The sequence below is a fragment of the Streptomyces sp. NPDC050423 genome (assembly GCF_040655445.1).
Classification (GTDB): Bacteria; Actinomycetota; Actinomycetes; order Streptomycetales; family Streptomycetaceae; genus Streptomyces.
This window is the reverse complement of sequence record NZ_JBFAJY010000045.1, coordinates 1-55,456: the sequence shown is the minus strand read 5'-3', so window position 1 is coordinate 55,456 and position 55,456 is coordinate 1. Positions and strand designations below refer to the sequence as shown.

Annotated in this window: 55 protein-coding genes and 1 pseudogene; 36 read left to right on the top strand and 20 right to left on the bottom strand. The window is 71.1% G+C overall.

Going from position 1 to position 55,456, the window contains the following annotated elements; all coding sequences use genetic code 11:
- Positions 1-202: 202 nt before the first annotated feature.
- Positions 203-916 (top strand): chitinase, encoded by a 714-nt coding sequence (locus tag AB0I52_RS27925; RefSeq protein WP_363077149.1) that lies wholly within the window; start codon positions 203-205, stop codon positions 914-916.
- A gap of 45 nt (positions 917-961) precedes the next feature.
- Here AB0I52_RS27925 and AB0I52_RS27920 read toward each other — a convergent pair whose 3' ends face one another.
- Positions 962-1,198 (bottom strand): hypothetical protein, encoded by a 237-nt coding sequence (locus AB0I52_RS27920; protein ID WP_363077147.1) that lies wholly within the window; start codon positions 1,196-1,198, stop codon positions 962-964.
- Between the two features lie 48 nt (positions 1,199-1,246).
- Positions 1,247-1,423, bottom strand: a complete 177-nt coding sequence (locus AB0I52_RS27915) for a hypothetical protein (protein WP_363077145.1) — start codon at positions 1,421-1,423, stop codon at positions 1,247-1,249.
- Between the two features lie 514 nt (positions 1,424-1,937).
- Between AB0I52_RS27915 and AB0I52_RS27910 the strand changes: the two genes are divergently transcribed.
- The 4 genes from AB0I52_RS27910 to AB0I52_RS27895 are packed head-to-tail and all read left to right on the top strand — an operon-like array spanning position 1,938 to position 5,076.
- On the top strand, positions 1,938-3,521 hold the full coding sequence (locus tag AB0I52_RS27910) for a hypothetical protein (RefSeq protein ID WP_363077143.1): 1,584 nt from the start codon (positions 1,938-1,940) through the stop codon (positions 3,519-3,521).
- Positions 3,522-3,546: 25 nt separating this feature from the next.
- Positions 3,547-4,128: a hypothetical protein gene (locus AB0I52_RS27905; protein WP_363077141.1), complete on the top strand. Its 582-nt coding sequence runs from the start codon at positions 3,547-3,549 to the stop codon at positions 4,126-4,128.
- A gap of 36 nt (positions 4,129-4,164) precedes the next feature.
- The gene (locus AB0I52_RS27900; protein ID WP_363077139.1) at positions 4,165-4,608 is read left to right on the top strand and encodes a hypothetical protein; all 444 of its coding nucleotides are present in this window, start codon (positions 4,165-4,167) and stop codon (positions 4,606-4,608) included.
- A gap of 54 nt (positions 4,609-4,662) precedes the next feature.
- On the top strand, positions 4,663-5,076 hold the full coding sequence (locus AB0I52_RS27895) for a DUF3592 domain-containing protein (protein WP_363077137.1): 414 nt from the start codon (positions 4,663-4,665) through the stop codon (positions 5,074-5,076).
- 66 nt (positions 5,077-5,142) lie between these two features.
- Here AB0I52_RS27895 and AB0I52_RS27890 read toward each other — a convergent pair whose 3' ends face one another.
- Together AB0I52_RS27890 and AB0I52_RS27885 are read right to left on the bottom strand one after the other, a co-directional pair.
- Positions 5,143-6,417, bottom strand: a complete 1,275-nt coding sequence (locus tag AB0I52_RS27890; protein WP_363077135.1) for a hypothetical protein — start codon at positions 6,415-6,417, stop codon at positions 5,143-5,145.
- 91 nt (positions 6,418-6,508) lie between these two features.
- On the bottom strand, positions 6,509-6,946 hold the full coding sequence (locus AB0I52_RS27885; RefSeq protein WP_363077133.1) for an RICIN domain-containing protein: 438 nt from the start codon (positions 6,944-6,946) through the stop codon (positions 6,509-6,511).
- A gap of 244 nt (positions 6,947-7,190) precedes the next feature.
- Here AB0I52_RS27885 and AB0I52_RS27880 point away from each other — a divergent pair, with 244 nt between their 5' ends.
- Positions 7,191-8,051 carry a Bax inhibitor-1/YccA family protein gene (locus tag AB0I52_RS27880; RefSeq protein WP_363077131.1) on the top strand — a complete coding sequence of 287 codons (861 nt, stop codon included), beginning with the start codon at positions 7,191-7,193 and terminating at the stop codon, positions 8,049-8,051.
- A gap of 184 nt (positions 8,052-8,235) precedes the next feature.
- On the top strand, positions 8,236-8,553 hold the full coding sequence (locus AB0I52_RS27875; protein ID WP_363077129.1) for a hypothetical protein: 318 nt from the start codon (positions 8,236-8,238) through the stop codon (positions 8,551-8,553).
- A gap of 103 nt (positions 8,554-8,656) precedes the next feature.
- Here AB0I52_RS27875 and AB0I52_RS27870 read toward each other — a convergent pair whose 3' ends face one another.
- The 3 genes from AB0I52_RS27870 to AB0I52_RS27860 all read right to left on the bottom strand — a co-directional run bounded on the left by AB0I52_RS27870 (position 8,657) and on the right by AB0I52_RS27860 (position 12,276).
- The gene (locus AB0I52_RS27870) at positions 8,657-9,517 is read right to left on the bottom strand and encodes a hypothetical protein (RefSeq protein ID WP_363077127.1); all 861 of its coding nucleotides are present in this window, start codon (positions 9,515-9,517) and stop codon (positions 8,657-8,659) included.
- 353 nt (positions 9,518-9,870) lie between these two features.
- The gene (locus tag AB0I52_RS27865) at positions 9,871-11,091 is read right to left on the bottom strand and encodes an acetyl-CoA C-acetyltransferase (RefSeq protein ID WP_363077125.1); all 1,221 of its coding nucleotides are present in this window, start codon (positions 11,089-11,091) and stop codon (positions 9,871-9,873) included.
- A gap of 123 nt (positions 11,092-11,214) precedes the next feature.
- Positions 11,215-12,276 (bottom strand): SGNH/GDSL hydrolase family protein, encoded by a 1,062-nt coding sequence (locus AB0I52_RS27860; protein ID WP_363077183.1) that lies wholly within the window; start codon positions 12,274-12,276, stop codon positions 11,215-11,217.
- A 223-nt stretch (positions 12,277-12,499) separates the two neighbouring features.
- Here AB0I52_RS27860 and AB0I52_RS27855 point away from each other — a divergent pair, with 223 nt between their 5' ends.
- Complete coding sequence (locus tag AB0I52_RS27855) at positions 12,500-13,912, top strand: cystathionine beta-synthase (RefSeq protein WP_363077123.1); 1,413 nt, start codon at positions 12,500-12,502, stop codon at positions 13,910-13,912.
- 361 nt (positions 13,913-14,273) lie between these two features.
- Here AB0I52_RS27855 and AB0I52_RS27850 read toward each other — a convergent pair whose 3' ends face one another.
- Complete coding sequence (locus AB0I52_RS27850; protein WP_363077121.1) at positions 14,274-14,705, bottom strand: hypothetical protein; 432 nt, start codon at positions 14,703-14,705, stop codon at positions 14,274-14,276.
- A 195-nt stretch (positions 14,706-14,900) separates the two neighbouring features.
- Between AB0I52_RS27850 and AB0I52_RS27845 the strand changes: the two genes are divergently transcribed.
- The 3 genes and pseudogenes from AB0I52_RS27845 (at position 14,901) to AB0I52_RS27835 (ending at position 17,328) form a co-directional block, all read left to right on the top strand.
- Positions 14,901-15,746 carry a MurR/RpiR family transcriptional regulator gene (locus tag AB0I52_RS27845; protein ID WP_363077119.1) on the top strand — a complete coding sequence of 282 codons (846 nt, stop codon included), beginning with the start codon at positions 14,901-14,903 and terminating at the stop codon, positions 15,744-15,746.
- A 185-nt stretch (positions 15,747-15,931) separates the two neighbouring features.
- A pseudogene (locus AB0I52_RS27840) lies at positions 15,932-16,477 on the top strand (IS607 family transposase); the annotation flags it as partial.
- A gap of 314 nt (positions 16,478-16,791) precedes the next feature.
- On the top strand, positions 16,792-17,328 hold the full coding sequence (locus AB0I52_RS27835) for a hypothetical protein (RefSeq protein WP_363077181.1): 537 nt from the start codon (positions 16,792-16,794) through the stop codon (positions 17,326-17,328).
- An 8-nt stretch (positions 17,329-17,336) separates the two neighbouring features.
- On the opposite strand, the gene AB0I52_RS27830 is transcribed toward AB0I52_RS27835, so the two are convergent.
- The 4 genes from AB0I52_RS27830 to AB0I52_RS27815 all read right to left on the bottom strand — a co-directional run bounded on the left by AB0I52_RS27830 (position 17,337) and on the right by AB0I52_RS27815 (position 19,490).
- A complete protein-coding gene (locus AB0I52_RS27830; RefSeq protein ID WP_363077117.1) occupies positions 17,337-17,711 on the bottom strand; it encodes a hypothetical protein in 375 nt (124 codons plus the stop codon).
- A 74-nt stretch (positions 17,712-17,785) separates the two neighbouring features.
- Positions 17,786-18,256, bottom strand: a complete 471-nt coding sequence (locus AB0I52_RS27825) for a roadblock/LC7 domain-containing protein (protein WP_363077115.1) — start codon at positions 18,254-18,256, stop codon at positions 17,786-17,788.
- Between the two features lie 38 nt (positions 18,257-18,294).
- The gene (locus tag AB0I52_RS27820) at positions 18,295-19,074 is read right to left on the bottom strand and encodes a transcriptional regulator (protein ID WP_363077113.1); all 780 of its coding nucleotides are present in this window, start codon (positions 19,072-19,074) and stop codon (positions 18,295-18,297) included.
- Positions 19,071-19,490 (bottom strand): hypothetical protein, encoded by a 420-nt coding sequence (locus AB0I52_RS27815; protein WP_363077111.1) that lies wholly within the window; start codon positions 19,488-19,490, stop codon positions 19,071-19,073. The genes AB0I52_RS27820 and AB0I52_RS27815 overlap by 4 nt, the downstream gene beginning before the upstream one ends.
- A 264-nt stretch (positions 19,491-19,754) precedes the next feature.
- Here AB0I52_RS27815 and hutU point away from each other — a divergent pair, with 264 nt between their 5' ends.
- The 4 genes from hutU (at position 19,755) to hutI (ending at position 25,406) form a co-directional block, all read left to right on the top strand.
- Positions 19,755-21,434: a urocanate hydratase gene (gene hutU / locus AB0I52_RS27810; RefSeq protein ID WP_363077109.1), complete on the top strand. Its 1,680-nt coding sequence runs from the start codon at positions 19,755-19,757 to the stop codon at positions 21,432-21,434.
- 41 nt (positions 21,435-21,475) lie between these two features.
- A complete protein-coding gene (locus AB0I52_RS27805) occupies positions 21,476-22,690 on the top strand; it encodes an allantoate amidohydrolase (RefSeq protein WP_363077179.1) in 1,215 nt (404 codons plus the stop codon).
- Between the two features lie 113 nt (positions 22,691-22,803).
- Entirely contained in the window at positions 22,804-24,150 is a 1,347-nt protein-coding gene (locus AB0I52_RS27800) for a formimidoylglutamate deiminase (protein ID WP_363077107.1), read from the top strand.
- A 68-nt stretch (positions 24,151-24,218) separates the two neighbouring features.
- Complete coding sequence (gene hutI, locus AB0I52_RS27795) at positions 24,219-25,406, top strand: imidazolonepropionase (RefSeq protein WP_363077105.1); 1,188 nt, start codon at positions 24,219-24,221, stop codon at positions 25,404-25,406.
- Positions 25,407-25,516: 110 nt separating this feature from the next.
- On the opposite strand, the gene AB0I52_RS27790 is transcribed toward hutI, so the two are convergent.
- Positions 25,517-26,479 (bottom strand): RNA polymerase sigma factor SigF, encoded by a 963-nt coding sequence (locus AB0I52_RS27790; protein ID WP_363077177.1) that lies wholly within the window; start codon positions 26,477-26,479, stop codon positions 25,517-25,519.
- A 283-nt stretch (positions 26,480-26,762) separates the two neighbouring features.
- Between AB0I52_RS27790 and AB0I52_RS27785 the strand changes: the two genes are divergently transcribed.
- The 6 genes from AB0I52_RS27785 to AB0I52_RS27760 all read left to right on the top strand — a co-directional run bounded on the left by AB0I52_RS27785 (position 26,763) and on the right by AB0I52_RS27760 (position 32,370).
- A complete protein-coding gene (locus tag AB0I52_RS27785; RefSeq protein ID WP_363077103.1) occupies positions 26,763-27,131 on the top strand; it encodes an STAS domain-containing protein in 369 nt (122 codons plus the stop codon).
- A gap of 229 nt (positions 27,132-27,360) precedes the next feature.
- On the top strand, positions 27,361-27,900 hold the full coding sequence (locus tag AB0I52_RS27780) for an ATP-binding protein (RefSeq protein WP_363077101.1): 540 nt from the start codon (positions 27,361-27,363) through the stop codon (positions 27,898-27,900).
- A gap of 204 nt (positions 27,901-28,104) precedes the next feature.
- Complete coding sequence (locus tag AB0I52_RS27775) at positions 28,105-28,779, top strand: peptidase (RefSeq protein ID WP_363077099.1); 675 nt, start codon at positions 28,105-28,107, stop codon at positions 28,777-28,779.
- Between the two features lie 44 nt (positions 28,780-28,823).
- The gene (locus AB0I52_RS27770; protein WP_363077097.1) at positions 28,824-29,819 is read left to right on the top strand and encodes a hypothetical protein; all 996 of its coding nucleotides are present in this window, start codon (positions 28,824-28,826) and stop codon (positions 29,817-29,819) included.
- A 92-nt stretch (positions 29,820-29,911) separates the two neighbouring features.
- Positions 29,912-30,949, top strand: a complete 1,038-nt coding sequence (locus tag AB0I52_RS27765; RefSeq protein ID WP_363077175.1) for a hypothetical protein — start codon at positions 29,912-29,914, stop codon at positions 30,947-30,949.
- Between the two features lie 38 nt (positions 30,950-30,987).
- Complete coding sequence (locus AB0I52_RS27760; protein WP_363077173.1) at positions 30,988-32,370, top strand: hypothetical protein; 1,383 nt, start codon at positions 30,988-30,990, stop codon at positions 32,368-32,370.
- Between the two features lie 79 nt (positions 32,371-32,449).
- Here AB0I52_RS27760 and AB0I52_RS27755 read toward each other — a convergent pair whose 3' ends face one another.
- Entirely contained in the window at positions 32,450-33,946 is a 1,497-nt protein-coding gene (locus AB0I52_RS27755) for an oligopeptide:H+ symporter (protein WP_363077095.1), read from the bottom strand.
- 421 nt (positions 33,947-34,367) lie between these two features.
- Here AB0I52_RS27755 and AB0I52_RS27750 point away from each other — a divergent pair, with 421 nt between their 5' ends.
- Together AB0I52_RS27750 and AB0I52_RS27745 are read left to right on the top strand one after the other, a co-directional pair.
- Positions 34,368-35,045 (top strand): response regulator transcription factor, encoded by a 678-nt coding sequence (locus tag AB0I52_RS27750; RefSeq protein ID WP_018104033.1) that lies wholly within the window; start codon positions 34,368-34,370, stop codon positions 35,043-35,045.
- Between the two features lie 15 nt (positions 35,046-35,060).
- Positions 35,061-36,326 carry an ATP-binding protein gene (locus AB0I52_RS27745; RefSeq protein ID WP_363077092.1) on the top strand — a complete coding sequence of 422 codons (1,266 nt, stop codon included), beginning with the start codon at positions 35,061-35,063 and terminating at the stop codon, positions 36,324-36,326.
- 146 nt (positions 36,327-36,472) lie between these two features.
- On the opposite strand, the gene AB0I52_RS27740 is transcribed toward AB0I52_RS27745, so the two are convergent.
- The gene (locus tag AB0I52_RS27740) at positions 36,473-37,051 is read right to left on the bottom strand and encodes a GtrA family protein (protein WP_363077090.1); all 579 of its coding nucleotides are present in this window, start codon (positions 37,049-37,051) and stop codon (positions 36,473-36,475) included.
- Between the two features lie 65 nt (positions 37,052-37,116).
- On the opposite strand from AB0I52_RS27740, the gene AB0I52_RS27735 reads away from it, so the two are divergent.
- From AB0I52_RS27735 to AB0I52_RS27725, 3 genes are read left to right on the top strand one after another with little or no spacing between them, the layout of a single operon-like run.
- Positions 37,117-38,394 carry a 5-(carboxyamino)imidazole ribonucleotide synthase gene (locus tag AB0I52_RS27735; RefSeq protein WP_363077088.1) on the top strand — a complete coding sequence of 426 codons (1,278 nt, stop codon included), beginning with the start codon at positions 37,117-37,119 and terminating at the stop codon, positions 38,392-38,394.
- Entirely contained in the window at positions 38,391-38,930 is a 540-nt protein-coding gene (gene purE / locus AB0I52_RS27730; RefSeq protein WP_363077086.1) for a 5-(carboxyamino)imidazole ribonucleotide mutase, read from the top strand. Before AB0I52_RS27735 ends, purE begins: the two co-directional genes overlap by 4 nt.
- A 7-nt stretch (positions 38,931-38,937) precedes the next feature.
- On the top strand, positions 38,938-40,122 hold the full coding sequence (locus AB0I52_RS27725; RefSeq protein WP_363077084.1) for a dipeptidase: 1,185 nt from the start codon (positions 38,938-38,940) through the stop codon (positions 40,120-40,122).
- Between the two features lie 41 nt (positions 40,123-40,163).
- On the opposite strand, the gene AB0I52_RS27720 is transcribed toward AB0I52_RS27725, so the two are convergent.
- The gene (locus tag AB0I52_RS27720; RefSeq protein WP_363077082.1) at positions 40,164-40,523 is read right to left on the bottom strand and encodes a VOC family protein; all 360 of its coding nucleotides are present in this window, start codon (positions 40,521-40,523) and stop codon (positions 40,164-40,166) included.
- A gap of 131 nt (positions 40,524-40,654) precedes the next feature.
- On the opposite strand from AB0I52_RS27720, the gene AB0I52_RS27715 reads away from it, so the two are divergent.
- On the top strand, positions 40,655-41,167 hold the full coding sequence (locus AB0I52_RS27715; RefSeq protein ID WP_363077078.1) for a CGNR zinc finger domain-containing protein: 513 nt from the start codon (positions 40,655-40,657) through the stop codon (positions 41,165-41,167).
- A gap of 40 nt (positions 41,168-41,207) precedes the next feature.
- Here AB0I52_RS27715 and AB0I52_RS27710 read toward each other — a convergent pair whose 3' ends face one another.
- Positions 41,208-42,551 carry a UDP-glucose/GDP-mannose dehydrogenase family protein gene (locus AB0I52_RS27710; protein WP_363077076.1) on the bottom strand — a complete coding sequence of 448 codons (1,344 nt, stop codon included), beginning with the start codon at positions 42,549-42,551 and terminating at the stop codon, positions 41,208-41,210.
- Between the two features lie 174 nt (positions 42,552-42,725).
- On the opposite strand from AB0I52_RS27710, the gene AB0I52_RS27705 reads away from it, so the two are divergent.
- Together AB0I52_RS27705 and AB0I52_RS27700 are read left to right on the top strand one after the other, a co-directional pair.
- Positions 42,726-43,883 carry an acyl-CoA dehydrogenase gene (locus AB0I52_RS27705; protein WP_363077074.1) on the top strand — a complete coding sequence of 386 codons (1,158 nt, stop codon included), beginning with the start codon at positions 42,726-42,728 and terminating at the stop codon, positions 43,881-43,883.
- A gap of 244 nt (positions 43,884-44,127) precedes the next feature.
- Entirely contained in the window at positions 44,128-44,910 is a 783-nt protein-coding gene (locus tag AB0I52_RS27700; RefSeq protein ID WP_363077072.1) for an isoprenyl transferase, read from the top strand.
- Positions 44,911-45,177: 267 nt separating this feature from the next.
- Here the strand turns inward: AB0I52_RS27700 and AB0I52_RS27695 are convergent, their stop codons facing one another.
- A complete protein-coding gene (locus tag AB0I52_RS27695) occupies positions 45,178-45,789 on the bottom strand; it encodes a hypothetical protein (RefSeq protein ID WP_363077070.1) in 612 nt (203 codons plus the stop codon).
- A gap of 105 nt (positions 45,790-45,894) precedes the next feature.
- Here AB0I52_RS27695 and AB0I52_RS27690 point away from each other — a divergent pair, with 105 nt between their 5' ends.
- The 3 genes from AB0I52_RS27690 (at position 45,895) to AB0I52_RS27680 (ending at position 50,691) form a co-directional block, all read left to right on the top strand.
- On the top strand, positions 45,895-46,881 hold the full coding sequence (locus tag AB0I52_RS27690) for a hypothetical protein (RefSeq protein ID WP_363077068.1): 987 nt from the start codon (positions 45,895-45,897) through the stop codon (positions 46,879-46,881).
- A gap of 106 nt (positions 46,882-46,987) precedes the next feature.
- Positions 46,988-49,054 carry an ATP-binding protein gene (locus tag AB0I52_RS27685; protein ID WP_363077066.1) on the top strand — a complete coding sequence of 689 codons (2,067 nt, stop codon included), beginning with the start codon at positions 46,988-46,990 and terminating at the stop codon, positions 49,052-49,054.
- A gap of 5 nt (positions 49,055-49,059) precedes the next feature.
- Complete coding sequence (locus AB0I52_RS27680; RefSeq protein WP_363077064.1) at positions 49,060-50,691, top strand: ABC transporter substrate-binding protein; 1,632 nt, start codon at positions 49,060-49,062, stop codon at positions 50,689-50,691.
- A 39-nt stretch (positions 50,692-50,730) separates the two neighbouring features.
- On the opposite strand, the gene AB0I52_RS27675 is transcribed toward AB0I52_RS27680, so the two are convergent.
- Positions 50,731-51,000 (bottom strand): hypothetical protein, encoded by a 270-nt coding sequence (locus tag AB0I52_RS27675; RefSeq protein ID WP_363077062.1) that lies wholly within the window; start codon positions 50,998-51,000, stop codon positions 50,731-50,733.
- Between the two features lie 517 nt (positions 51,001-51,517).
- Between AB0I52_RS27675 and AB0I52_RS27670 the strand changes: the two genes are divergently transcribed.
- Both AB0I52_RS27670 and AB0I52_RS27665 read left to right on the top strand, forming a co-directional pair.
- The gene (locus tag AB0I52_RS27670; protein WP_363077060.1) at positions 51,518-51,973 is read left to right on the top strand and encodes a hypothetical protein; all 456 of its coding nucleotides are present in this window, start codon (positions 51,518-51,520) and stop codon (positions 51,971-51,973) included.
- A gap of 176 nt (positions 51,974-52,149) precedes the next feature.
- Complete coding sequence (locus AB0I52_RS27665; RefSeq protein ID WP_363077058.1) at positions 52,150-52,536, top strand: tail fiber domain-containing protein; 387 nt, start codon at positions 52,150-52,152, stop codon at positions 52,534-52,536.
- A 26-nt stretch (positions 52,537-52,562) separates the two neighbouring features.
- On the opposite strand, the gene AB0I52_RS27660 is transcribed toward AB0I52_RS27665, so the two are convergent.
- Entirely contained in the window at positions 52,563-53,753 is a 1,191-nt protein-coding gene (locus AB0I52_RS27660) for an MFS transporter (protein WP_363077171.1), read from the bottom strand.
- 159 nt (positions 53,754-53,912) lie between these two features.
- Here AB0I52_RS27660 and AB0I52_RS27655 point away from each other — a divergent pair, with 159 nt between their 5' ends.
- Both AB0I52_RS27655 and AB0I52_RS27650 read left to right on the top strand, forming a co-directional pair.
- Positions 53,913-54,398 carry a hypothetical protein gene (locus tag AB0I52_RS27655; protein ID WP_363077056.1) on the top strand — a complete coding sequence of 162 codons (486 nt, stop codon included), beginning with the start codon at positions 53,913-53,915 and terminating at the stop codon, positions 54,396-54,398.
- Positions 54,395-55,201, top strand: a complete 807-nt coding sequence (locus tag AB0I52_RS27650) for a class I SAM-dependent methyltransferase (RefSeq protein ID WP_363077054.1) — start codon at positions 54,395-54,397, stop codon at positions 55,199-55,201. Before AB0I52_RS27655 ends, AB0I52_RS27650 begins: the two co-directional genes overlap by 4 nt.
- The last annotated feature ends 255 nt before the right edge of the window (positions 55,202-55,456 follow it).

Below are 55,456 nucleotides of genomic sequence, written 5' to 3'. Positions count from 1 at the left end.
GACAACCTGACTCGGCTTCCGTGAACGGCAGTGGACCCGCCCGTGTTCACCTTGGAGTGAATGGCCTCAGTCGGACGCCCAAATGTCGTCCGAGCGAGTGGTTTTGGGGCTTCAGCACGCTTCCTCCCGGAGTCGGCGCTCACGATGATCCCGTTGCTTCGCACATCCGGACACGTACCGACGACTGCCGAACCGAGGAACGATGAAGCTGTCCCGCACCCTGTCAACGCTGGCCTCAGCCGCTGTACTGGGCACCCTCTCCGTGGCCGGTCAGGCGGCACCCGCCGCCGCCGACTCCTTCGTGGTCAGTGAAGGCCAGTTCAACCAGATGTTCCCGAACCGGAACTCCTTCTACACGTACAGCGGTCTGGTCGACGCCCTGAGCGCGTACCCGCAGTTCGCCGGCACGGGCGACGACGGCACTCGCAAGCGCGAGGCGGCGGCCTTTCTCGCCAACGTCAGCCATGAGACGGGCGGGCTGAAGTACGTCGTCGAGCAGAACACCGCCAACTACCCGCACTACTGCGACCAGTCACAGCCCTACGGCTGCCCGGCCGGCCAGTCCGCGTACTACGGGCGTGGGCCGTTGCAGCTGAGCTGGAACTTCAACTACAAGGCCGCGGGCGACGCCCTCGGCATCGACCTGCTGAACGACCCGTACCAGGTGGAGAGGAACTCGGCTGTCGCCTGGAAGACCGGGCTGTGGTTCTGGGACACGCAGTCGGGCGCTGGATCCATGACCCCGCACGACGCCATGGTCAACAGCGCGGGCTTCGGCGAGACCATCCGCAGCATCAACGGCGCTCTGGAGTGCAACGGCCAGAACCCGGACCAGCGCGACGACCGGATCAACCTGTACAAGCAGTACGTCGGCGTTCTGGGCACCGATGTCGGGGGCGGCAACCTCTCCTGCTGAAGGGGCTGACCGGCGCTAATAGGGATTCGGCCGCCGGACCGTCCGTCAGCTGACGCGTTGAGTGGCGAACAGTTCCAGGTGTGAGCAGGCGGGGCAGCGGAAGGCGTCGATCTGCCAGTGCGGCCTGCCCACTCTCTTCGCGCCGCCCAACAGGCCGCGTTCCAGGGCGCCCGCGATCCACCGCGCGTATCCGCGGGACCCCTGGCCGGAGTCGTCGACGAAGCCGGGCTCCAGCCCCACCGCACCGCACTGGGTGCACCGTATGTCGTTGATCGGGTTCATCGGGGGAGTGTAGTGGCCGTGGGTGTCCGGGCCCGGCTCCGTGAATCCTCACGCCGTTCCGTGCGGGGCTTCCTCGCCCGTCGTGGCGCTGCCGGCCGGGGCGGGCCGGTCCGCGGTGCGGTGGGTCAGGGCGTGGACCGCGGCGCCCAGGGCGAAGCCGTACGCGGACACGAGGCCGTGGCCGTTGGACTGGGTGAACCGGACCGCCAGGCCGAGTACGGGCACGGCGGCGGCGAGCAGGGTCTCCTTGAGGTTCTCCCGGTCCTTGCGGCGGCCGGTGCGCAGGGTGCGCAGGAGCAGGGCCGCGGACAGGGTCGCGGCGAGGAAGTACGTGGCTCCGGAGCTTCCGGCGAAGTTGCGCGGGTCGCGTGGTGGGCTGGATCGTGTCCCTCGCGATGGCGGCGCGCAGCAATCAGCCGCGCCCGCGCATGTGAACCCGCCAGTCCCCGATTTCCGTGCATGCGGGTTGATTTCGTGAGGTGGTCCGCCGGGTCGCCCCGGTGGACCGTGCGACCCGGCGGACCGGCGGGTCGCACGACACCCGGGCCTGCGGCCGGCCACTGTACGTAACGCCCGGTGCGCACCCCGCTACTTGCCGCCCGCTTTGTCTGCGGGGCGGGCCCGGTTGGCCCGGTGGCGTGGCCGAATTGGGACCGGGATTGGGCCCACGGGCCCGTGCCGTGACAGGTGCGCCTCTCATAGCCTCCCTGCCCTAAGGCCATACGGGGAGGAACAAGTCATGCCGCGAACGAGGTACACGGAGCTCATACCCAGCAGCAGACGGGGTGATCGGGGAGCCACCGCGTTCGAGTACCTCGGGACGATCCTGGTCGTCGTCTCGCTCATCGGCGGTATGGCGGTGGCCGGTCTCGGTGGGCAGATCACCCAACGGATCCAGTGCCTCGTCGCATCGATCGGCGGCGGCAGCGGCGGGTGCGACACGGGCAAGGGTGGCGAGGCGGGCGGCGATCCCAACGCCGAATTCGAGCCCATCACCTGTGCGACGGTCACGAAGTCCGGTACCCAGGGCGGCAAGATAGGCGTCTCGTTCGAGACACTCGGTATCGAGTTCGGCGGCGAATTCGGCTTCGAGGAGACGACGTCCAAGGCCAATAAGGACGTCAACAAAGACGGAAAGATCGACGAGAACGACGAGCAGGTCACGCTCACCTTCACGGACGCCGGCTCGGTGAAGGGGACGGAGAAGCCCAAGGGCCGCATCAAGATCGGCGACGTGGGCAAGGACAAGGTCGAGATCGGCGCCGGGCTCACGGTGACCACGGGCGACACCTGGGTGTTCGACAGCCAGGAGGAAGCCGACCAGTTCCGCAAGGACCTCCAGGAGTACAAGAAGCTCAACCGGCTGAACAAGCTCTCCAACCTCAGCCCGATCGTGGGCGGCAGCACCGAGATAGCCAGCTGGTTCGGCAAGGGCCCGAAGGCCAAGGAGAGCCGCCTCAAGAAGAACATCGAGGACAAGCTCGGCAACAAGCACATCACCACCCAGAAGCTGAGCCTGGAGGTCGCCGCTCAGGCCGGGTTCCAGTTCGGCGCGGGGATGAACACCCCTGACACGACCAACTCCGACGGGACGACCACCCCGGCCCCCAAGCCGGGCGCCACCATCGAGGCGGGCGTCAAGATCTCCGAGTCCCAGGAGGTCACCCTGACGCAGAACCACATCGACAACACCGACTCGTACACCTACCAGGCCAAGGCCACCGGCGGCGTTTACGCGAAGGGTGAGGCCGGACCGGCCAAGGCCGGCGCCGAGGCCAGTGGATCGGCGGCGGGTGCCATCACCGTCACGGTCGACAGCAAGACCGGCAAGGTGAAGAGCATCACGATGACGCGGACCCTTGAGGGGAAGCTGGACGCCAACGCCGGTCTCAATGGTGACGTCAACGGCAACGGGAAGGGCGGCGGGACGACCACCCAGGTCGTCACGACCACCGTTCCGCTGGACGACAAGAACCTCTCCAAGGCGGAGTCCGACCGCATCAAGGCCCAGATGTTCTCCGGGCAGGGCATGAACAGTGCGTTCAACTACCTGTTCACCGGCACACCGGTCCCGACCAAGGACCCCGGTCCCGGCGACCCGTTCGGCCACTACGCGTTCCAGCACGGCCAGGTCAGCAAGCAGGAGTACGACGGTTCCTCCTCGTCCGACGAGATCGGCCTCGACATCAACCTGGAGGTGGCGGGCATCAACGGCGCCTACACCACTTCCGAGAGCGAGAAGAGTCTGCGGAAGGCCGAGTTCCTGGGGGCTCCCGCCAACGGGCAGCGCGCCTTCGTCCCGTACAGCTACTGTGCGAACTGATCGATCAGTACAAGGAGACGTGATCATGACCTACCGTTCCCTCCGCCGGACGGTGCAGGCCGTCGCCGTCACGACCGCTGTCCTGACCACCGGCCTGACGCTCAGCGCCTGCGGCGCCGAGAAGAAGGACGCACCGGCCGCGCCCAGCGGCTGGAAGGAGCTGTCGGGGCCGACCGTGTCGCTCTCCTACCCGGCCGAGCTCACCGAGCAGAGCAAGGCGGAGCTCGGCAAGCTCAACGACGCCGCGGCTCTGCGCACCGAGGGCGACCGGCCCACGGTCAAGGTGTCGATCCAGAGCGGCTTCGCCAACGCCTCGAACGGCGACGACGCGGCCTCCGTCGGCCGGGCCCTCCTCATGGCGACCACCCAGGTGAAGGACACCAAGGACGCCGGCATCAAGGGCGCGAAGGGCGCGAAGCGCATCGACTTCAGCTACACCGGTACGGGTGTGCCGCAGTCGCCCCCGAAGGGCGCCAAGGTCAACGGCGTGGTCATCACGGGCGTCGACTCCAAGGGAAAGATCTACTCCGTACGCATCGACGCCCAGGCGGGCAAGCTGAGCGATGCCGACCGGACGAAGATCGTCGACAGCATCGAGGTGAAGTAGTGCCCGAGCGCCGGCCGACGACGAAGAGGCAGTCGAATGTCCCGATTTGACGCACACCGCGGGTACGCCCCCGCCAGTGACAGGCCGCGGCTGCTCGACCTGATGCTGCCCTGGGCCGCGGGCATCCTGGTGACCCTGATCACGGAGCTGTGCGTCGCGGTGGTCGTGTGGGACTGGGTGGCGGGCGACGACCCGTCGAGCGTGGCCTCGCCCGCCCGTACCATCCTGTTCCTGCACCTGCCGTCCGCTGTCTGCATCGCGCTGGGGACCTGGGCCGCGGCGGCGGTGCACCGCTCGCCGTCACGGGATTCACGCGTACGGCACGGCCTCGCCGCGTTCGCGCCCGCCGTTGCCCTGCAACTGGTGATCTACGTGTCCCAGGGGAGCGACCTCACGGTCATCACCTTCCTGGTCCAGCTGGTGGTGCTGCTGGTGGGCTGTGCGGTGGGCTTCCTCGCAGACCGGCTGCGCAACGGCTAGAGCGCATCAGGCCACGGCATCGTCGGGGCACCGCGTCAACGGACCAAGGAATCCATGAACACGTCGTACGTAGTCATCGGTGTGGTCGCCCTGGCGGCGCTCAGGTCCCTGGGGCGGACCGCCCGGCAACTGCGCGGGGCGCGCTCCGGCGTCTCCGCGCCGGCGCGCTGCATCCGTGTGTACGAGCGCGACTCGGCGACCGGTTCGTCGAACGACCGGCGGGCCTGGCGCGTTTTCGCGTTCACCGCGCGGAACGGGGAGTGGGTCGAGTTCCACGACGGCGGCAGCAGGCGCTACATCGAGGGCGCGCGGGTCACGGTGCGCTACGACCCCGCCGACCCGAAGCGCACCGCCACACTGGCCGGCAGCCCGCGCGCGGCCCTGGGCGAGGGGGCCGTCGCGCTGGTGCTGATGGGGCTCGTGCTGGTGATGTTCCTGACCGACTTCCCGGAGAACCTGTTCTCCTGACGGCGCGGGCGACGGTGCGGACGGACCGGTGCGGACAGCCGTGGTCAAGGTCCGGGGCGGCGGCCGTCAGGGGACCTCTTCGAGCAGCCGGACGAGAGCGTGCAGCTGGGGCGTCAGTTCGTCCTCGTCCAGCCCGTCCGGCATGGGCGGCCTCTCCGGCACCCTGCTGAACGCGAGGGTCTCGTTGGCGGCCCGCCAGGACACGGCCGCCGCGCGGAGATCGCCGCCGGCCAGGTCGTCGCGCAGCGGCAGCAGTTCCGCCAGCCACGGACGCGGGTCGTGGTCCAGGTAGGAGCCCTCGCCGTCGGCCTCCCGGCGGTGGAGGTTCAGTACGACGTCGTCGCCGACGACCGCGGTCCCCACGCCGCCGCCCGCGTAGGGGGCTGTCCGGTGGGCGAGCGCGGCCGGGAGCCGCAGCCACAGCGTGCGCGATCCCTCCTGGCTGAAGCGGAGACCGGCGTCGAAGTGCCGGGAGAAGATCTCGTCGTCCGCACCGGACACCGGGTGTGCGGTGGGGTCGGACCACTCGTCGAGCACCAGTGAATCGGCGGTGACGTCCGCTCCGGGCAGCTTCGCACGCAGTTCGAGCATCTGACGCTCGGTGAGGCTCCGCCCGATCGTCCGGAACTCGTAGTACCAGTGCTTCCCGCCTCGCTGCCGCCGCTCGCCGGGGACCGACGCCAACCGCGGCAGCGGGACCTGGCCGCGTATCCGCTGCCTGAACCACGACCAGCCCATGATGGTCCGGGCCGCGAATCCGGCGCCCGGGGCGATGCCGCACCCGAGGTCCTGTTCCGCCCGGCCGTGGCCCGCGGCGTCGTCGCCGTAGGCGCCTGCCAGGTACCAGCCGAGAAACGCCGCGCGCCGTGCGGCCTGCCGCGCGTCACCCGCCCGCCCGACCTGGGCGTGGACCGCCCGCACCAGCCCGGCGGGGTCGGTGTGCTCCGTCCGCATCCGCGCGAGCTGCACGCGGAAGAGCTGGACGAGCGCCCCGAGATCGCGATCGACCTCGGGGCGGGCCCGGTAGCTGTCGGCGGGGGCGGCCAGCCGCGCCAGTACCGGGGACGTCAGATCGTGCAGCACCCGCGCGCAGGACGCGGACCGCAGCGGCATCCGTCGCAGCTCGGGGCCGGCGGGCTCCAGCACCAGCAACACCCCCGCCGGCTCGTCCAGCCAGATCCGGTGCCGGACCCCGCCGTGTGCCGTGTGCGCCGCGTCGATCCTGTCCAGGTCTCGCGCGCCGGGATGCTCCTCACGTACCCGCCGCGCGAGGTCGTCGGCGTCGCCGCCGGTCGAGTGGGTTCCGGTCGGCTGGTCCCGCTGCTCCTGGCGCATGGACATCGTCTCCGTCCCGATTCTGGTCCGCTCCGGCCTGTGGGATCCCCATGGTGCCGACTCTCCCGGCATTCCGTGGCCCGCGAGCGGTATTCCGTCAGCCCCGCCGGCTCCAGTAGAGGCCGGGCCGGATCTGCGCGCTACAGCCGAGGAGCCCCAGCCGGGGATGCTGATTGTCTTGTGCGTCCCACCGGGAGGGGAGCGGCCGGTCGTCCTGGAGGAGGCAGGTGTCGCCCTCTCCGGCGATCATCCAGGCCTTCCGTTTCCACGTACGGTCCGGCCACGGCCGGGAACTCCACCGCTGTCCCTTGTCCGTCGTTTCGCAGCGTGCCAGCCCCGCGCTGTCGGTGGTCCTGGTGAGGCAGTGGCCCGCGTAGCGTTGCGACCGGATCGTGCCGTCCGCCCCGATGTCCCATTTCTGGGCGGGCGAACCGTCGCAGCTCGCGATCCGGACCGAACCGTCCTTGCCGTCCTTACCGGCTCCGTGAGGCACTGTTCCGGCTTCCAGCCCGGGCTCGGAGCACGTGCGGTCCACGGAGCCGTCCTCCTGGCCGGAGTCCGGGTCCAGAGAATCTTGCAGTCTGCCGCGGTGGGCGCCCCGCATCCGACGCGCCGGCCGTCGCGGCGGCACCGAATGGGCGAAGACCCCGCCCCGCTCTGCCGGGGGCCGGCCCCCGGCAGACCGGGCCGGAAAGATCCTCCCCTGGCACTAGGGAGTTTGTTTTGCCTACCCATTACTCTTGTCCCAAGGCCGCGCTGGGTGGCCATGGAGGAGTGAGATGAGGAGCAGCAACCCGGTCTTCTCGCGACGGGGCTTCAGCCGCGACAACGGTTACGCGAACTTCAACGCGGCACCGCAGGCCGGGGCCCCAGTAGCGGGTGCCAACCCGTACGCCACCAACCCCTATGCCCAGCCGGACGCCCAGTACGGCGCCCCGCAGGCGCCGGCGCGTTCCGGTGTGATGACGATCGACGACGTCGTCACCCGTACGGCGCTGACGCTGGGCACGGTCGTGGCCGGTGCCGCTGTCGCCTGGGCCCTGCTCCCGGTCGACGAGGCCAACCTCACCAAGTCGTACGGCATCGCGATCGGCGCCGCGCTGATCGCGTTCGTGCTGTCGCTCGTCCAGTCCTTCAAGCGCACTCCGGTCCCCGCGCTGATCATCGCGTACGCGGCCTTCGAGGGCGTCTTCCTCGGGGTCATCTCCAGCGCGGTCAGCACGTACATCGGACCGGGCGTCGTGATGCAGGCGGTGATGGGCACCATGTGTGTCTTCGCCGGTGTGCTGTTCGCGTACAAGATGCGCTGGATCCGCGTCACCCGTCGGTTCTACGGCTTCGTGATGGCCGCCGCCATGGGCTTCATGCTCCTGATGGTGGTCAACCTGCTGTTCGCCGCCTTCGGCGGCGGTGACGGCCTCGGCTTCCGCAGCGGCGGCCTCGGCATCCTCTTCGGTGTCGTCGGCATCATCCTCGGCGCGTGCTTCCTGGCACTGGACTTCAAGCAGGTCGAGGACGGCGTCGCGTACGGCGCCCCGCGCGAGGAGTCCTGGCTGGCGGCCTTCGGCCTCACCATGACCCTGGTGTGGATCTACCTGGAGATGCTGCGTCTGCTCTCCATCCTCAGCGGCGACGACTAGGCCGCGTTTTTGGGACGTGCTGTCTGTGTTTCGGACGTCCCGTCCGTCTCGCGTGAACGGCCCGCAGGCTCCTTCGACGGAGCCTGCGGGCCGTTTCCCGTTCGCGGGACGGGGTGCTCCCGACGCCGTGTCCGTGGCGTCGGCCCGTTGGCAAGCGTCCCGGAGGGGCGCGTAGGGTCGCGGGGTGCTCGATACGACGCCCCTGATCATCGCCGTGGACCGATTCGCCGACCGGCTGCGCGCCGCCCCGCAGAGCAGGCTGCAGCGGGGAGCGGCGGCCGAAGGGCTGGCCGTGGCCAGGCAATTGACGGTGCGGGCCCAGCGCATCGAGGCGCCCGGACGGGAGCCGAGGACCATGCCGGACGCCGGGATCTTCGCGATCGGTGACCAACTCGCGGTCGCGGGGCGGGATCTGGCCGTGGCACTGGAAATGGCCCCGCCAGCGGAGCTGGACGAGGCCGTGCGGTTCGTCGATGAAGCGGCCGCGCGGGCGTTCGCCTGAGCGGCAGGCGACACGCGGCAGGTGCGGGGCGTGCGGGGTGTTCTGAGCAGCGGCCGACGAGGGCCGCTGTGCCGGGGGAGGCGCCGGACGACCGGTCCGCGGGCTAGAAGCTCGCGATGACGCGGTCGGCCAGTATGTACACGTTGTCCCTGCCGCAGGAGAACGTCAGCGCGTACGCACCGGAGACCCCGGAACCGCCCAGCAGCACCGGGTGCTCACCGGACCGCAGCGACTCGGCCAGCCGCTCGGCCGTCTCCCGGTGGCCGGGGGTCATGCAGAGCGTGGTGCCGTCGGCGAAGACGTAGACGTCCAGGGTGCCGAGCGGCCCCGGTCGCACGTCGGAGAGTTCCGTACGGCTGTCGGCGAGCTCTTCCAGGCGGTTCACTGTACGCTCGTGATCGGTGACAACGGGTGTCTGTACCGGCACGAAGTCGGGGTGCGAGGGGTGGCGGCGACGGGCCGCGGCCAGTTCGGGGGAGTCCTCGGCGAACTCCGCGATCTCGGGGAGTTCCGCGATGTCCGCCAGCTCGGCCAGTTCCGTCAGCTCCTCCAGCGCCTCGGTGGCGTCGAGGTCCATCGCCTCCAGGCCGACGAAGTCCGCCTGGCGCGGCATGAAGAACGGGGCGTCCTCGCCGAGCCCGGCAAGGCCGCCCAGCAGGGACGGGGCGTCGGCGGCGTCGCGCGCTTCCTGCGAGGCCCAGAAGGCCCGCGCCTCGGCGAGCTCGCGCTCGCGCTCCTCGGCCAGCGCCTCGGCGACCGCCGCGCGTATTTCCGCGGCAGGGGTGGCGTCGCTACGGCTCTGAGTGGGGACGGCGGCAGCATGGGCGCGGTCGTCGGCCAGCTCCCTTCGGAGGGCGGATACCTGCTTACGCAGCCCGTGAGCGGCGTGCAGAGCAGCAGCGCCCACGGCCGTGGCAGCGGCGGTGGTCAGCAACAGGGCAAGAGGCATGGCGCTCACTGACATACTCCCGGTTTCAATCGATCCCCCGACTTCCTACATCAGCTTGGCCTGTACCGGCACCATGTGTCAGTGCATTACGTCACGAATTGGACAGGTCTTTGTGCCTGGGGTTTAGCCCTGATGTGGGTGTGACCTGCGGGAATGGCTCTCCCCCAGGAGATAGGTCACATCCTGGGGGAGATTCGGTCACGGTCGGGGCTCGGAACCGGCCACGCCGACCGGTCCGGAAGGCCCGAAAGGCCCGGAAGGGCCCGGCTGGCGGGCCCCGCGGCGGGCCCCGTGACGGCTCCTGTGACGGCTCCCGCCCGGCCGCGCCCGGCCGGTCGCCGTGGTCCTCGGCGAAACCGCGGCGGTGTTCAGCTCAGTCGCTCGATGACCATCGCCATGCCCTGGCCGCCGCCCACGCACATCGTCTCCAGGCCGAACTGCTTGTCGTGGAACTGAAGGCTGTTGATCAGCGTGCCGGTGATGCGCGCGCCGGTCATGCCGAAGGGGTGGCCGACGGCGATGGCGCCGCCGTTGACGTTGACCTTGTCCAGCGGCAGGCCGAGGTCCCGGTAGGACGGGATCACCTGGGCGGCGAAGGCCTCGTTGATCTCGGCCAGGTCGATGTCGTCGATGCTCAGCCCGGCCCGCTTCAGCGCCTGCTTGCTCGCCTCGACCGGTCCGTAGCCCATGATCTCGGGGGAGAGACCGGAGACGCCGGTGGAGACGATCCGGGCCAGCGGGGTCAGGCCCAGCTCGCGCGCCTTGGTGTCGGACATGATCACGAGCGCCGCGGCGCCGTCGTTGAGCGGGCAGCAGTTGCCCGCGGTGACCAGGCCGTCCGGCCGGAAGACCGGCTTCAGGCCCTGCACGCCCTCCAGGGTGACGCCCGCGCGCGGGCCGTCGTCCTTGGCGACCACCGTGCCGTCCGGCGTCGTCACCGGGGTGATCTCGCGCTCCCAGAAGCCGTTCTTGAGGGCTTCCTCGGCGAGGTTCTGCGACCGGACGCCGAACTCGTCCATGTCCTGGCGGCTGACGCCCTTGGTCCGGGCCAGGTTCTCCGCGGTCTGCCCCATCGAGATGTACGCGTCCGGCACGAGGCCGTCCTCGCGCGGGTCGTGCCAGCTCGCACCGGACTCCTCGGCGCGGGCGGCGGTGCGGGCCTCGGCGTCGGCGAACAGCGGGTTGTGGGTGTCCGGCCAGCTGTCGGAGTTGCCCTTGGCGAACCGGGACACCATCTCGACACCGGCCGAGATGAACACGTCGCCCTCGCCGGCCTTGATGGCGTGCAGCGCCATGCGGCTGGTCTGCAGGGAGGAGGAGCAGTAGCGGGTGACCGTACAGCCGGGAAGGTGGTCCATCCCCATCTGCACGGCGATGATGCGGCCCAGGTTGTTGCCCTGCTCGCCGCCGGGGAGACCGCAGCCGAGCATCAGGTCGTCGATGTCCCTGGGGTCCAGCTCGGGGACCTTGGCCAGTGCGGTCCGGATGATCGTGGCGGTCAGGTCGTCCGACCGCAGGTCCTTCAGCGAGCCCTTGAAGGCCCGGCCGATGGGGGAACGGGCAGCAGAGACGATCACGGCTTCGGGCATCACGCGGCTCCATGAGGGCTGGAAGGCTGTCTGGCTGGACTGCTCTGGAAGTTACCCGGACGTACTGCTGAGGTCACCCGACTGTGCGTGTGATGCGGGCCTCTTTTCTAAGCGACCGCTCAGTCAGTCGGCTCGGGCGGTCCGGGACGAGGTACCCGTATCGGTGCCCGGGGGCCGGTCCGCCCGGGTGGAGCCGCCCCGCTCCCCCGGATGCGGATGCGGGTGCGGCTCTGTGGCCGCAGGCAGGCGCCGCCGCCTGCGGTGCTTGAGGAGCGCCCAGGGCGCCCGAGCCGCGGTGACCTCCGTACCGGCCTCCCTGGCCGCCTGGGAGGCCGCCTTGGCCACCGGCAGCATGTCCTCGCGCCGGGCGCCGTCCAGATGATCGGACTCCGGCCACAGCCCCAGCACCGCGCAGACCGTCGGCAGGAGCGCCATCGCGGCCGTCGCGTAGCCCTCCGCCGAGGGGTGGTAGTTGTCCGGGCCGAACAGCTCCCGCGGGTTCGCCTCGAACTCCGGGCCCAGCAGGTCGCCCAGCGACACCGTGCGCCCGCCCTGCTCCACCGAACCGATCGTCTGCGCCGCCGCCAGCTGCCGGCTCACCCGCCGGGCCAGCCACCGCAGCGGCTGGTAGACCGGCTCGATCGTGCCGAGGTCCGGGCAGGTGCCGACCACCACCTCGGCCCCCGCCGTACGCAGCCTGCGCACCGCCGTGGTCAGACAGCGCACCGACTGGGTCGCGGGCATCCGGTGCGTCACGTCGTTCGCCCCGACCATGATCACGCAGATGTCCGGGGCCCCGGACGGATCCGACAGCAGCAGCGACACCTGCCGCTCCAGGTCGTCCGACCGGGCCCCCGGCTGCGCGACGTTGCGCAGATCCACCGGCCGCTCCGAGACGGCCGCGAGACCCGAGGCCACCAGTGCCCCCGGTGTCTGCCCGGCCCGCCGCACGCCCTGCCCGGCCGCCGTGGAATCCCCCAGCATCCCCAGCCGCAGCGGGTCCGCCGGTCCGGCGAACGCCACCCCGTACCGCCCGTCCGCGCTCGGCGGGACCGGTGCGGTGCCGCCGCCCACCAGCCGCTTCGCCAGCTGGACCTCCGCCAGCACGACCCCTACCGCCGCGGCGCCCAGCAGCCCGACGCTGCCGCCGCCGTAGGCCGCGCCCGCCGCGATCCGCCGTGCCACCCTCGCTCTCGACACAGTCCGGTCCACCTCCTCGTCGCCTTACGACCCCGCACACGGCCGCCGGCGTCGCGGCATCCGCGGCGTCCGGCGAATCGCGGGTGAGGTCGTCACCGCCGTACACAGAGCTAACTGCCCCCAAGGGACCGTTGTTCAATCGCTTCGCCCAATCCCGTCCCCGTACGCATACTCTTGCGGCACCATCTCGGAGACCCCGGAGTACACGGTGCAATTCCACGATTCGATGATCAGCCTCGTAGGCAACACCCCGCTGGTGAGGCTGCGCAGTGTGACGGCAGGCATCCAGGCGACGGTCCTGGCCAAGGTCGAGTACTTCAACCCCGGCGGCTCGGTCAAGGACCGGATCGCCCTTCGCATGATCGAGGCCGCCGAACAGAGCGGCGAGCTGCAGCCCGGAGGCACGATCGTCGAGCCGACGAGCGGCAACACGGGCGTCGGCCTGGCGATCGTCGCGCAGCAGAAGGGCTACAAGTGCATCTTCGTCTGCCCGGACAAGGTGTCCACGGACAAGATCAATGTGCTGCGCGCCTACGGGGCCGAGGTCGTCGTCTGCCCGACGGCGGTCGACCCCGATCACCCGGACTCCTACTACAACGTCTCCGACCGGCTGGTCCGTGAGACGCCGGGAGCCTGGAAGCCCGACCAGTACTCCAACCCGAACAACCCGCGCTCCCACTACGAGACCACCGGTCCCGAACTGTGGGAGCAGACGGACGGGAAGATCACCCATTTCGTGGCAGGGGTCGGCACCGGCGGCACGATCAGCGGCACCGGCCGCTACCTGAAGGAGGCCAGCGGCGGCGCGGTCAAGGTCGTCGGCGCGGACCCGGAGGGCTCGGTCTACTCGGGCGGCTCCGGGCGGCCGTATCTGGTCGAGGGCGTCGGCGAGGACTTCTGGCCGACCGCGTACGACCGGACGGTCACCGACGAGATCGTCGCCGTGTCCGACAAGGACTCCTTCCAGATGACCCGCCGGCTCGCCAAGGAGGAGGGCCTGCTGGTCGGCGGCTCCTGCGGGATGGCGGTCGTCGGCGCCCTGGAGGTCGCGAAGCGGCTGGGGCCGGACGACGTGGTCGTCGTCCTCCTGCCGGACAGCGGGCGCGGCTACCTGAGCAAGATCTTCAACGACGAGTGGATGGCGGACTACGGCTTCCTGGAGGACACCGGTCCCTCCGCACGCGTCGCGGCCGTCCTCGACTACAAGGAGGGTCCGATCCCGACCCTCGTCCACATGCACCCGGAGGAGACCGTCGGCGAGGCGATCGAGGTCCTGCGCGAGTACGGCGTCTCGCAGATGCCGATCGTGAAGCCGGGCGCCGGCCACCCGGACGTGATGGCCGCCGAGGTCATCGGCTCGGTCGTCGAGCGGGAGCTGCTGAACGCGCTCTTCGCCGAGCACGCCTCGCTCTCCGACCCGCTGGAGAAGCACATGTCGCCGCCGCTGCCGCAGGTCGGCTCCGGCGAACCGGTCGAGGACCTGATGGCGGTGCTCGGCGGTACGGGCGCGGCGGACGCGGCGATCGTGCTGGTGGAGGGCAAGCCGAAGGGCGTGGTCAGCAGGCAGGACCTGCTGGCGTTCCTCGCCAGGGACGCGGCGGCCCCCGGCACCAAGCCGTAGCGCGGGCCCGGCGTACGGGCTTCGTGAAAACGGTACGAGCGCGACACGTACCCGCAGCACCGGCTTAACACGGCTCGGGCAGATTGGTGGGTGTCGGCGGGGAGACCCGCCGGCACCGTACGGCGACACGGACTACGGAGCGGCTCCCGGACCTCCACTGTCGCCCGGATGCGAGACCGGCCCTGACCCGGACCGCGTCCCTCGCGGGGACCGCCGTCGTCCCGCCCCCCGGGAAACCGGGGGTGCGGCGGTCCCCGCGACACATCTGCGCGCGGGGTTCCCGCGCGCCCACCGCTCTCAGCCGGCCGCTGCGCCCACCGCTCTCAGCCGGCCGGTGGGGTCGCCCGGTTCCGGCGGCCACTCATTCCTCCCAGTCGGACTTCTGCGTCTGCCGCTCGTCGTCCCGGCGCCGGAAGAGCCGCCCGCCGCGGGCGGCCTGGAAGGCGTTGACACCGACGATCCCGAGCCAGGCCACGACCAGCCCCTGGATGCCCGCGTTGGCGACGCCGATGGCCGACAGCGGGATGGCCAGGACCAGCGAGACGATCGCGAATCCGTACCGCTCACCGAAATGCCCCGCGGGAGGCCGCGGCGGACGGGCCCCCCTGGCGACGACGATCTGCTGCTCCGCGAGATGACGCCTGACCCGCCGGTCCAGCGTGCCGTCGAGCCGCTGCTCGACCTTTTCGAGAAATGACTCGACGAGCGCGGACTCGTACTCGGCCCCCAGCTCACTGCGGGCTTGAAGGGTGGCGTTGAGCTCCTTCTTGAGCTCGGTGTCGGGTGCGTCCATATCCCTACGGTACGAAGCCGCGGTGGCCGGGTCAGTGGGGCTAACCCCCGTGTTTGTGCCGGAGCGCGCCCCCGGCGGCGCCGGCGCCGGCTCCTCCCTCGCGGGGCGTCTGCATATGGACATGCAGACGCCTTGCTGGCTGAATGGATTCGTCGGTGCCGGACGGCGGCGCGACGGACCTACCGAGGGGACAGGATGAGCGGGAGCAGCCCGGCCGCGAGGTTGCAGCAGCTGTTCGAGGGGCGCAGGCTCACGCCCACCCAGCGGCGCATCGCGCACTCGATGGTGCGCAGGGCGGGCGACGCCCCGTTCCTGTCCAGCGTCGAGCTGGCCGAACTGGCCGGGGTGAGCCAGCCCTCCGTCACCCGGTTCGCCGTGGCGCTCGGCTTCGACGGCTACCCCGCGCTGCGCAGACATCTGCGCGAGGTCTCCCCGGCCGGGCCCGTCGCGGGCGCCGGGGAGGACACGTGCAACGAGTACCAGCAGGCGGTGCTCGCCGAGATCGAGAACCTGCGCCACCTCGCCGAACTGCTCGCCGACCCGGGCCCGGTCGAGCGGGCCGGGCGGCTGCTCGCCGCCTCGCGCCCACTGCCCGTGCTCGGGCTGCGCGCCGCCTCCTCGCAGGCCCGGGGCTTCGGGTACTTCGCCGCCAAGGTCCACCCCGACGTCCGGGTCCTCGACGAGGGCGGCAGCATGCTGCACGACCGGATCGACGCCGCCCGGCGGGCCGGGGCCAGCGCGCTGATCTGCTTCGCGCTGCCGCGCCATCCCCGGGAGGTCGTGGACGCCCTCGCGTACGCGCGGGAACAGGGACTGACCGTGGTGTCGGTCGCGGACTCCGCCTTCGCCCCGGTGGCCGGTCACAGCGATCTGCTGATCCCGGCGGCCGTCGGGACCGGGCTCGCCTTCGACACGGCGTGTGCGCCGATGCTGCTCGGACGGGTGCTGCTGGAGTCCATGTGCGACGCCCTGCCGGACGCGCAGGCGCGGCTGGAGGAGTTCGACGCGCGGGCGGCGGCGCGCGGCCTGTTCGTCGAGTGAACCGCGCGGCATCAAGGAACCACGCGGCATCGAGTGAACCGCGCGGCGCCGCTTCTCAGACTTCGCTCATGTACGGCCCCTGATCTGCGCCCACGGAACGAGCACAGGGCCCGTCGGCCAGGGGTAAACAACTGTTCCTATTTCTTCAGTGGATCTGCGGTGTTCTCTGTGAATGCCTTGGCGTTGTGAAGCTTTCGGAGTGGGCGGCGCGTAATGGTGTGCATTACCGGACTGCGTGGGCGAGGGAGGGCCGGATGCCGGTCCCGGTCGTTCAGACGCCGTCGGGTACGTGGTTGGTGACGGAGCCCGTGGTGGAGTCGGCGGGCCGGGTGGTGGTGTATTGCCGTGTGTCGTCGGGTGATCAGAAGGCGGATCTGGAGCGGCAGGTGGCGCGGACGGTTCAGGGCGCGACTGCCCGGGGCTTCGCGGTGTCCGAGGTGGTGACGGAGGCCGGGTCCGGCTTGAACGGGTGCCGCCGTAAGCTGCACGGGCTTCTGGCCGATCCGGGGGTGGGGACGGTCGTGGTCGAGCATCGTGAGCGTCTTGCCCGGTTCGGCGTCGAGTACCTCGAAGCGGCTTTTTCGGCCTCGGGGCGGCGTCTGCTGGTACTTGACCCGGCCGAGACCGCCGATGACCTGGTGCGGGACGTCGCCGAGGTCCTCACCTCGATGTGCGCCCGCCTGTACGGCCGGCGCTCGGCGAAGAACCGGGCCGCCCGGGCTGTCGCGGCCGCCACCGCCCCGCAAGACGTGGCCGGAGACCTGGACCCCGCCATGGTGGGGTTGAAGCCCCGTGGAGCCGACCGCAAGACCCGCACCACCCGCCCGCGCCACCTGGCCGGGACGGGGCGGGCAGGTGGCACAATCCCCAGCCCCAGGGTGGGCGGGACAGAAACGGGAGACCGTCAACAGGACACCAGAACGCAACTCGCACTCTGGTGACACCGTCACGGACCATTCCGGCAGAAACGCCGGAATTGCTGAGATCTACTGATGATTAAAGCAACGGTACGGACGTGGGGCGCGGAGCGCAGTCGTTGGCCAGGGTGGCCGTGATCGTACGGGCCGGCGCGGCACCGATGTGGTGGCCGGGGCTGCTCGCCGCGGCCATCGGGGCACTGGTGCCGGGGCTCACCGGCCGGCGCGTCGGACTGCTGGCCGGGGCCGCGCTGTTCCTGGTCACGATGGCCGTCGTGGCGCTGTCGCGCGGCAAGCGGTACGACCGACTCGCCCGGGGTGCCACCCGGGCCGGCCGCGCCGACTTCCTCCAGGACCGGGCCGTGACCGTGCGCAACTGGCGCCGTGGGCACCGCTGGTGGCTGCTCGGGGCGTTCCTGGCGACTGTCGCGAGCGCGTTCGTGGTGCCCGGGGCGGGCGGGCTGCTGCTCGCGGGGGCCGGGGCCGGGCTCTGGGCCAAGGCCGTCCGGATCGGGCAGCGGGAGCGCCGGGACGACGTCCTGTACTGGGTCCGTGCGGACTGGGTGGAGCGCGGCCGGCCCACCGGCAAGCCGGTCAAGGCGTACCGGACGACGGGGCCGGTGGCCGGGGACGCCGCACCCGGTGGGGCGCGGCGCTCCCGCTGACCGGCCGGTCAGACCTCCAGTTCCGCCTCGATCCTCTTGAGCTGGTGACGGGCCATGGCCAGGTTGGAGCGGCCCGAGTCCAGCACCAGGTAGAGGAACAGGCCGTTGTTGCCACGGGACTTGAGCAGCCGGATCAGGTGGTACTGGGTGCCCAGGGTGATCAGGATGTCCTCGATCTCGTCCTGGATGCCCAGGTGCTCCATGGTGCGGAGCTTGGCGCGCACGACGTCGGTGTTGCCGGCCGCCGCGACCTCCAGGTTGAATTCCTTGCCGCCGCCGAGGGTGCCCAGCGCCATGCCGCTCGTGTAGTCGACGAGGGCGACACCGACGGTGCCCTCGATGGACGTCATCGCTTCCTTCAGTGACGCTTCGGTGTTCGCCATGAGTGCTCGTTTCCTTTCCCTGACCGGCCGTGATGACCGGTTCCGTTTCCTGGGTGCGAGAGCTGGGGGGCGGGTCATGTCGTGCGGTGGGGCAGGGTGCCCGGCTGTTGCGGGGTGCGTGGCAGCGGCGGGCGTGCGCCGGGCGCGGGCTGCGGGGTGCGTTCCAGTGCGGCGTCGACGAGCTGACCGATCCTGGTGCCGGCCCGGCGGCCCTCCAGATGGAGCCTGCCGACGTTGATCCGGTCCTCGGCCAGCAGGGTCAGTACGGCCGACGACCCCGCGGCGTACGCCGCGATGTACCCCGTCCCGCCCCGTACGAGGAGTTCACGGAAGCCGCCCCGGCCGGTCGCCTCCGTCATCCGGATCGAGACCCCCAGCGCGGCCGCGGTCAGTGCGGCGACTCCTTCGGCCTCCACCCCCGGGGTGTCGTGGGCGAGGACGAGTCCGTCGGTGCTGGCCGCCAGGGCGCCGGCGAGGAGCGGCACCCGCGCCCGCAGCCGCTGGAGTTCGGCCAGGACATCCTGCACTTCGGCCTCGGGCACCATCAGCTGTCTCCTCCCGGCACGCTGTCTGAGCGCGCGTATCACAAGGCCTCCAATGCGTCTCGGAGCCGGCGCAACAGGGCGACGTCGGGGTCGGCCGTGACCTCGGGCAGCTCGATCCGGGCGGCCGGTCCCGTCGGCAGGCGGACCGCTTCCACCAGCCCGGAGGCGGCCAGCCGCCGTAGGTCCACCAGGGTGTGGAACGCCGATCTGCCCAGCTCCTGGGCGATGTCCGTCGCGGTGCACACCCCGTCCACGCGCTCCAGTACGCGGCGCTGGCGCGGTGGTACAGGGGAGTCGACCGGGCGGCCGGTCCGTACGAGCGGGGCGCTGTCGCCCGCCGCCTCGGGCCAGATCCGGTCCAGCAGCTCCCGGCGCCGGAGCGTCTCGCGCTGCACGGCGTCCACCGGCACGGGGCGGACCGGGCCGATCCAGTGGGCGACCCCGTAACGGAAGCGGGCCGGGGTCCGGGTCGGGGCGAGGGCGAAGAACGCCGCGTCGTACAACGCCCCCAGGTGGCACAGCTCCAGCGCGCCGCCCGCCACCCGGCCGCTGTCCACGAGGTAGCGGCCGACCCGCTGCCCGGAACCCGCCTGGGCGACCGCGTCCCACCAGCCGTCGCGGTGCAGGGCGCCGCCCCGGGTGAGCAGGACGTCGATACCGGGCGTGGCCGGGCTCTCGGCGTGCACCACCTTGCCGTCGGCGAGGTAGAGGGTGCCCCGGTCGCGCATCAGGGCGCCGGTGGCCCGTTCGGCGGCGAGGCGCTGGAGCATGGGCGAGAGCGCGGCGGCGGGGGCGGGCGCGGGGGTGGTCGTTCTCATGCCAGGACCAGCCGCGCGGCCGTCTCGCCCAGCCGTATCCGGGCCAGGGCCAGATTGCCCTCCGCGCGGTCCAGCCACAGGTGGAGGAAGACGCTGCTGTCGAAGTCCGTCTCGATGAACCGGAGGATGTGGTACCCGGCCCGGGTGGTGACGATGACGTCCTCGACGGGGGGCCCCGTCCCCGTGACGCCGTTGCCGACGGCGGTCGGCGGCTGCGGTAACTCCAGGGCGAAGGCGGGCTGCTCGGCCGCCATCCGTGCCACCTCGGCCGTCTCGGCGGCGGTGGCCTCGTGGTCGCCGTTGGGCGAGTCACCGATGGTGCCGAGAGCGAGACCGCTCGTCCAGTCGACCACGGCGGCACCACGGGCACCGGGCAGTCTCATGACGTCGAGCAGGCACTCGTCGATTCCGGGCACGCGGACTCCCCTCCGACGCTGTGTGCGGCTGTGACCCAGAGGTTACGCAACGTGCTCACGCCTGGTGGAGGTTCTGGCATTTTCCACAGGTACATGCGGCCGGCGGTGGAAAATGCCCGCCACGCACCGGAATGAGGCCGTCCGCACATCGGAAGGACGCCGTCCGGGCGTCGTCCGGGACCGGGTCGCGCCACCCTGTTGACTGGACGTATTCAGCCGATCAAGATGTGAATAGAAAATTCACAGTCGCGAGGAGGCATTGCCATGTCAGGACCCCGCCCCGTACGGGCACCGCGCGGTACCGAGCTGAGCGCCCTGGGATGGCAGCAGGAAGCCGCGCTGCGGATGCTGCAGAACAACCTGGACCCCGAGGTCGCCGAGCACCCCGACAAGCTCGTCGTCTACGGCGGCACCGGCAAGGCGGCCCGCGACTGGCGCTCGTTCGACGCGATGGTGCGCACGCTCCGGACGCTCAAGCAGGACGAGACGATGCTCGTCCAGTCCGGGCGTCCGGTCGGCGTCATGCAGACGCACGAGTGGGCCCCGCGGGTCCTGATCGCCAACTCCAACCTCGTCGGGGACTGGGCGAACTGGGAGGAGTTCCGCCGCCTGGAGGCGCTCGGGCTCACCATGTACGGCCAGATGACCGCCGGATCGTGGATCTACATCGGCACCCAGGGCATCCTCCAGGGCACGTACGAGACGTTCGCCGCCGTCGCCGCGAAGCTGCATTCAATCGGCAAAGGGGTCGGCGGCACGCTGGCCGGGACGATCACGCTGACCGCCGGGCTCGGTGGCATGGGCGGCGCCCAGCCCCTCGCCGTGACGATGAACGACGGCGTCGCGATCTGTATCGACTGCGACCCGCGGGCCATCGAGCGCCGCATCGAGCACCGCTTCCTGGACGTGCGGGCCGACTCCCTGGAGCACGCGCTCCAGCTCGCGGTCGAGGCACGGGACGCCCGCAGGCCGCTCTCCATCGGGCTGCTCGGCAACGCCGCGGAGCTGCTGCCCCGGATGCTCGCCGAGGGCGCCCCGGTCGACATCGTGACCGACCAGACCAGCGCGCACGACCCGCTCGCCTATCTGCCGCTGGGGGTCGACTTCGACGACATGGCCGACTACGCCACCGAGAAGCCCGCCGACTTCACCCTGCGTGCCCGTGAGTCGATGGCGAAGCACGTCGAGGCGATGGTCGGCTTCATGGACGCGGGCGCCGAGGTCTTCGACTACGGCAACTCCATCCGCGGCGAGGCGCAGCTCGCGGGCTACGGGCGGGCCTTCGACTTCCCGGGCTTCGTGCCCGCGTACATCCGGCCGCTCTTCTGCGAGGGCAAGGGCCCCTTCCGCTGGGCGGCCCTGTCCGGCGAGGCGTCCGACATCCACAAGACCGACAGGGCGATGCTCGAACTCTTCCCGGAGAACGAGTCGCTGCACCGCTGGATCAAGATGGCCGGCGAGCGTGTCCAGTTCCAGGGGCTGCCCGCCCGTATCTGCTGGCTCGGCTACGGCGAGCGGGACCGGGCCGGCGAGCGGTTCAACGACATGGTGGCGAGCGGTGAGCTGGCCGCGCCGCTGGCCATCGGGCGCGACCACCTGGACTGCGGCTCCGTGGCCTCCCCCTACCGGGAGACCGAGGCCATGCTCGACGGGTCCGACGCCATCGCCGACTGGCCGCTGCTGAACGCGATGGTCAACGTGGCGTCGGGGGCGTCCTGGGTCTCCATCCACCACGGCGGCGGCGTGGGCATGGGCCGCTCCATCCACGCGGGCCAGGTGACGGTGGCCGACGGGACGAAGCTGGCCGGCGAGAAGATCCGCCGGGTGCTGACCAATGACCCCGGCATGGGTGTCATCCGGCACGTGGACGCCGGGTACGACATCGCGGAGTCGGTTGCCTCGGACAAGGGCGTGCGGGTGCCGATGCGGGAGGGCGAGGCGTGACGGCGCCGCGCGGACCCCGGCCGACCCTGTCCTTCCGGGACATGTGGCGGGAGCTCGCTCCCATCGGACGGCACCCGGACAGCGGCGGCTACCGCCGTTACGCCTGGACCTCCGCCGACACCGACTGCCGTACCTGGTTCCGGGCGCAGGCCGAGGCGCGCGGGCTGGCCCTTGAGACCGACCGCAACGGCAACCAGTGGGCCTGGCTCGGCGACCCCCTGGCCGGGGACGCCGTCGTCACCGGGTCGCACCTCGACTCGGTGCCGGACGGCGGCGCCTTCGACGGGCCGCTCGGTGTCGTCTCCTCCTTCGCCGCGCTCGATGAACTCCGCGGCAGGGGAGTGGAGTTCACCCGGCCGCTGGCGATCACCAACTTCGGTGACGAGGAAGGCGCCCGCTTCGGCCTCGCCTGCGTCGGCTCCCGGCTCGCCGCCGGGCAGCTGACCGTCGAGGCCGCGCACCGGCTGCGGGACGGGGACGGTGTCCCGCTCCCGCGGGCCATGGAGGCGGCCGGGTACGACCCCGACGCCATCGGGCCGGACCCCGAACGGCTCGCCCGGATCGGCGCGTTCGTCGAGCTCCACGTCGAACAGGGCCGCGCCCTCGACCTGACCGGCGACCCCGTCGGCATCGCCTCCGCGATCTGGCCGCACGGACGCTGGCGGTTCGACTTCCGGGGCGAGGCCAACCACGCGGGCACCACCCGGCTCGCCGACCGGCGCGACCCGATGCTCACGTACGCCGAGACGGTGCTGGCCGCCCGCCGGGAGGCGGAGCCGGCCGGCGCCCTCGCCACCTTCGGCAAGATCGCCGTCGAGCCGAACGGCGTCAACGCCATCCCCTCCCTCGTGCGCGGCTGGCTCGACTCCCGGGCCGCCGACCAGGACACCCTGGACACCGTCGTCGCCGGGATCGAGCGGGCCGCCCGGGAACACGCCGAACGGGCCGGTATCGATCTCGACGTCGTACGGGAGTCCTTCACGCCCGTGGTGGAGTTCCAGCACGCCCTGCGCGACGAGCTGGGAACGATCCTGAAGGGTGCCGCCACCCGTGGGGACGGCCGCGCCGTCCCCGTACTCGGCACCGGAGCGGGACACGATGCGGGTATTTTGTCCGCTTCGGTCCCTACCGCCATGCTGTTCGTCCGGAACCCCACCGGGATCTCGCACTCGCCGGCCGAGCACGCCGCCGAGGACGACTGCGTGGCCGGGGTGATCGCACTCGCCGACGTACTGGAAGGTCTCGCGTGCCGATGACAACGGAGCCGACGAAGGTCCCCGCAACAGGGTCCGCGAAAGTCCCCGCGAGGGAGCCGGAAACGGTCCCCGCGACGGAGCCGGAAGCCGGGCCGGCGGGCAGGCCCGGCACCGTGACGTACTGGCTCTCCCATGCCTGGCTCGGCACCCATGTCGAACCGGGTGTCGTCCTGGAGGTGGCCGACGGGCTGATCGCCGGGGTGCGGACCGGGGCCGACTCCCCGCCGCCCGGCGCAACCGTGCTGCGCGGCCTCACCCTGCCCGGTCTCGCCAACACCCACTCGCACGCCTTCCACCGCGCCCTGCGCTCCACCGTCCAGGTCGGCTCGGGCACCTTCTGGACCTGGCGCGACACCATGTACCAGGTCGCGTCCCGGCTCACCCCCGACACGTACTACGAACTGGCCCGTGCGGTGTACGCCGAGATGGCGCTGGCCGGCATCACCGCGGTGGGCGAATTCCACTATCTGCACCACGCGCCAGGCGGCACCCCGTACAGCGACCCGAACGCGATGGGCGCGGCCCTGATCGCGGCCGCACGCGAGGCGGGCATCCGGATCACCCTGCTGGACACCGCCTACCTCGCCGCCGGGTTCGGCCGCAGGCCCTCCCAGTACCTGAAGCCCGACCACCACCAGCTGCGGTTCTCCGACACCACCGCCGACGCCTGGGCCGAGCGCGCCTCCCTCCTCAAGGGCGACGAGCACGTCCTGATCGGCGCCGCCGTCCACTCCGTGCGCGCCGTGCCCGCGGCCCAGCTCGCCACCGTCGCGCAGTGGGCGCAGGAGAGGCGGGCGCCGCTCCATGTCCACCTCTCCGAGCAGACCGCGGAGAACGACGCCTGCCTCGCCACCCACGGCTGCACCCCCACCCGGCTCCTCGCCGACCACGGGGTGCTCGGCCCGCGCACCACCGGCGTCCACAACACCCATCTCACCGGGGAGGACATCGCGCTGATCGGCTCCACGGCCACCGGAACCTGCATGTGCCCGACCACCGAACGCGATCTCGCCGACGGCATCGGCCCCGCCGTCGCCCTCCAGCGCGCCGGCTCCCCGCTGTCGCTCGGCAGCGACAGCCACGCCGTGATCGACCTCTTCGAGGAGGCCCGCGCGATGGAGCTCAACGAGCGCCTGCGCACCCGGGCCCGCGGCCACTGGACCGCGTCCGCGCTGCTGCGTGCCGCCTCCGTGGACGGCCATGCCGCGCTCGGCCGGCCCGACGCGGGCATCCTCGAACCGGGCGCGCCCGCCGACCTCGCGACCATCGCCCTGGACTCCGTCAGAACAGCGGGGCCGGTCCCCAGACTGGCTGCCGAAGCAGCCGTATTCGCCGCCTCCGCGGCCGATGTGCGCCATACGGTGGTCGCCGGACGGCACATCGTGCGCGACGGACATCACACGCTGGTCCCCGACGTCCCCGCGGCACTCGCCAAGGCCATCGCGGCCCTGCACCGCTGAGCGCTCCCGGGGAGCCGCCCGCCCCCGCGCCCCCGCCGAAGCCGACACGCAAGGAGAGCAGTCCCCCGATGACGACGACCGCCATCACCCACATCGCCGCACTGGTCACCAACGACCCCTCCCTCGGTGACGATTCCCCCCTCGGACTGATCCAGGACGCGGCCGTCGTCATCGAGGGCGACCGGGTCGTCTGGACCGGTGAATCCAGCAAAGCACCCGCCACTGACAACGCCGTGGACGCGGCCGGCCGGGCCGTGATCCCGGGCTTCGTCGACTCCCACTCGCACCTCCTCTTCGCGGGCGACCGCACCCAGGAGTTCAACGCCCGGATGTCCGGCCGGGCCTACACCGCGGGCGGCATCCGCACCACCGTCGCCGCCACCCGCGCCGCCACCGACGAGGAGCTCGACGCCAACGTCGCCCGCTACCTCGCCGAGGCGCTGCGCCAGGGCACCACGACCTTCGAGACCAAGTCCGGCTACGGCCTCACCGTCGAGGACGAGGCCCGCGCCCTGCGCATCGCCGCCCGGCACACCGACGAGGTCACCTTCCTGGGCGCCCACATCGTCTCCCCGGACTACGCGGACGACCCGGCCGGCTACGTCGACCTGGTCACCGGTCCGATGCTCGACGCCTGTGCCCCGTACGCCCGTTGGATCGACGTCTTCTGCGAGAAGGGCGCCTTCGACGGCGACCAGGCGCGTGCCGTCCTCACCGCGGGCCGCGCCAAGGGCCTGCACCCCCGCGTCCACGCCAACCAGCTCGGCCACGGCCCCGGCGTCCAGCTCGCCGTGGAACTCGACGCGGCGTCCGCCGACCACTGCACCCACCTCACCGACGCCGACATCGACGCCCTGGCCCAGTCCGCCACCGTCGCCACGCTGCTCCCCGGCGCGGAGTTCTCCACCCGCGCCGCCTGGCCCGACGCCCGCCGCATCCTCGACGCGGGCGCCACCGTGGCGCTCTCCACGGACTGCAACCCGGGTTCCTCGTTCACCTCGTCCATGCCGTTCTGCGTCGCACTCGCCGTGCGCGACATGGGCATGACCCCGGACGAGGCCCTCTGGTCCGCCACCGCGGGCGGCGCCGCGGCGCTGCGGCGCACCGACATCGGGCGCATCGCTCCCGGGGCACGCGCGGACCTGGTCGTCCTCGACGCACCCAGCCATGTCCACCTCGCCTACCGGCCCGGCGTCCCGCTGGTGCACGAGGTCTGGCGGGGCGGCGAGCGCACCGGCGCCCGGCGGCAGGGCTGACTCACGTCGGCAACGCGGAAGGACCTGCCCCTTGTCGGGGCAGGTCCTTGTGTCCGGCAGTCCTCGCGAGATGTCCGGCAGTCCTCGCGAACGCGCTGCGAGGTGCCCGCTCATTCCTCCAGTGTCAGGCCCTTGCGGAGCTTGACCAGGGTGCGGGAGAGCAGCCGCGAGACGTGCATCTGCGAGATACCGAGCTCCTCGCCGATCTCCGACTGCGTCATGTTGGCGACGAACCGGAGCGAGAGGATGGTCCGGTCGCGGCCGGGCAGCGAGGCGATCAGCGGCTTCAGGGACTCGACGTACTCGATGCCCTCCAGTCCGTGGTCCTCGTAGCCGATCCGGTCGGCCAGCGCGCCGTCGTTCTCGTCCTCCTCGGGCTTGGCGTCCAGCGAGCTCGCGGTGTACGCGTTGCTCGCGGCCATGCCTTCGACGACTTCTTCGTTGCTGATGCCCAGGCGGTCGGCGAGCTCGCCCACGGTGGGCGCGCGGTCCAGCTGCTGGGCGAGCTCGTCGCCCGCCTTGGCCAGGTCGAGCCGCAGCTCCTGCAGGCGGCGCGGCACGCGCACGGACCAGCTGGTGTCGCGGAAGAAGCGCTTGATCTCGCCGACGATGGTCGGCATCGCGAAGGTCGGGAACTCGACGCCGCGGCTGAGCTCGAACCGGTCGATCGCCTTGATCAGGCCGATGGTGCCGACCTGGATGATGTCTTCCATCGGTTCGCTGCGGGAGCGGAACCGGGAGGCGGCGAACTTGACCAGGGCCATGTTCAGCTCGACGAGCGTGTTGCGTACGTAGGAGTACTCGTGGGTGCCCTCTTCGAGGGATTCGAGCCGGGCGAAGAGCGTCTTGGAGAGCGCCCTGGCGTCCAGCGGCCCCATCTCGGAGGAGGGCGGGATCTCGGGAAGCTCCGCGAGATCGCCGGTGGTGCCTTCGGTGTCGCTGTGGTCACTGCTGGTGGTGCTGTCGCGCGTACCGTCCAGGACGGCCGCGGCAGGGGAGTCTGATTCGGTCAGTCCCTGAGGACATGCTGACGTCGCGTTGTGGGTACGCGGTTCGTCGAGCCGGGGTGACATGGTCTCCTCCATCGTTCTCGGCATATGGCTGCCGATGCCCATACGTGTTCCTGCGGTGAAGCGGCGCCTCCAAAGCCGGCCATGTTTTGGGTGTCCCCCTACCCTTACCCGGTCCTTGCTGGTCGTTACAAGCTCCAATTACCGCTATATGTCCGGTTTGTTGAGGTCTTCGGCTACCGCGTGGCGCACGGAACGCGTACTGTTTTAAGCACGTCAGCGACAGGTGCAACGCATCTGCACGCACAGTGATGCAGACAGTGACGATCGGTGAAGAGGGACGGGCATGGACCGCGGGACGGTCGGCAGCGCGAACCGGGGTCGGCTTCAGGTCGAGGCCCGGACCGTGGGCCGCAGTGAGGTTGTGACGCCGGTGGGCGAGCTCGATCACCACACGGCCGATCTGCTGCGTGAGCCCCTGGAGAGCGCGGTCGAGCAAGGGCGCGCGCGCCTGGTGGTGGACTGCTCGCGACTCGAATTCTGTGATTCCACCGGGCTGAACGTGCTGCTCGGTGCCCGCCTCAAGGCGGAGGCAGCCGGGGGAGGGGTCCATTTGGCCGGAATGCTGCCCGTGGTGGCGCGGGTGTTCGAGATCACCGGGGCCGAGGCGGTTTTCACCGTTCACGGCTCCCTCGTAGAGGCCCTGGACGACTGACCGTGGTGCGTTTCACCACCCCGGCGACCTGATGTGTCGCGCGCGTCACGCGATCCGCGTGGGCGAAGTGGGTGTTGTCACGATTCGGCAGGGCAGGAGACACCCCGGCGAGCCCTCGGCGAGCCGCACGCTCCGTATCCGTCCGGTGCCTGTATCGGCGTCCGTATCTGTATCTGTATCTGTTCAATGGCGACATGGCGACATGGCGAATCGGTGAGGTGAAGCGCTGATGAGCACCACCCGGCAGCATCCGCCGGGCGACCTCGGCCGCGAGCCGGAGGGCGCGGGCGTGGGTGCACGTACCGACGCGGGCACACGCGCGGACGCGGGCGCCGGCGCTTCCTCCGACGGGTCCGCCGAGCGGCAGTGGCGCACGCTGTCGCTGCGGCAGGTCAGCGGCATCGTGCCGACGGCCCGCGATTTCGCCCGCCAGGCGCTTTACGACTGGGGGTGGCTCCCCGCCTCGACCGCCGACCGCCGTGCGGCCGCCGAGGACGTCCTGCTGGTCGTCTCCGAGCTGGTCACCAACGCGTGCCTGCACGCGGAGGGCCCCGACGAGCTCCGTATCGCGTGCACGCCGAAGGCGCTGCGGGTCGAGGTCGTCGACGGCGGCGCGGGACAGCCCGCGCCGCGTACCCCGCACCGGGCCGGCCGGCCCGGCGGGCACGGCATGTTCATCGTGCAGCGGCTCTGCCTGGACTGGGGAGTCGTACGGGTGCCGGGCGCACCCGGCAAGACCGTCTGGGCGGAGCTGGCCGCCCCCGCATAGCCGCACGCGGGTTTCCCCGCCCGCCCAGGGGCCGTACCCCCCCCGGGCCCCACGCCCCTCGAAGAGCGCGCCGGATCGGCGCGCTCTTTGTCTTCCCTCCACAAGGCGCCGGGCGTACCTTGAGCGCCCAATCTGATGTGTCGTCAGTTATTTGGGCCGCGCGGAAGCGGCGCACGGCGACTCCCGGCATGAGGGGAATTCGAGGTGTCGTACCAGAAGCGAACAGCTCTCGCGCTGGCGTCCGGACTGGCGGGGGCGGTGGTGCTGATGGCCGCGCCCGCCGCTCACGCGACGGTCGTGGACGTCAACTACAAGTGCAAGACCCCGATCGGGGACAAGGCCGCCGTGTCGCCCATCGACATCAAGAGCGTCAAGAGCGGCAGCGGCTACAAGCTCACGATGTCCTTCCAGAAGGGCGTCTCCTCCAGCCCGGTCGAACTGGGCAAGGGCGCGATGAACCCCAGCGCGGTGATCAAGGTGGGCGGTGCGGACCCGGGCCGGCTCCAGGTGGCCGGACCGGCCAACTCCGCCGCGATTCCCGCCAACAGCCCCATCAAGATCAGTGATCTGTCGGGGACGTACACCCCGAAGAAGAGCGGGAAGGTCGACTTCACCGCCGGAGTGCTGACCATCAAGGCACTCGGTACGACGACGACCTGCACCCCGTCCAACAACCCCGGCCCCTCGCTCTCCCTCGACGTCAAGGCAGCGGGCGGCGGCGGGGGCGCGCAGAGCGCACCGGACACCGGCGGCTCGCTGCCGAAGACCGGCCCGCTCGACTCGGCGGTGGCGCTCGGCACGCTCGGCGGCACGGTGCTGCTGACCGGCGCGGCCGGGGTGCTGTGGCTGACCAGGCGCGGGCAGCGGGCCACGGGCTGACACCCCGCGAACCGCCGCCGCCGTCACGCACCAGGGAGCCGCCCATGCCGCCGTTGACCGGTCACGCCACCCGATCCGCCCTTGCCGTACCGCTGCTCGCCGCCCTGTGGTGGGCCGTCGCCATGACCGCGTCGGCCGGTGCCACCGAGCATCCGGCCGCCCCGGCGTGGACGGCGCGGCCCGCGGCGAACGGCGCCGGCCGGGACGGCGGCAGACCGTACTTCTACCTGGAGGGCCTGCCCGGCAGCGTCCTCCAGGACCGCCTCTCGGTCACCAACCCGGGGCCGGAGCCGGTGACCGTACGGCTGCGCGGCGCCGACGCGTACAACACCGCGAAGGGCGGCTTCGCGGTACGCGGCGCGCGGGGCTCCACCGGTACCGGGGCCTGGCTGCGGACAGCCACCACCGAGGTGACCGTGCCCGGCCGGACCCGTGCGGAGGTGCCCGTCTCCGTCACCGTGCCCCAGGACGCGCTGCCCGGTGACCACCCGGGCGCGATCGTCGCCGAGAGCGGCGGCCGCTCGGTGGGCGTCCGGGTCCAGCTGCGGGTCGGCGGGCCGACGCTGGCCGCGCTCACGGTCGAGGACGTCACGGTGTCCGGGCGGACCATCCACTACACGCTGGTCAACCGGGGCAACGCGGTCCTCGCGCCCCGTCTCGCCGTCAGCGCCGACGGGGTCTTCGGCAGCCTGCTGCGACGCGACGCCCGCACCTTGCCCGTCGAGCTGCTGCCCGGACAGCGGGTACGGCTCACCGAACCGTGGCGGGACACCCCCGCCCTGGACTCCGCCACCGTCCGGCTGCGCGTCACGGCGGCCGGCGGCGCGCACGGCGAGGCCATCGCCTCGGCGCTCTTCGTCCCGTGGGTGCCGGTGACCGGGGGCGCGCTGCTGCTGGCCGCGGCCGCCGCGGGCACGTACGTCCACCGGCGCCGGCGAGGAGCACGGCGGAACAGGCACGACGACGGGCCCGTCCCGTCCCCTGACCATCAACGGCATTCCGACGAGAGGCACTTGGTGAAGGCGGGAGCGGAATCGTGACTGGATGGACCGGACCGGCGGCACTCCGGAGCGGCTGCCGCGGGCGGGCGGCCCCGCTGTTCGCCGCGCTGCTGGCCGCGATACTGCCCGCCCTGCTGCTGACCGCGACCGGGGCCCACGCCACCGGCCGCAGCGCGGCTGACCCGAAACCGGCGGTCACGCTCTCCGAGAAGCAGGCGGGCAAGGGCGGCGAGATCACCGTCAAGGGCAGCGGCTGGCGGGCGGACACCCTGCTGATGATGCTGGTCTGCGGGCAGTCCAGCCCCGCCCGCGGGGTGATCGGCGGCACCAACTCCTGCGCCAACGCGGACGGCCGCGCCGTCACCACCGACTCCAAGGGCGCGTTCGCCAAGAAGCTTCCGGTCGCGGAGCCGCCCGCGCCCTGCCCCTGCGTGGTGCACGTCGCCACGGTCACCGGGGACCAGGCCGTGGCCGACGCCGTGTTCGTCGTCGCCGGGCACCCCGTCGCCGCACTGCCCAAGCAGGACGGCGACGGAAAGCTCGCCGTCCTCGCCACCACCCGGCTGGAGGGCGACAGCGGGATCCTCACCTGGTTCGGCGCCCCGGCATCGCGCCGTCTCGTCCTCACCGTCGGCAATCTGGGCTCCGCCGCGGTCAAGGACCCGGTCTTCGAGGTCGGCACCGCACACGGCGTCTACGCCCCGCAGTGGGAGGACCGGCAGTGGCGCGGCACCATCGAGCCCGGCCGCAAGGCGCGGATCGAGCTGCCCGTCGAGCTGACGGCGGGCGCCCACGGCGACTACCAGGTCTCGCTGAAGTACGGCACGAAGGTGCTGGCCGAACAGCCCTGGGGGGTCGGCCGCCCCTGGGGCGTGACGTTCTTCTGGATCCTGCTCTGCCTCGTCGTGCCCGCCGCCGTGTTCCGTATCGGCATGGCGGTCGTCGACAAGGTGCGCCCGCGCTCCGCGCACGCGGCGGCCCGGTCGCGCCGCGGCCCCGGCCGGTTCGCCGATGTGACAGCCCGGTTGCCGAGGCTGCGGCGGGCACCCGCGCCGTCCGAGGGCACCGCGCCCGCGGCGGGCGCGAGCACCACCACGGCCGCGCTGCCGTGGTTCACCCCTGATTCCGCACCGTCAGAGCACAGACCGACGACGAAGGGACATTCGTGAGTACGCAACGCAGGACGGTCGCGGCGGGAGTCGCGATGATGATCGGCGGGGCGGGCATGCTGCTGGCCGCCGGCCCGGCCCAGGCCGCCGACATCTCGTACAAGACGGAGTGCATACCCCCGGCCATCTCCGGACTGCCGCCCGTCCAGGGCACCACCCAGGTGCAGCTGACCGCGCCCGCCGAGGCGAAGGTCGGGGACACCGTCGAGGTGGTGTGGAAGACGGTCAAGGGCGCCTCCGACAACCCCGACGTTCTCGATCTGGAGAAGGACACCGTCAAGCCGACCGGCACCATCAAGCTGGGCGGCGCCGCGACCGGCGACCTGAAGATGGACGGGCCGCGGGAGAACCCGGCGATCCCCAGGAAGAGTCCGATGATCATGTCGGACATGAAGGGCTCGCTGAAGCTGGAGAAGGCGGGTGATCTGACGCTGACGCCGGACGCGTACAACCTCAACGTCTCCAAGCCGATCTCCACGGACACCAAGTGCACCCCGAAGGAGACGGTCGCGCCGGGCGCGACGATCAAGGTCTCGGACGGCGGCGGAAGCACGGCCGGCGGTACGACCACCGGCGGTACCGACACCGGAGGGACGACCACCGGGGGCACGACGGACGGCGGTACGGACGCGGGCGGTACGACCGCGGGCGGCACCACGACCTCCGGCACCACGACCTCCGGCGGCTCGACCTCCGGCGGTACGACGGCCGGCGGTACGGACGCCGGCGGCTCCACCGCGGGCTCCGGCGGCAGCGGCGGCGCCACGGACTTCCCTGGCAAGGAAGTCGTCGTGAACTACACCTGTCAGTCGCCCGGCCCGTCGAACGGCATCGCCACCAAGGTGACGATCAACGCCAAGAAGAACGGCGGGAGTTACGCGCTCACGGTGAAGACCGCCAAGGGTGTGATGGACAGCCCTGCCGACCTGCCCGCGGGCGCGCTCAAACCGTCCATGCAGATCGTCATCGGCGGCGCCGACAAGGGCTCCGTCAAAGCCACCGGGCCGGCGAACCCCGAGCCCCTGGAGATAAACAAGCCGGTCAGCCTGACCGATATGACCGGCACGTACAAGCCGGGAGCCTCCGGCAAGTCCACGCTCACCCCCGGCAATCTGACGATCGACGTCACGCTGGGCACCTCGAAGATCAACATCCCGTGCACGGTCAAGGGCGCCGTGAAGGCGTCGCTCGAACTCGACACCACCGCGCAGGAAGGCGGTGCGTCCGGAGGTGACACCGCCGGTTCCGGCGGAGCGGCGGCGGCAGCCGGCGGCACGGCGTCCGGCGGCGGGCTCGCGGCCACCGGCGCCGAGGACAACGGCGCCCTGCGCGCACTCGGCCTGGTCGCCGGCACGGCGATCCTGCTGGGCGGCGCGGTGTTCACGTTCACCCCGTGGCGCAGGCTGAGGTCCGGCCAGTGAGCTGAGTCCCGCACGGCACGACGGAAGGGGCCTTCGCGCCGAACGGTGCGCAGGCCCCTTCCGGCAAGGAACTGCGAGGTCAGTTCACGTCGCCCATGAGCTTCGTGACCTTCCTGCGGTACATCCAGATGCCGAAGCCGGCGACGACCGCGAGTACCGCCTCGACCGCGACGGCGGCCGAGGTGTTCAGGTCGACGTCGAGCTGCGGGGACGTGAGCAGACCGGTCAGGGAGTCGCCCGCGGTGACCGCGAGGAACCAGACCCCCATCATCTGGGAGCTGTACTTCGCCGGGGCCATCTTCGTGGTGACCGACAGGCCGACCGGCGAGAGGCAGAGCTCCGCGACCGTCTGGATGAAGTAGATCGCCACCAGCCACATCGGGCTGACCCTGCCGCCGTTGGCCGCGGTGTCGATCAGCGGGATCATGAAGACGACGAACGAGATGCCGATCAGCGTGAGGCTGGAGGCGAACTTGACGGCGGTGCTCGGCTCCTTGCCGCGCTTGTTCAGCCACAGCCACGCCGAGGCGACCACGGGGGCCGCCGCCATGATGAAGACCGGGTTCAGCGACTGGTACCAGGACGTGGGGAAGTGGAACCCGAACAGGCTGTTCGTGGTCGAGTTCTCACCGAAGATCGACAGGGTCGAGCCGTTCTGGTCGTAGATCATCCAGAAGACGGCGGCGACCACGAAGAACCAGATGTAGCCCGAGAGCTTGGACTGCTCGGTCTCCGTCAGCTCCTTGTCGCGCTTCATCCGGACCAGGACCGCGACCGGGATGACCAGACCGGCGATGGTGATCGGCAGCAGCGCCCAGTCGGCGAAGTTGCCGGTGACGGCGAGCAGACCGTAGAAGACCGTCGCCACGATCAGCCAGACCAGGCCCTTGCGCAGGACGGAGCTCTTCTCCCGCGCCGTCGCCGGAGTGGCGACGACATCGCTCTCCCGGCTCAGATGGCGCGAGCCGAGCAGGAACTGGGTGAGGCCCAGCGCCATGCCGACCGCGGCGAGCGCGAAGCCGAAGTGCCAGTTGACCTTCTCGCCGATGGTCCCGATGGACAGCGGGGCGAGGAAGGCACCGAGGTTGATCCCGATGTAGAAGAGCGTGAAGCCGCCGTCTCGTCGCGGGTCCTTCGGACCGTTGTAGAGGTGGCCGACCATCGTGGAGATGTTCGCCTTGAGCAGGCCGGAGCCGATCGCGACGAGGGCCAGACCCACGAAGAACGTCGCCGGGTTGGGCACAGCAAGCGTGATGTGGCCGAGGATGACGACACCGCCACCGATGGCGACCGTCTTGCGCGGCCCCCAGAAGCGGTCGGCCATCCAGCCGCCGGGCATGGCGAGCAGGTAGACCATCGCCATGTAGACGGAATAGATCGCCGTCGCCGTGGTGGCACTCATGTGCATGCCGCCGGGGGCGATCAGGTACAGCGGGAGCAGTGCCTTCATGCCGTAGAAGCTGTAGCGCTCCCACATCTCGGTCATGAAGAGCGTGGCCAGGCCGCGGGGGTGGCCGAGGAACGTCTTCTCTACGCCAGGGGGACTGGAGGGGTCCTTCGTCAGGCTGGACGCCATGGTCGATCCTTGCTTGCTCGGGACGCGGCGCCTCGTGCGGCGGTACGCGCCCGGTGGGGGGAGGCCGGCACCGACGCGGGTACGCCCACCACGTCGGGATCCACGCCCGGCGCCTTCATTGGCGTTCCGGGCCCGGCCCACAGGTCATTCACTGAATACTTCCGGACTGGCGGGTACCAGCCCTGCACGCAAAAAGGACCCTTGGCGCTAATAGCTGCCCAAAGGTCTTCGAGTGGTGCAACAGGCGTCGAGACACCATACGACACGATAGAACCGGATATGAAAGGACTTGAGACATGAATCACAGGTCAGGGTGCGATCAGGCTCCCACATTCGAAGGTCCGGTCGTGAACGGGACGCAGACCCGCAGGGCTTTTGGATCACCTCACTCCTTGTCCGCTCCGCGGACTACCATCACTCCATGACCCGTGTACTGCTCGCCGAGGACGACGCATCCATCTCGGAGCCATTGGCCCGCGCCCTGCGTCGGGAGGGTTACGAGGTCGAGGTCCGCGAAGACGGTCCGACCGCTCTCGACGCCGGCCTCCAGGGCGGCATCGACCTGGTCGTACTCGACCTGGGGCTGCCCGGGATGGACGGCCTCGAAGTGGCCCGCAGGCTCCGCGCCGAGGGCCACACCGTGCCGGTCCTGGTGCTGACCGCCCGCGCCGACGAGGTCGACACGGTCGTCGGCCTCGACGCCGGCGCCGACGACTACGTCACCAAGCCCTTCCGGCTGGCGGAACTCCTGGCCCGGGTCCGGGCGCTGCTGCGCCGCGGGGCCACCGAGCCCGCCCCGCAGCCCGCCACCCACGGGGTCAGGATCGACGTCGAGTCGCACCGGGCCTGGATGGGCGAGGAGGAACTCCAGCTCACCGCCAAGGAATTCGACCTGCTGCGGGTCCTGGTCCGCGACGCGGGCCGGGTCGTCACCCGCGACCAGCTGATGCGCGAGGTCTGGGACACCACCTGGTGGTCGTCCACCAAGACGCTCGACATGCACATCTCCTGGCTCCGCAAGAAGCTCGGGGACGACGCCGCCAATCCGCGCTACATCGCCACCGTCCGGGGCGTCGGCTTCCGCTTCGAGAAGAGCTGACGTACAGAAGCACTCATGCGCCGACGACTGATCAACTCCACCCTCGCCGTGGTGCTCGTGGTGATCGCCGTCTTCGGCGTCTCCCTCGTCCTCGTCGAGGCCCGCACCATCAGCAGCAGTGCCCAGGAGAGCGTGGACTCCGAGGCGCTGCGGGTGATCAGCGTCATCGAGAGCCGGCTCCTGGGCTCCGAGCGGATCAACCCCGACGTGCTGGCCGAACAGGTCGACGACAAGCGCTACGCCCTGGTGAAGATGCCCGGCCGCGCCCCCATCGAAGTGGGCGAGCGCCCCAGCGGCAGCGTGATCACCGCCACCCAGGTGGGCGAGCACGGCGAGAAGGTCACCATCGAGGAGTCCAGCTCCGCCGTCACCCGCGAGCTCGGCCGCACCCTGATGATCATCGGCGCGGTGGCGCTGCTGGCCATCGTCTCCGCCGTGCTCCTCGCCGTACGCCAGGCCAACAGGCTGGCCTCGCCGCTCACCGACCTCGCCGAGACCGCGGAACGCCTGGGCTCCGGCGACCCGCGCCCGCGCCACAAGCGGTACGGGGTGCCGGAGCTGGACCGGGTCGCAGATGTCCTGGACTCCTCCGCCGAACGGATCGCCCGGATGCTGACCGCGGAGCGCCGGCTCGCCGCCGACGCCTCCCACCAGCTCCGTACGCCGCTGACCGCGCTCTCCATGCGGATCGAGGAGATCTCCGTCACCGACGACCCGGAGACGGTGAAGGAGGAGGCGAACATCGCCCTCACCCAGGTCGAGCGGCTCACGGACGTGGTGCAGCGGCTGCTGACCAACGCCCGCGACCCGCGGACGGGCTCGGCCGTCGTCTTCGACCTCGACGAGGTCGTCAAGCAGCAGATCGAGGAGTGGCGCCCGGCCTACCGGGGCGAGGGCCGTGCGGTGGTCCGCTCCGGTAAACAGGGGCTGCGAGCCGTCGGCACGCCGGGCGCGGTCGCTCAGGTGCTGGCCGCGCTGATCGAGAACTCGCTGATGCACGGCGGCGGCACGGTGGCCCTGCGCACCCGGGTCACCGGCAACCAGGCGGTCATCGAGGTGACGGACGAGGGCCCCGGAGTCCCCGCCGACCTGGGGGCCCGGATCTTCGAGCGGACCATCAGCGGCCGCAACTCCACGGGCATCGGCCTCGCGGTCGCCAGGGACCTGGCGGAGGCGGACGGCGGCCGCCTGGAACTGCTCCAGCAGCAGCCCCCGGTCTTCGCCCTGTTCCTCAGCCGGGTGGCCCTGAACAGAAAAGAACCGGAACGCCCGGTGAGGTGAGACCGGGCCCTGCTCAGGCCCGGCCCGTCACCACCATCAAGCCCGTCCGTCACGATCAAGTCCGGTCCGGCACAATCAAGCCCGTCCGGCGATTGAGGACAAGGCGTCCGCCCGGACGCCCCCGGGCCATCGATCCGATCCGCCCGCTACCCCCGCGCCGCATCCGCCTCGACCCGCGCGGCGGGCAACGGCACAGGCGCCGAACCGGAAGCCGCCGGAGCAACCGAGGACGGACCCGCCGGCGCCGGCACGGCCCCCGCCTCCGCCGCCTCGCTCAGCACGTCCCCTTTGTCAGGCAGCGCCTTGAACACCCAGCTCCGGTACGACCAGAAGCGGAACAACGTCGCGACACCGATTCCGACGATCTTGAAGACATTGCTCTGGACCGGGCTGTTCCAGCCGAACCCGTACGTCGCCACGTACAGCACCCCGGTCTCGATGACCGCCCCCACCGCGCTGAACAGCAGGAACAGCGTCAGCTCCCGGGTCCGGCCGCTCTTGTCGCGGTCCCGGTACGTCCAGTAGCGGAAGCCCACGTAGTTGCAGAGGATGGCGACGAACGTGGCCAGCAGGCCCGCCCGGACCGTCGGGATGTCCGTGTAGCGCCACAGCAGGTTGGATACCGCGATATTGACGACCAGACCGACCGCACCGACCACGCCGAACTTGGCGATCTCCCGGGCCAGCACATCCAGCCGGGCCCGCAGTGCGCCCCGTTCGCTCATGGTGGTTGCTCAGCCCGTCTGTCGGTTCGTCCGTCGGTTCGTCTTCAGGTTCCGTCAACCCGGCCATGCTAACCAGCCCGCACGTCGGCCGCCTGCGCGTACCGGTGCGGGTGTGGCGAGCCTGTGACACCCGCGAGTCCCCGCGCGGGCGCCCGTGCGGGCCGTCGTCGGGCGGCCCCGGGGCGTGCGGATACCCTGGAGGAGTGACGTTCCCGGTAGTCGGCATGGTCGGTGGCGGTCAGCTCGCCCGTATGACCCACGAGGCGGGCATCCCCCTCGGCATCAAGTTCAAGCTCCTCAGTGACACCGCTCAGGACTCGGCGGCCCAGGTCGTGAATGAAGTCGTCGTCGGCGACTATCGCGACCTGGACACGCTGCGTGCCTTCGCGCGCGGCTGTGACGTGATCACCTTCGATCACGAGCACGTGCCGACCGAGCACCTGCGGGCCCTGGAGGCGGACGGCATCCCCGTGCGCCCCGGCCCCGACGCGCTGGTGCACGCCCAGGACAAGGGGGTGATGCGCGCGAAGCTCACCGAGATCGGCGCGCCCTGCCCCCGCCACCGCATCGTGAAGGACCCGGCCGACGCCGCGGCCTTCGCCCACGAGGCCGGCGGCTTCCCCGTCATCCTCAAGACGGTGCGCGGCGGCTACGACGGCAAGGGCGTCTGGGTGGTCCGCTCCGAGGCGGAGGCGGCTGAACCCTTCCGGGCCGGTGTCCCGGTCCTCGCGGAGGAGAAGGTCGACTTCGTAAGGGAGCTGGCGGCCGACATCGTCCGCTCGCCGCACGGCCAGGCCGTCGCCTACCCGGTCGTCGAGTCGATCCAGGTCGACGGCGTCTGCGACACGGTCATCGCCCCCGCCCCCGAGCTGGACGAGCGCCTCGCGGGCGAGGCCCAGCAGCTCGCGCTGCGGATCGCGGCCGAGCTGGGCGTGGTCGGCCATCTCGCGGTGGAGCTGTTCGAGACCCGCGACGGGCACATCCTCGTCAACGAGCTGGCGATGCGCCCCCACAACTCCGGGCACTGGACGCAGGACGGCGCGATCACCTCGCAGTTCGCCAACCACGTCCGGGCCGTCCTCGACCTCCCGCTCGGCGACCCGCGCCCGCGCGCCGCCTGGACGGTCATGAGCAACGTCCTGGGCGGCGACTACCCGGACATGTACCAGGCGTACCTGCACTGCATGGCCCGCGACCCGCAGCTCAAGATCCACATGTACGGAAAGGACGTGAAGCCCGGCCGCAAGGTCGGCCACGTCAACACCTACGGCGACGACCTGGCGGATGTGCGCGAGCGCGCCCGGCACGCGGCCGACTACCTGCGAGGAACGATCACCGAATGACTTCTCCCTCCTCCGCCGCACCGGTCGTCGGCATCGTCATGGGCTCCGACTCCGACTGGCCCGTCATGGAAGCGGCGGCCAAGGCCCTCGACGAGTTCGAGATCCCCTTCGAGGTCGACGTCGTCTCCGCCCACCGGATGCCGCACGAGATGATCGCGTACGGGGAGAACGCCGCGGGCCGCGGCCTCAGGACGATCATCGCGGGCGCGGGCGGCGCCGCCCACCTGCCCGGCATGCTCGCCTCGGTCACCCCGCTGCCGGTCATCGGCGTGCCGGTCCCGCTGAAGTACCTGGACGGCATGGACAGCCTGCTCTCCATCGTGCAGATGCCCGCCGGTGTCCCCGTCGCCACCGTCTCGGTCGCCGGCGCACGCAACGCGGGCCTGCTGGCGGCCCGTATCCTCGCCGCCCACGACAGCGAGCTGCAGGCCCGCATGGCCGAGTTCCAGAAGGAGCTGAACGACCAGGCCACGGAGAAGGGCAAGCGGCTGCGCGCCAAGGTCCAGGGCGGCGACTCCTTCGGCTTCGGAAAGTAGGGCAGTGATGGACCAGCTGGAGCGGGCCCGGGAACTCCTCGCGGAGCACCCCGTCGTCGACGGCCACAACGACCTCCCGTGGGCACTGCGCGAACAGGTCAACTACGACCTGGACGCCCGCGACATCGCCACCGACCAGTCGGCCCACCTGCACACCGACATCCCGCGGCTGCGCGCCGGCGGCGTCGGCGCCCAGTTCTGGTCCGTCTACGTACGGTCCGACATGGCGGGCGAGGACGCCGTCAGCGCCACCCTGGAGCAGATCGACGCGGTCGCCGAACTGCTGGCCCGCCACCCCGCCGACCTGCGCCGCGCGCTGACGGCCGACGACATGGAGGCGGCTCGGGCCGAGGGCCGCATCGCCTCCCTGATGGGCGCCGAGGGCGGCCACTCCATCAACAACTCGCTGGGCACCCTGCGCGCCCTGCACGCCCTCGGCGTCCGCTACATGACGCTGACCCACAACGACAACATCGCCTGGGCGGACTCGGCGACCGACGAACCGGGCGTCGGCGGGCTCTCGCCGTTCGGCCACGAGGTCGTACGGGAGATGAACCGCACCGGGATGCTGGTCGACCTCTCGCACGTGGCGGCCACGACGATGCGCGACGCCCTGCGCACGTCCACCGCACCGGTGATGTTCTCGCACTCCTCGGCGCGGGCGATCTGCGACCACCCGCGCAACATCCCCGACGACGTCCTGGCGCAGCTCCCGGCCAACGGCGGCATCGCCATGGCGACCTTCGTACCGAAGTTCGTCCTGCCGGAGGCCGTCGCCTGGACCCGGTCCGCGGACGAGAACATGCGCGCACAGGGCCTGCACCACCTGGACACCACCGAGCGGGGCATGAAGGTCCACGCCGCGTTCGAGGCGGCGAACCCCCGCCCGATGGCGACCGTGGCGACGATCGCGGACCACCTCGACCACATGCGCGAGGTCGCCGGGATCGACCACATCGGCATCGGCGGCGACTACGACGGCACCGCGTTCCTCCCGCAGGGCCTGGAAGACGTCGCGGGCTACCCGAACCTGATCGCGGAACTGCTGGGCCGCGGCTGGTCCGCCGCCGACCTGGCCGGGCTCACCTGGCAGAACGCGGTACGGGTGCTGCGCGCCGCGCAGGACGTGTCCCGCGACCTGTCCGCCCGCCGCGGCCCGTCGCACGCCACGATCGAACAGCTGGACGGCTGAGCCGCCCGGCCAGGCCCTGCGGACCCCTCTTGTGGCCCCTCCTAGCAGGCGCAGAGACAGAACGGGTGCCCCGCCGGATCGGCGTACACCCGGAAGGTCCGCTCCCGGTCCTCCGCTTCGAGCACCGTCGCACCCAGCGCCAGCACCTCCCGCTCCGCCGCGTCCAGATCCTGCACGGTCAGATCCAGATGGAACTGCTGCGAGCCGTCCGGACGCGGCCACTGCGGCGGTACGAAGCCGGGCGCGGCCTGGAAGGCGAGCGGCGTGCCGGAGCCTCCCGTGAGATCCACCCAGTCCCCCTGCTGCTCGACCTTCCCGCCGAGCACCTGGGCGTAGAAACCGGCCAGAGCGACGGGATCGGGGCAGTCCAGGACGACGGCACCCAGTACGGCAATAGCCATGACGACTCCTCCTCGGGCAGACATGATCGGAATCGGTTACCGGCAAAGCGGCTCAACCAGTAACCGTTACTGCATACTCCCGTAGTGGGGGTAACGTCGCAACCGAGAATGAGAACCGATGGTGAGTGACGATGAATGAGAGGGACTCCGCCCCCGGCGGACTCGCGCTGATCGAAGCCCTGGTCAACACCCTGGACGTCGAGACGGGTGCGGACACCCTCGACACGGCCGACGGGCGCGCCGAATTCGCCCTCGCCGAGCGGGACGCCCCGGCGGCCCGCGCCCTGCGCGAGGCCCTGCGCACCGTCTGCCTGGCCCACGCGGGCCACCGCCCGCCCGAGGGCGACTCGGTGTCCCTGCTCGACCGGCTGCTCGCCGACGCGCCCCTGCGCGTCACCGTGGACGCGGCGGGCGCCGCGGCGCTGCGCCCCGTCGAGGAGCCGCCCGGACTGACCGCCCGGGTCGCGGCGGCCATCGCCACCGCGTCGGCGGACGGGACCTGGGCCCGGCTCAAGGCGTGCGAGGCGGCGGACTGCCGCTGGGCGTACTACGACCGCAGCCCGGCGGGACGCCGTCGCTGGTGCTCGATGTCGGTGTGCGGTGCCCGCGCGAAGATGCGCACGTACCGCGCGAAGCGCGGCTGAGGGCAGCAGGGAAGGGGCCCGGACCTCCGGGCCCCGGGGATCAGGCCTTCGGCCGTCCCATCGCCCGGAACGTCCACCCGGCCTCGCGCCACACCGCGGGGTCCAGTGCGTTGCGCCCGTCCAGGATGAGCCGGCGGCCGGCGGCCTCGCCCAGCACCGCCGGATCCAGCTCGCGGAACTCCCTCCACTCGGTCAGGTGCAGCACCACATCGGCGCCCCGCACCGCGTCCAGGGCCGTGTCCGCGTAACCGAGTGTGGGGAAGAGACGGCGGGCGTTGTCCATGCCCTTCGGGTCGAAGACCGTCACCTGGCCGCCCTGGAGGTGGATCTGCCCGGCGACGTTCAGGGCCGGTGAATCGCGTACGTCGTCCGAGTCCGGCTTGAAGGTGGCGCCCAGGACGCCCACCCGCTTGCCGAGGAAGGAGTCGCCGCCGACGGCCTCCCTGGCGAGCTCCACCATGTGGCCGCGGCGCCGCATGTTGATGGAGTCGACCTCGCGGAGGAAGGTCAGCGCCTGGTCGGCGCCCAGCTCGCCGGCGCGCGCCATGAAGGCGCGGATGTCCTTGGGCAGGCAGCCGCCGCCGAACCCGATCCCGGCCCGCAGGAACTTCTTCCCGATCCGCTCGTCGTGCCCGATCGCCTCGGCCAGCTTCACGACGTCGCCGTCGGCGGCCTCGCAGACCTCCGCCATGGCGTTGATGAAGGAGATCTTGGTGGCCAGGAAGGAGTTGGCCGAGGTCTTCACCAGCTCGGCGGTCGGGAAGTCCGTCACGACGAACGGCGACCCCTGCGCGACCGGTGTCGCGTACACCTCGCGCAGCACCTTCTCGGCCCGCTCGCTCTCCACCCCGACGACGATCCGGTCCGGGTGCAGCGTGTCGTTGACGGCGAAGCCCTCGCGGAGGAACTCCGGGTTCCACGCCAGCTCGGCCCCGTCGCCCGCGGGTGCGAGCTCGACGAGCCGCGCCGCGAGCCGGGCCGCGGAGCCGACGGGCACGGTGGACTTGCCGACCACCAGGGCGGGCCTGGTCAGAAGGGGGGCGAGCGAATCGAAGGCGCTGTCCACGTAGCTCATGTCGCAGGCGTACTCGCCGTGCTTCTGCGGGGTGTTCACGCAGACGAAGTGCACATCACCGAATTCGGCCACCTCCTCCCACGAGGTGGTGAAGCGCAGCCGCCCGCTGGCGCCCTCGATGCCCGCGACGTGCTTCTTCAGGATCTCTTCGAGCCCCGGTTCGTACATCGGGACCCGGCCGGCCGACAGCAGTTCGACCTTCTCGGGCACGACATCGAGCCCCAGCACCTCGAAGCCCAGCTCCGCCATGGCCGCGGCATGGGTGGCGCCGAGGTACCCGGTGCCGATCACAGTGATCCTGAGGGCCATGTAGTGCTCCTGTGAGATGCGGACAGACGTGCGGTGAACGAGCATAGTCCTGCCACTGAATCGCTCCATTCCGGCTGTCGCGAAGCTCACGGCTCCAGCTCGTATGCCTTTCCCGGGGCGGGCGCCTAAAATTGTGTTACTTAACGGTAGTTAGCATCCTGGGGAGTGAGAGTCTTGGCGGGTTCGACCGATTTCGACCTGTACCGTCCGGCCGAGGAGCACGACATGCTCCGTGAGACGGTGCGTGCGCTCGCCGAGGCGAAGATCGCCCCGCACGCGGCAGCGGTCGACGAGGAGGCCCGCTTCCCGCAGGAGGCGCTGGACGCCCTGACCGCCGCGGACCTGCACGCCGTCCACGTACCGGAGGAGTACGGCGGCGCCGGCGCCGACGCGCTCGCCACGGTCATCGTGATCGAGGAGGTGGCCCGCGCCTGCGTGTCCTCCTCCCTCATCCCGGCCGTGAACAAGCTCGGCTCGCTCCCGGTGATCCTGTCCGGCTCCGAGGACCTGAAGAAGAAGTACCTGGGCCCGCTCGCCAAGGGCGACGCGATGTTCTCCTATGCCCTCTCCGAGCCCGACGCGGGCTCCGACGCCGCCGGCATGAAGACCAAGGCCGTGCGCGACGGCGACTTCTGGGTCCTCAACGGCGTGAAGCGCTGGATCACCAACGCGGGCGTCTCCGAGTACTACACGGTCATGGCGGTCACCGACCCGACCAAGCGCTCCAAGGGCATCTCGGCCTTCGTCGTCGAGAAGTCGGACGAGGGCGTCTCCTTCGGCGCCCCGGAGAAGAAGCTCGGCATCAAGGGTTCCCCGACCCGCGAGGTCTACTTCGACAACGTCCGCATCCCCGCCGACCGCATGATCGGCGAGGAGGGCACCGGCTTCGCCACCGCGATGAAGACCCTGGACCACACCCGCATCACCATCGCCGCCCAGGCCCTCGGCGTCGCCCAGGGCGCGCTGGACTACGCCAAGGGCTACGTCCAGGAGCGCAAGCAGTTCGGCAAGCCGATCGGTGACTTCCAGGGCATCCAGTTCATGCTCGCCGACATGGCCATGAAGCTGGAGGCGGCCCGCCAGCTCACCTACTCGGCCGCCGCCAAGTCCGAGCGCCTCGACAGCGACCTCACCTTCTTCGGCGCCGCGGCCAAGTGCTTCGCCTCCGACGTCGCGATGGAGGTCACCACGGACGCGGTCCAACTGCTGGGCGGCTACGGCTACACGCGGGACTACCCGGTGGAGCGGATGATGCGGGACGCGAAGATCACCCAGATCTACGAGGGGACGAACCAGGTCCAGCGGATCGTCATGGCGCGCAACCTGCCGTAGCGGCGGACACACGGATCGGCGATCACGGCCCCCGGCGCGCTTGCCGGGGGCCGTGTGCGTGGCCCCCGGCGGCAGTCCGGGCGGTGTGTGACCGGCGCCTGCGGAATGCGGAACGCCCGGCCAAAGCCCCTTCCTGGCCGAGCGGCTTGCGCGGCAACGCAGTCAGGGACGCGCTCGCGGAGCGCGCGAAACGCCGCTGGTATGGTCCGCGAAGGCTTTTGTGCGACGTGATGGAGTTGGTTCGGTGAAGCTGCTCCCGCTGTTCCTCCGGCGGCCGATAGAAGCGGTGTACGAGCGGCGACTGGCCGCCACCCTCGTGGGGTTGCCGCGCCCGCAGCACGTCGGGATCATGCTCGACGGCAACCGGCGCTGGGCCCGGCAGGCGGGCCACACGGATCTCCGGGAGGGGTACCGGGCGGGCGGCGCGAAGGCGACCGAGTTCCTGGACTGGTGCGAGGCCGCCGGAATCGAGCGTGTGACCCTCTTCATGCTCTCCGACGACAACCTCGGGCGCCCCGCCGAACAGCTCGGCCCGCTGATCGAGATCATCAAAGAGACCATCCAGGACATCACGGCCGTCGGCCGCCCCTGGGAAGTCCAGGTGATCGGATCGCTCGACCTGCTGCCCGGCGCCACTGCCCAGGCACTCAAGGAGGCCACCGCCGCGACGGCCGGGCGCAGCGGGCTCAAGGTGGATATCGCGGTCGGCTACGGCGGCCGACGGGAGATCGTCGACGCGGTGAAGAGCGCCTTCGAGGAACACCGAGCGGCGGGTGGTGACCTGGCCGAACTGGTCGAGCGGTTCGACATCGAGGACATCTCCCGGCATCTGTACTCGCCGACCGCTGCCCACACCGACTTCATCATCCGGACCTCCGGCGAGCAGCGTCTGTCAGGTTTCCTGCTCTGGCAGTCCGCGTACGCCGAGATGCACTGGGTGGACTGCTACTGGCCGGCGTTCCGCCGCGTGGACTTCCTGCGCGCGATTCGCTCGTACGCACATCGGCAACGTCGATTCGGTAAATGACTGCCGTCGGCGCCCGGCCCCGCGCAAATTGCCATTGGGGCACGATCAGCTCCCGAGCAGGCCACTCCGCCTGACGATTCAACCGCCGCGTCATCCGTGCCGCGAGACATGTCCGGGGCCGTCCGCGTGCACCGTGCTCCCAGCCGTTTCCGGGGGCGACCAGGAGCGACTGGGAACGACCGGGACAGCGGCGACAACCGTCCGGGCGGGCGTAGTTACCCAGCCGGGGCTACTTCCTTGCGAAGACTTCCGTGGCGGTAGTGGCGGTCAGGCGGCGGCTGTGTGCAGGTCTTGGTGTGTGTCGGTTCGGCAGTCGCGGCAGTGGCCGGGGGTGGTGGAGCGGAAGGCGCGTTCGCAGGTGTCGCAGTTCTGGAGCGGGATGGCGATGGTCTTGCGGCGGGGTGGGGTGAGGGCTGTGGTGCCGGGGAGTAGGGGTGGCAGGAGTGTGGTGATGCGGTGGCGGAGGAATTTCGCCGGGTGTTTGACGGGGGTGGGGAGGTCGTTGGTGAGGGTGTGGCGGATGGTGTCGGGGTGGGTGTCGCGTTCGAGCCAGGTGGCGATGCCGGGGGTGAGGGTGGTGATGTCGGCCTCGGTGAGGGTGAGTTGGGGTGCGTGACGGCGTAGGTCGGCCAGGAGCGCGGAGGCGGCCCGGTGCAGCTCCTCGGTGGGTGCGTACGGCTGGGGGAGCGGCGCGGGAGGTGTCCGGGCGGCCGTTGGCGCCGGTACGAAGACCGGGTCGGGCAGCGGTGCGGACTGTGGCTCGGGTGCCGGGGCGGGCGGGGGCGGAACCGGTGCCGACTGCGGTTCGGGGGGTGTCCGGGCGTCTCGGACATCCCACGGGGCGACGACGGCTGAATCACCAAATCCGTTTCTTCGCAACGAAGTTGACGCGCACTCTCGTGGGCGGAAGCTGATTACGGGAACAAAGCTGGGGTAGGTGCGGCAGCTGAGCCGTTGGAGACGAGCATGAACAGGACCCCGTCTGTGTCAGATCCCATACCGGCGTTACCCGGCCACGACGTCCTCGACGCGTACGTCGACCGGTACGGCCCCCGCCTTCTGCTGTGGGTCTGGGACAGGGCGGAGGGCGGACTGCACCGCCACGTCTCCTGCGCCGGGTTCGGCTCTCTCCAGAGCATCCCCATGAGCGCGGTCAGGCTCATCGTCGACCACCTGTGCGCCGAGGAGCTGATCGACGCCGTCGGCGGGCCGGGGCCGGAGACCGGGGCTCCCGTGGTCACCCTGCGGGCCGCCGGGGCGGCCCGCGCCCGCCGGCTCCAGGCCCTGCGTGCGAATGCCGCCGAGCGGACCCGTCACGCGGCGCGAGCCGTACTGCACTGGATCCATGCCAATACGCACCGGCAGCCACTGCGGATCAGCGGCTTCCTCGACTCGCCGGACGTCTTCTTCCTCGGCGACGCCCTCTCCCGGAGTGAGGTCGCCCGAGCCCTCACCTATCTGGCCGCCGAGGAACTGATCACCTGCGAGGGACCGCCGTTCCACCATGACGTCGGCTCACACGTGGCGCTCACCTCGCAGGGCGTGTCGGTCGTGCTGGCCGGCGCCACGGACATCGGCGCGTATGTGGCACGGCAGCGTGAGTACCGTCGGCCCACCCAGCACACCCACATAGAGGCCGGGACGATCGAGCACCTCACGCAGGGCGACTCCGACCACAGCGTGCACACCTCGATCGAGATGCACACCGCGCTCCCACCCGCCGGTCTCGCCAGGCTCATCGCGGAACTGGCGCCGGCCCTCGATCTCGATCCGGAGTCACTCGCGGCCCTGATGCGGAGCGCGAATTCGCTGGCGGGCGGCGGCGTCCCCGACGACGAGCCGCCCCCGGACCGGCAGCGCGGCCTGATGGAACGGATTCGGCACAGCCTCGCCTCCGCTCCCGACACGGTCGGCCGACAGCTCCTCCTGGACGCGGTCGGCCAGGCACTGGGCCGGATGCTCGGCGGCTGACGCCCCACGGGCCGGGCCCGCGGCACGGGGGCCGCACAGTACGGAGAAGGACGGCGGAACGGGGGGATGGGCGATGCGGACGCCTTTGTACGCACGGGATCCGATCTTGCGAGGACTGGTTCCCCGGCTGGTGGGCATGGCGCCCGACCGGCGGGAACTGGTGCCCCAGGAGCACCGGGACGACCTGCCCGTGACGCTGCTCTCCGGCAGGCACGGAACGGGCAGGACCGCGGTCCTCGACGCCCTGGACGAGTTCTACCGCGGGCGGATCCCGCTCGGCAGGGTCGACGCCGCGCGGGTCGAACAGGCACACCGGTCAGGACCCGCGGCGGCCAACACGTCGGCGGTGGTCGAGATCCTGGAGCACCTGGCCTGTGGACTCGCGCCGGTGGTACCTGGAGCAGTACGGCTCCGCTTCTCCCGCCTGCTGCCGGGGCTGTTCGCCGTGTCCAGCTGGCACCGCGGTGACGAGGAGCAGCAGGCGCTGGCCCGTGACCGGATCGCGCGCCTGCTCGTCGCCTGCGGCCTGACGAAGGGGGCGGAGGGAACCGAGGGGGACGCCACCGACTGGACGTACGACGTCAGTGAGCGCCTCGCGGACCCGGACCGGCGCCAGCACGATCTGGCCCCTGTCACCGAGGCGGTCGTCCAGCAGTACTTCGGGCGGCACACACGGACCCGCGCCGCGAGGGCGGTGCAGCAGTGGTACCAGAGCCGTTCCAGCGGCTCCGACGACGCGGAAGCCGCCCTGATCCGGCTCAGCCTGCGCTTCCACCAGGGCGGTGACTTCCAGGACGCCGTCGAGCGCACCCTGACCGCGGCCTTCCTCGAAGACCTCTCCGACGCCTACGGGCGGTGGCAGCGCGTCAACCGGACACCCCGGCCGCTGGTCCTGCTGGACAACACGCACACCGCGGCCGGGCGGCGCTTCCTCGGCCTGCTGCTCGACCACCGGGCCGCCCCCGGATCCGGTGTCCAGGACCCCCTGGTGGTCGTGGCGACCCGACTGGGCGGCGGCGCGGCCCTCTACCCGGACGCGACGCCCCGGGAGCTGCCCGAGCTCACCCAGGCGTCCGGCTGGGAACGCACCGTCGCCTCGTCGCCGTCGGCCGGAATACTCACGGTCGCGCTGCCCCCGCTCGGCCGCGGAGACCTGCTGCTGATGCTCGACGCGGCCCAGGGGCCGTTGCCCCGCCACCTCCCGTCCGCCCTGTACTCCCTCACCCACGGGCATCCGGAGGGCAGCCGGGTGCTGTGCGAGGCGGTCGTCCGCGCCCGGCACGTCGTCGACCCCGAGGCCCTGCTCGACCTGCCCGTCGGGGAGGGCCGGCCGGCCGGCGAGGTACTGCTGGAGCGGCTCGTGCCCCAGCCCCAGCTGCGCGCCCATCTGGCACCGCTCGCCCTGGCACGTGACCGGGCCGCCGCACAGGTCCTGACCACGGCGGCCGTGCTCGCCGACGGCGGACTCCCCGGCGCGGGGCTTCCCACAGCGGCCCGGTATCTGGTGGAGGAGCACTGGACCGACGGTGCGCAGGCCGCGGCGAGCGGGGAAGGGCCCGGAGCCGAAGCAGGATTCGTGGCCGACCCCTTCCTGCGGGCCCTGCTGGTCCACGAGGCGCGCCGGACCTGCGCCGCGGCCGGGCCGGGACGGCGCTGGGCGGACCTGCACGGCCTCCTGCGGCAGCATCACGAGGAGCGCGGAGCCGGCCACGAGCCGGACGTCCTGCGGCACGAGCTCGCCGTCGGGGACGCGGAACCGGTGGTGAGCAAGCTGACGGAGTACTTCGGGAGCTGGCCGGCCGACCGCTGGCTCACGGCCCTGCCTCGTGTCGCCTCGGCCCCGCACCCTCCCCGGGCGGAGTGGACCGATCACCGTGCCGAGATCGCCCGGGGCGCTCACGACCACCTGTACGAGGAGGCCGACGACATACACCGGTCCGTCAACCGGCTGCTACACGCTCTCTGGTACCTGTCCGAGACGTACGCGGAACCGATGGACGACCTGTGCGAGGACATCGGCTCCGAGCTGGCTTTTCTGTCGATGCGTCATCCGTCGGGCCGCGTGGTGCTCAACGAGGCGGCACACTCCTGGCCGGCCGCCGTACGTGAGCGGAGGCCCTGCCCGACGTACGGACCTGACTACGGACGCGGCCCTCTCCGCGGCGAGGAGTGAGAACTGTGCTGGACCGTTTCAGAAACCGGGCGATGGGCCCGGGAGACAAGGTCATCGCCCTGACCGTGGGCGTCCTCCTGCTCGCGGCAGCCGCCTTCGCGGTCGTACGGATGCTGCCGGAGAAATGCGGTGACGGCTTCGAGGAGGCGGCGAAGCAGTGTGTCGGCGTCACCGCCGGCGTCCTGGACGGTGACCCGGAACTGGATGGCCTGGTACACGCGGTGGCGGACGAGAACGCCCGCGTCGAGAAGGGCTGGAAGGACCCGGAGAACGGCAAGGCGCGCATCCCCTACGTGCGCATCGCCCTGATGATGCCGTTCACCACGGACGCCACCAGCGCCATGAGCAAGGCGCAGATCGCCCGCGCCCTGGCAGGTGCCCATGTGGCGCAGCTCCGGGCGAACGCGCAGGCCGGACCGCGGTACGAGCTGCTTCTGGCCAACGACGGGAAGGACCTCGACCACTGGCGGCCCGTCGTCGACCGGCTCGTGCCGATGGCCGCCGACGAGGAGTCACCGCTGGTCGGCGTATTCGGCATGCCCAACAGCATTCCGGACACGCTCGCAGCGGCCAAGGCGCTTTCCGAACACCGGATTCCGACGGTAGGCCCCATTCTCACGTCGACCACGATGCAGGCCGGCTACTTGTTCAAGACCTCACCTTCGAACGACCTCCTGGTGCAGGCGCTGGGTGCGTATCTGGAGAAGCATCCGGGGGACGCGAACGGCTTCCTGGTGTCCGACCGGCGAGAGCAGGACAGCTACTCCACCGACCTGAGGGACGTCTTCCTCAAGCACTTCGGCAAGAAGTACGGACTGAAGCAGCGCCAGGCGTCCTACCTGGGACTCATCGGTGACGACAAGGGCGTCCCCCAGCGCTTCGCCGACGTGGCCAGGAGCATCTGCCAGACCAAGGCGGACACGGTCTTCTTCGCGGGCCGCGATCACGACCTGCCCCATCTGGTGAACCGGCTGGCGAGCGAGCCCCTCTGCACTCACGCCAAGCCGACACGCATCCTCAAGGTGGGGATCGGCATGGATCCGGAGTCCACCGGGTCGGCGATCACCGCCCACCTGCGTGAATCCCGGATCACCCTCGTCGGCGCGGCCTCGGTCGACACCGTGTCCTGGAAGAAGAACGCCGCACAGCTCCCGGCCGGGCCCCGGGACTTCCTGGAGTACTTCGAGAAGCTTCAAAAGACCATGCCGGACAAGCCGGTGTGGGGCGCGAAGCCCCTGGACGACGGCTATGCGGTCATGTACCACGACGCCTTCACCGTGCTCGCCCAGGCCACCGACCGGGCGTACGACGACATCAACGGCGAAGGGGGAGAGGAGACGGGAGAGGACCGGCAGGGGAAGCCCGGGGCCATCGACCTGCCGAACCACGACGACGTGTACAACACGGTCGTCAACATGAACATCCTCGGCACCGACACCGGTGCGAGCTGCGTCAACTGCATGCGCGGAGCCAGCGGCACCTTCGGCTTCGACGACTCCCCGGACACCCGCAAGTGGGCCGTCTGCAAGCCCGTGCCCGTCATCGAGTACCCAGCCGCACCCCCAGCCGGTAAGGACAGGAAGGCCGACCGCGTCTACCGCACCTACGAGGAGACCTTCGACGGCTCCTGCCCGTGAGGTGCTGTCGCGTGACACCGGCTCCTGCGGGCGGGAGGACTACTCCTCGGTGAAGACTTCCTCGGCCGAGGTCGCGGTTGCGGCGCGTTGGAGCCACTGCTGCAGGAGCTGGGGGTCGGTGCAGGTGGTGATCTTTTCGCGGGTTTCGTCGGTGAGGGCGATGCCGCGTGCTTGGAGGACGAGCAGGAGGCCTTCGGCCTGGCCCGTTGCCTGGCCTTCTGCGCGGCCTTCTGCGCGGCCTTCGGCTCGTCCTTCGTCGCGGATTTCTTCTGACATGAAGGATGTGTAGAAAGAGGTATCCACGGCCACCAGGTTCCTCCATTGTTGTGCGGCTGGGCGGTTGCCCAGGCCTTGTGCGGTGAGCTGACCATGCAGGTCCGTTCGGGGTTGAGGGTGGGTGCGGCTCCGGCTGCGGCCGTGGTGGTGACGCGGCGAGTGCCGGTGCGGCCGTGCCTGGCCGGTCTTACGAGACCGTGCGGGTGATGGCCCGGCAATCCAGAGCCGTACGCGGCTGTGTGCTGGGCGAAGTGGGTGCCGACGCCTCTGGACTTCGCCACGAGCATATGCCAGCCAACCTGCCTCAAAACCAACCCAGTTGTCATTTATCACCCGTGTGAGTGATGAGGGCCGGGGTGAGGCGGGAATGGGCTGGGTCCGTTTCCCACGTTCCTTTGAAACCTGGGCGTCCGAGACCCGGTGGAGTCAACGGCCGGCGAGCGCCCCGATGATGAGGAGCTCCTTCCGCGCGCTGCGCCTGCCGGGTGAACTGCACTCGGTGTATACGTCGTTGCCCGGACCTGATTCCTGCTGCGGCATGATCGACGGCATGGGACACACACACCTGCCGAGCACCGAGGCCGCAGTCGCCGCAGTCCGTGAGGTCGCGCGCGCGTACGAGCTGGAGATGGCCGTCACCGATGACATCGGTGCGGACCAGACATCCCGCCGCACGTCGGCAGGCGCCTTCGCGGTGCTCGACACGGACGGGTCGCTCCCGCACGAGGCGTTCGTCGAGCTGGGCGGTGTCCCCGCCGTCACCGTCCAGGTCTTCCCCGAGGACGACGCGAAGATCACCGTCGACGGGGTGGAGTTCAATGACGTCCCCCGTGACTCCGTGCCCGTGTTCCTCCGCTCCGTGTACGGCGGAACGGCCTACGTGAAGGGGAAGCTCTTCCCGCCCGGCCGGTGGCTCGTCGTACCGCTGCCCGGGGACGAGACGTACAAGGAACTCGTCCCGCGCGGCATCCTCAGCCCGTGGCTCGCCCGGAACATCCGTGACTAGGGAGTGTCCGCAGAGTCGGGCGCTGCTCCTACGTGCCCTTTGAGGAATTAGGCCGGCCCGGAGAACCGCGGTGGTGGGGGCAGCCTGCTCTTCTCGGATCGGGGGCTGAAGACCGAGGTGACCGCGGTGGTCTGGGAGCGATGAACTACCGGCGGTTGAAAGGGGCCTTGGCCGGGATGAGGACGTCGGCCAAGGCCATGCGGCGCGCGCGGCAGGGTGCTTCCGCGGCCGGTCTGGCATCCGGTGCCGTGTCGGGTGCGGTGTGCGGTAGCGGTCCGGTCAACGGTTACCAGGTGCTGGAGCAGGTGGTGCAGCTGCCGGTCAGCACGTGGCGTTACCACTGGGACCCGCCACACGTACGCCACCTGGGGCCCATGGCGCAGGACTGGTGGAAAGCGTTCGGGGTCGGTGAGAACGACCGGACCATCTGCTGCACCGATGCCAACGGAGTGGCCGTCGTCGCCATCCAGGCACTGCACCGGGAACTGGCCGAGCTGCGCGGCGAAGTCGCGGCACTACGAGCCCGGACGGGAGGAGGGGAGCAGCACCGGGGAGGGGGGTGACAGCAGCCGCACGGCAGGCCCCCCGTTCAGGCATCGGTGCGGGATGCCCGGCCGTCACGCGCGCCGGACAGGCCCGGGTGCCCCGCCCGCGGGCCTGACTTCTCGGCACCGCCACCGGGCACCAGCCGCTCGCCCAGCAGGACCGCGCAGCCCGCGACGCTCAGCAGGCCGCCCAGCAGGAACGTGCCCCGTACGCCGGACAGCGACAGGACCAGTCCGCCGAGCGCGGCGCCCGCAGCGATACCGGCGTTGTAGGCGCCGGAGTTGGCCGCGAGAGCCATGTCCGTGCGGCCGGGGGCGCAGTGCAGCATCTCGTTCTGGGTGGCCATGAACACCGGGCCGAGCGCGGCGCCGGTCAGCGCCAGGAACACCACCGCCGCGACCGGATCGGCGCCGGTCGCGTACAGGCCGAGCATGCCGACCGCCTGAGTCGCGATCGCGGTGGCCAGTACGGAGTCGGGGAAGCGGTCCAGCAGCGCTCCGGTGAGGGTCACCCCGGCCAGGCACGCGACGCCGAAAGCCACGAGCAGGGCGTTGACCGCGCTTCCGGAGAACCCGCTCACGTCGCTCAGGAACTTCACGACGTACGTGTATCCCGCGAACGCGCCGGTGGCGGAGAGGATCCCGGCCGCCAGCACGGTGCCGAAGCGGCGGGCATCGGGGCGGGTGCCGTACGCGGCGTGTCCCTCCTCCGCGCGGGAGGTCGGCAGCAGGACGGCGATCGTCACCAGGGAGACGAACCCCAGCGCCGCCACCCCCGCGACCGGCACCGGCCAGCCGCTCCGCCGGCCCAGCCAGGTCCCGACGGGCACCCCGAGCACGAGGGCCAGCGAACCGGCGACGGACAGCGCCCCGATCACCCGCCCACGGATCCGGGGCCGGAACAGCCCCACCGCGACCGGCCCCATCACCGCCCAGAACAGCGCCTGGGCGAGCGCCGTCAGCAGCCGGGCCCCGAGCAGCAGCCAGTAGGAGCCGGCCAGTGCCGCGACCAGGCTGGACACGACGAGTGCGGTCAACAGGGCCGTGAGCACGTGGCGTCGGGGCATCGTCCGCGTGAAGTGGGCCAGCGGCAAGGACGCGACGGCGACCGTCACGCCGTAACCGGTGACCAGGTAGCCGACCGACGGCAGGGACACGTGCAGGTCCTCGGCGATGAGCTCCAGGAGACCGATCGGCAGGTTCTCCGCGGTGTTGAACGTGAAGGCGGCCAGCATCAGCGCGCCGAGTACCGCCGGCCCTCGTTGCCTTGCGGCGAGCTCGACGATCACTCGAACAGTCTGGCAGACAGGGCGAACGCCGTCCGGTCCGAACGTAAGACCCCGGGGCGGTAGTGGTTCCGCCGTGCCGGGGGCGGTGGCGTACCTTCCCTTTCCATGACGGACATCGACGAGCTGCCCGAGCTGACCGGCCTGTTCGAAGCGCTGGGTGCCGACGACGCGGCCGGCTGGGCCGAGTCGGAGGCCGAGGAGAACATTCCTCAGCTGGCCAGGTACCGGTTCCTGCGCATGGTCTGGCAGGACATCGACGCCTGGAGCGCGGCGGCGCCCGACTGGGTCGAGGCCTACCGCAGGGGCGGACTGGCGGGCGGGGCCGTCGAGCGGGCGCTGCGGCTCGGGCTGACCCCGGGCGAACTGGGCGAGATAGCCCGCGAGATCGCCAAGGAGACCGCGTTCGGCCTGCTCTACGGGCTGGCCGACCCGGCGGATGGCGATCTCCCGCCGGAGACCGAGGCGAGGCTGCCCGGCTGGTGTCTGGCCGAACTGTCGCCGGAGGGCAGACCCACGGGGAGGATTCTGGACGCGCTCTACGAGGACTTGGACGAAGCGGAGCCGCAGGGCCCGACCGGAGGTGTCACATGACCGCGTTCGACGTGAGTGAGCGGAGGATCTGGGACGGGCGGGCCGAGAGCTACGCCCGGACGTTCGCCCGCCTCTGCGCCCGTACGGTGCCCGCCCTGCTGGACGCCGCAGCCGTGGACCGCGGGACCCGGCTGCTCGACGTGGGGTGCGGCAGCGGCAGTGTGACGGTCGCCGCCGCCGGCCGCGGCGCGGTCGTACGGGCCGTGGACGCCGAGCCCGGCATGGCCGCGGCCACCCGGCGGGCGGCGCCCGGCGTCGAGGTCCGTACCGGATCGCTGCCCCAGTTGCCCTACCCCGACGGGGAGTTCGACGCGGTCGCGGCGAACTTCGTGCTCAACCACGTGGGCCGTCCGCTGGACGCGCTCGTCGAGCTGCGCCGGATCACCCGCCCCGGGGGCCGGGTCGCCGTCACCATCTGGCAGGTACCCGGCGGCTCCGGGCAGGCGCTGGTCGGACGGGCCGCGGAGGCTGCCGGACTGACCCGTCCCGCCTGGCTGGCCACGGTCGACGAGGAGCACAACTTCCCGCGCGACCCGGAGGGGTTGGGCGCCCTGCTGACCGGGGCCGGGCTCGGGGACGTACGGAGTGAGTCGCTGTCCTGGGACCACCGCGCGGACCCGGAGGACTGGTGGGCCGGGCCCGCGGCCGGGGTCGCCGCGATCGGGCAGCTGGTCAACAGCCGGGGACCGGAGGGGGTGGCGGCGGCGAAGCGGGAGTACGACGTGCTGTGCGAGGAATTCACCTCGGAGGGCGGGGACCTGGTGCTGCCGCACCGCGCGGTGCTGGCGCAGGGGCGGGTCTAGGGCCTGTATCGGGTTGTCCCGCGGCGTCACGGGGCTGGGCACGCACGCTCGCAGCGTTGCCGAAACGCCCTGGTAGCTCCACTACGAGGGCGCTCCGGCGCCTTGCGATCGCACGCACCCAGCCCCGCTCCTTCTTCCGCGTGACAACCCAATACAGGCCCTAGGGCGTGTTTCGAAAGTCCCGCCTGCCCGGCGGTGTCTGGCACGCACGCTCGCCGCGTTGTCGGGATCGCCCCGATACAACCAGTATCGGGG

Excerpts from the sequence above, each read along its gene's own strand:
- hutI (WP_363077105.1), top strand. The coding sequence starts at position 24,219 with ATGACGACGACCGCCATCACCCACATCGCCGCACTGGTCACCAACGAC.
- AB0I52_RS27715 (WP_363077078.1), top strand. The coding sequence starts at position 40,655 with ATGAATGAGAGGGACTCCGCCCCCGGCGGACTCGCGCTGATCGAAGCC.
- AB0I52_RS27755 (WP_363077095.1), bottom strand. The coding sequence starts at position 33,946 with ATGGCGTCCAGCCTGACGAAGGACCCCTCCAGTCCCCCTGGCGTAGAG.
- AB0I52_RS27805 (WP_363077179.1), top strand. The coding sequence starts at position 21,476 with ATGTGGCGGGAGCTCGCTCCCATCGGACGGCACCCGGACAGCGGCGGC.
- AB0I52_RS27895 (WP_363077137.1), top strand. The coding sequence starts at position 4,663 with ATGAACACGTCGTACGTAGTCATCGGTGTGGTCGCCCTGGCGGCGCTC.
- hutU (WP_363077109.1), top strand. The coding sequence starts at position 19,755 with ATGTCAGGACCCCGCCCCGTACGGGCACCGCGCGGTACCGAGCTGAGC.
- AB0I52_RS27790 (WP_363077177.1), bottom strand. The coding sequence starts at position 26,479 with ATGTCACCCCGGCTCGACGAACCGCGTACCCACAACGCGACGTCAGCA.
- AB0I52_RS27720 (WP_363077082.1), bottom strand. The coding sequence starts at position 40,523 with ATGGCTATTGCCGTACTGGGTGCCGTCGTCCTGGACTGCCCCGATCCC.
- AB0I52_RS27825 (WP_363077115.1), bottom strand. The coding sequence starts at position 18,256 with ATGGTGCCCGAGGCCGAAGTGCAGGATGTCCTGGCCGAACTCCAGCGG.
- AB0I52_RS27870 (WP_363077127.1), bottom strand. The coding sequence starts at position 9,517 with ATGTCAGTGAGCGCCATGCCTCTTGCCCTGTTGCTGACCACCGCCGCT.
- AB0I52_RS27670 (WP_363077060.1), top strand. The coding sequence starts at position 51,518 with ATGGGACACACACACCTGCCGAGCACCGAGGCCGCAGTCGCCGCAGTC.
- AB0I52_RS27710 (WP_363077076.1), bottom strand. The coding sequence starts at position 42,551 with ATGGCCCTCAGGATCACTGTGATCGGCACCGGGTACCTCGGCGCCACC.
- AB0I52_RS27925 (WP_363077149.1), top strand. The coding sequence starts at position 203 with ATGAAGCTGTCCCGCACCCTGTCAACGCTGGCCTCAGCCGCTGTACTG.
- AB0I52_RS27905 (WP_363077141.1), top strand. The coding sequence starts at position 3,547 with ATGACCTACCGTTCCCTCCGCCGGACGGTGCAGGCCGTCGCCGTCACG.
- AB0I52_RS27655 (WP_363077056.1), top strand. The coding sequence starts at position 53,913 with ATGACGGACATCGACGAGCTGCCCGAGCTGACCGGCCTGTTCGAAGCG.
- AB0I52_RS27820 (WP_363077113.1), bottom strand. The coding sequence starts at position 19,074 with ATGAGAACGACCACCCCCGCGCCCGCCCCCGCCGCCGCGCTCTCGCCC.
- AB0I52_RS27850 (WP_363077121.1), bottom strand. The coding sequence starts at position 14,705 with ATGGACGCACCCGACACCGAGCTCAAGAAGGAGCTCAACGCCACCCTT.
- AB0I52_RS27880 (WP_363077131.1), top strand. The coding sequence starts at position 7,191 with ATGAGGAGCAGCAACCCGGTCTTCTCGCGACGGGGCTTCAGCCGCGAC.
- AB0I52_RS27890 (WP_363077135.1), bottom strand. The coding sequence starts at position 6,417 with ATGTCCATGCGCCAGGAGCAGCGGGACCAGCCGACCGGAACCCACTCG.
- AB0I52_RS27770 (WP_363077097.1), top strand. The coding sequence starts at position 28,824 with ATGCCGCCGTTGACCGGTCACGCCACCCGATCCGCCCTTGCCGTACCG.
- AB0I52_RS27740 (WP_363077090.1), bottom strand. The coding sequence starts at position 37,051 with ATGAGCGAACGGGGCGCACTGCGGGCCCGGCTGGATGTGCTGGCCCGG.
- AB0I52_RS27745 (WP_363077092.1), top strand. The coding sequence starts at position 35,061 with ATGCGCCGACGACTGATCAACTCCACCCTCGCCGTGGTGCTCGTGGTG.
- AB0I52_RS27845 (WP_363077119.1), top strand. The coding sequence starts at position 14,901 with ATGAGCGGGAGCAGCCCGGCCGCGAGGTTGCAGCAGCTGTTCGAGGGG.
- AB0I52_RS27735 (WP_363077088.1), top strand. The coding sequence starts at position 37,117 with ATGCTAACCAGCCCGCACGTCGGCCGCCTGCGCGTACCGGTGCGGGTG.
- AB0I52_RS27660 (WP_363077171.1), bottom strand. The coding sequence starts at position 53,753 with ATGCTGGCCGCCTTCACGTTCAACACCGCGGAGAACCTGCCGATCGGT.
- AB0I52_RS27865 (WP_363077125.1), bottom strand. The coding sequence starts at position 11,091 with ATGCCCGAAGCCGTGATCGTCTCTGCTGCCCGTTCCCCCATCGGCCGG.
- AB0I52_RS27650 (WP_363077054.1), top strand. The coding sequence starts at position 54,395 with ATGACCGCGTTCGACGTGAGTGAGCGGAGGATCTGGGACGGGCGGGCC.
- AB0I52_RS27910 (WP_363077143.1), top strand. The coding sequence starts at position 1,938 with ATGCCGCGAACGAGGTACACGGAGCTCATACCCAGCAGCAGACGGGGT.
- AB0I52_RS27760 (WP_363077173.1), top strand. The coding sequence starts at position 30,988 with ATGATCGGCGGGGCGGGCATGCTGCTGGCCGCCGGCCCGGCCCAGGCC.
- AB0I52_RS27900 (WP_363077139.1), top strand. The coding sequence starts at position 4,165 with ATGTCCCGATTTGACGCACACCGCGGGTACGCCCCCGCCAGTGACAGG.
- AB0I52_RS27920 (WP_363077147.1), bottom strand. The coding sequence starts at position 1,198 with ATGAACCCGATCAACGACATACGGTGCACCCAGTGCGGTGCGGTGGGG.
- AB0I52_RS27780 (WP_363077101.1), top strand. The coding sequence starts at position 27,361 with ATGAGCACCACCCGGCAGCATCCGCCGGGCGACCTCGGCCGCGAGCCG.
- purE (WP_363077086.1), top strand. The coding sequence starts at position 38,391 with ATGACTTCTCCCTCCTCCGCCGCACCGGTCGTCGGCATCGTCATGGGC.
- AB0I52_RS27785 (WP_363077103.1), top strand. The coding sequence starts at position 26,763 with ATGGACCGCGGGACGGTCGGCAGCGCGAACCGGGGTCGGCTTCAGGTC.
- AB0I52_RS27725 (WP_363077084.1), top strand. The coding sequence starts at position 38,938 with ATGGACCAGCTGGAGCGGGCCCGGGAACTCCTCGCGGAGCACCCCGTC.
- AB0I52_RS27830 (WP_363077117.1), bottom strand. The coding sequence starts at position 17,711 with ATGGCGAACACCGAAGCGTCACTGAAGGAAGCGATGACGTCCATCGAG.
- AB0I52_RS27750 (WP_018104033.1), top strand. The coding sequence starts at position 34,368 with ATGACCCGTGTACTGCTCGCCGAGGACGACGCATCCATCTCGGAGCCA.
- AB0I52_RS27665 (WP_363077058.1), top strand. The coding sequence starts at position 52,150 with ATGAGGACGTCGGCCAAGGCCATGCGGCGCGCGCGGCAGGGTGCTTCC.